The sequence below is a fragment of the Mycobacterium sp. C31M genome, from assembly GCF_053345865.1.
The window spans coordinates 1-57,671 of sequence record NZ_JBKFAX010000021.1 but is presented as its reverse complement, the minus strand read 5'-3'; the positions used below and the strand labels follow the sequence as shown (position 1 = coordinate 57,671).

Annotated in this window: 53 protein-coding genes (1 of these 53 running past the window's edge); 36 read left to right on the top strand and 17 right to left on the bottom strand. The window is 66.0% G+C overall.

What is annotated here, in order from left to right:
* The 3 genes from ACLBYA_RS26585 to ACLBYA_RS26575 all read right to left on the bottom strand — a co-directional run.
* On the bottom strand, window positions 1-919 hold the 5' portion of the coding sequence (locus tag ACLBYA_RS26585) for a zinc ribbon domain-containing protein (protein WP_447712464.1). 1,013 nt of this gene lie to the left of the window's left edge; only the first 919 of its 1,932 coding nucleotides appear in the window; its start codon is at window positions 917-919; its stop codon lies beyond the left edge, outside the window.
* Complete coding sequence (locus ACLBYA_RS26580; RefSeq protein ID WP_447712463.1) at window positions 919-2,532, bottom strand: S53 family peptidase; 1,614 nt, start codon at window positions 2,530-2,532, stop codon at window positions 919-921. The genes ACLBYA_RS26585 and ACLBYA_RS26580 overlap by 1 nt, the downstream gene beginning before the upstream one ends.
* 64 nt (window positions 2,533-2,596) lie before the next feature.
* A complete protein-coding gene (locus tag ACLBYA_RS26575; RefSeq protein ID WP_447712462.1) occupies window positions 2,597-2,842 on the bottom strand; it encodes a hypothetical protein in 246 nt (81 codons plus the stop codon).
* A gap of 317 nt (window positions 2,843-3,159) precedes the next feature.
* Between ACLBYA_RS26575 and ACLBYA_RS26570 the strand changes: the two genes are divergently transcribed.
* Entirely contained in the window at window positions 3,160-3,873 is a 714-nt protein-coding gene (locus ACLBYA_RS26570) for a hypothetical protein (protein WP_447712461.1), read from the top strand.
* 1 nt (window position 3,874) lies between these two features.
* The gene (locus ACLBYA_RS26565) at window positions 3,875-5,434 is read left to right on the top strand and encodes a DNA polymerase Y family protein (protein WP_447712460.1); all 1,560 of its coding nucleotides are present in this window, start codon (window positions 3,875-3,877) and stop codon (window positions 5,432-5,434) included.
* Here the strand turns inward: ACLBYA_RS26565 and ACLBYA_RS26560 are convergent, their stop codons facing one another.
* The 4 genes from ACLBYA_RS26560 to ACLBYA_RS26545 form a co-directional block, all read right to left on the bottom strand.
* Complete coding sequence (locus tag ACLBYA_RS26560; protein ID WP_447712459.1) at window positions 5,435-6,475, bottom strand: nucleoside hydrolase; 1,041 nt, start codon at window positions 6,473-6,475, stop codon at window positions 5,435-5,437.
* 23 nt (window positions 6,476-6,498) lie between these two features.
* Entirely contained in the window at window positions 6,499-8,487 is a 1,989-nt protein-coding gene (locus tag ACLBYA_RS26555) for an SDR family oxidoreductase (RefSeq protein WP_447712522.1), read from the bottom strand.
* 142 nt (window positions 8,488-8,629) lie between these two features.
* Entirely contained in the window at window positions 8,630-9,535 is a 906-nt protein-coding gene (locus tag ACLBYA_RS26550) for an alpha/beta hydrolase (RefSeq protein WP_447712458.1), read from the bottom strand.
* Window positions 9,536-9,687: 152 nt separating this feature from the next.
* Window positions 9,688-11,223 (bottom strand): flavin-containing monooxygenase, encoded by a 1,536-nt coding sequence (locus tag ACLBYA_RS26545; protein ID WP_447712457.1) that lies wholly within the window; start codon window positions 11,221-11,223, stop codon window positions 9,688-9,690.
* Between the two features lie 340 nt (window positions 11,224-11,563).
* Here ACLBYA_RS26545 and ACLBYA_RS26540 point away from each other — a divergent pair, with 340 nt between their 5' ends.
* Entirely contained in the window at window positions 11,564-12,355 is a 792-nt protein-coding gene (locus ACLBYA_RS26540; protein WP_447712456.1) for an SGNH/GDSL hydrolase family protein, read from the top strand.
* A 110-nt stretch (window positions 12,356-12,465) separates the two neighbouring features.
* On the opposite strand, the gene ACLBYA_RS26535 is transcribed toward ACLBYA_RS26540, so the two are convergent.
* Complete coding sequence (locus ACLBYA_RS26535; protein ID WP_447712455.1) at window positions 12,466-13,842, bottom strand: flavin monoamine oxidase family protein; 1,377 nt, start codon at window positions 13,840-13,842, stop codon at window positions 12,466-12,468.
* Between the two features lie 394 nt (window positions 13,843-14,236).
* Between ACLBYA_RS26535 and ACLBYA_RS26530 the strand changes: the two genes are divergently transcribed.
* Together ACLBYA_RS26530 and ACLBYA_RS26525 are read left to right on the top strand one after the other, a co-directional pair.
* Window positions 14,237-15,451: a PucR family transcriptional regulator gene (locus tag ACLBYA_RS26530; protein ID WP_447712454.1), complete on the top strand. Its 1,215-nt coding sequence runs from the start codon at window positions 14,237-14,239 to the stop codon at window positions 15,449-15,451.
* Between the two features lie 248 nt (window positions 15,452-15,699).
* The gene (locus ACLBYA_RS26525; protein WP_447712453.1) at window positions 15,700-17,001 is read left to right on the top strand and encodes an NAD(P)/FAD-dependent oxidoreductase; all 1,302 of its coding nucleotides are present in this window, start codon (window positions 15,700-15,702) and stop codon (window positions 16,999-17,001) included.
* Between the two features lie 110 nt (window positions 17,002-17,111).
* On the opposite strand, the gene ACLBYA_RS26520 is transcribed toward ACLBYA_RS26525, so the two are convergent.
* Window positions 17,112-17,810 (bottom strand): transporter, encoded by a 699-nt coding sequence (locus tag ACLBYA_RS26520; protein ID WP_447712452.1) that lies wholly within the window; start codon window positions 17,808-17,810, stop codon window positions 17,112-17,114.
* A gap of 140 nt (window positions 17,811-17,950) precedes the next feature.
* Window positions 17,951-18,637, bottom strand: a complete 687-nt coding sequence (locus ACLBYA_RS26515) for a TetR/AcrR family transcriptional regulator (protein ID WP_447712451.1) — start codon at window positions 18,635-18,637, stop codon at window positions 17,951-17,953.
* 210 nt (window positions 18,638-18,847) lie between these two features.
* Here ACLBYA_RS26515 and ACLBYA_RS26510 point away from each other — a divergent pair, with 210 nt between their 5' ends.
* From ACLBYA_RS26510 to ACLBYA_RS26470, 9 genes are all read left to right on the top strand, one after another.
* A complete protein-coding gene (locus tag ACLBYA_RS26510) occupies window positions 18,848-20,020 on the top strand; it encodes a saccharopine dehydrogenase family protein (RefSeq protein ID WP_447712450.1) in 1,173 nt (390 codons plus the stop codon).
* Window positions 20,021-20,029: 9 nt separating this feature from the next.
* A complete protein-coding gene (locus tag ACLBYA_RS26505) occupies window positions 20,030-21,592 on the top strand; it encodes a class I adenylate-forming enzyme family protein (protein WP_447712449.1) in 1,563 nt (520 codons plus the stop codon).
* Window positions 21,593-21,594: 2 nt separating this feature from the next.
* The gene (locus tag ACLBYA_RS26500; protein WP_447712521.1) at window positions 21,595-22,941 is read left to right on the top strand and encodes an NAD-dependent succinate-semialdehyde dehydrogenase; all 1,347 of its coding nucleotides are present in this window, start codon (window positions 21,595-21,597) and stop codon (window positions 22,939-22,941) included.
* A 50-nt stretch (window positions 22,942-22,991) separates the two neighbouring features.
* Window positions 22,992-24,107, top strand: a complete 1,116-nt coding sequence (locus ACLBYA_RS26495; RefSeq protein WP_447712448.1) for a Zn-dependent alcohol dehydrogenase — start codon at window positions 22,992-22,994, stop codon at window positions 24,105-24,107.
* Window positions 24,108-24,109: 2 nt separating this feature from the next.
* Entirely contained in the window at window positions 24,110-25,561 is a 1,452-nt protein-coding gene (locus tag ACLBYA_RS26490) for an APC family permease (protein WP_447712447.1), read from the top strand.
* 4 nt (window positions 25,562-25,565) lie between these two features.
* The gene (locus ACLBYA_RS26485) at window positions 25,566-26,600 is read left to right on the top strand and encodes a dihydrodipicolinate reductase (protein ID WP_447712446.1); all 1,035 of its coding nucleotides are present in this window, start codon (window positions 25,566-25,568) and stop codon (window positions 26,598-26,600) included.
* Window positions 26,600-28,159, top strand: coding sequence for an AMP-binding protein (locus ACLBYA_RS26480; protein ID WP_447712445.1), 1,560 nt, complete (start codon window positions 26,600-26,602; stop codon window positions 28,157-28,159). The genes ACLBYA_RS26485 and ACLBYA_RS26480 overlap by 1 nt, the downstream gene beginning before the upstream one ends.
* 142 nt (window positions 28,160-28,301) lie before the next feature.
* Complete coding sequence (locus tag ACLBYA_RS26475; protein WP_447712444.1) at window positions 28,302-29,162, top strand: phytanoyl-CoA dioxygenase family protein; 861 nt, start codon at window positions 28,302-28,304, stop codon at window positions 29,160-29,162.
* Between the two features lie 59 nt (window positions 29,163-29,221).
* Window positions 29,222-30,457, top strand: a complete 1,236-nt coding sequence (locus ACLBYA_RS26470) for a PucR family transcriptional regulator (protein WP_447712443.1) — start codon at window positions 29,222-29,224, stop codon at window positions 30,455-30,457.
* 11 nt (window positions 30,458-30,468) lie between these two features.
* On the opposite strand, the gene ACLBYA_RS26465 is transcribed toward ACLBYA_RS26470, so the two are convergent.
* Genes ACLBYA_RS26465 through ACLBYA_RS26455 form a run of 3 tightly spaced genes read right to left on the bottom strand, consistent with a single transcriptional unit; the run spans window position 30,469 to window position 33,479 of the window.
* Window positions 30,469-31,230 (bottom strand): SDR family NAD(P)-dependent oxidoreductase, encoded by a 762-nt coding sequence (locus tag ACLBYA_RS26465; RefSeq protein WP_447712442.1) that lies wholly within the window; start codon window positions 31,228-31,230, stop codon window positions 30,469-30,471.
* A gap of 39 nt (window positions 31,231-31,269) precedes the next feature.
* Window positions 31,270-32,289 (bottom strand): phosphotransferase family protein, encoded by a 1,020-nt coding sequence (locus ACLBYA_RS26460; RefSeq protein WP_447712441.1) that lies wholly within the window; start codon window positions 32,287-32,289, stop codon window positions 31,270-31,272.
* Window positions 32,286-33,479, bottom strand: a complete 1,194-nt coding sequence (locus ACLBYA_RS26455; RefSeq protein WP_447712440.1) for an acyl-CoA dehydrogenase family protein — start codon at window positions 33,477-33,479, stop codon at window positions 32,286-32,288. Before ACLBYA_RS26455 ends, ACLBYA_RS26460 begins: the two co-directional genes overlap by 4 nt.
* A 172-nt stretch (window positions 33,480-33,651) precedes the next feature.
* Between ACLBYA_RS26455 and ACLBYA_RS26450 the strand changes: the two genes are divergently transcribed.
* The 9 genes from ACLBYA_RS26450 (at window position 33,652) to ACLBYA_RS26410 (ending at window position 41,283) form a co-directional block, all read left to right on the top strand.
* Window positions 33,652-34,491, top strand: a complete 840-nt coding sequence (locus tag ACLBYA_RS26450) for a helix-turn-helix domain-containing protein (RefSeq protein WP_447712439.1) — start codon at window positions 33,652-33,654, stop codon at window positions 34,489-34,491.
* Window positions 34,492-34,887: 396 nt separating this feature from the next.
* On the top strand, window positions 34,888-35,637 hold the full coding sequence (locus ACLBYA_RS26445; protein ID WP_447712438.1) for a GntR family transcriptional regulator: 750 nt from the start codon (window positions 34,888-34,890) through the stop codon (window positions 35,635-35,637).
* Window positions 35,634-36,545 (top strand): carbohydrate kinase family protein, encoded by a 912-nt coding sequence (locus tag ACLBYA_RS26440; RefSeq protein WP_447712437.1) that lies wholly within the window; start codon window positions 35,634-35,636, stop codon window positions 36,543-36,545. Before ACLBYA_RS26445 ends, ACLBYA_RS26440 begins: the two co-directional genes overlap by 4 nt.
* A gap of 10 nt (window positions 36,546-36,555) precedes the next feature.
* Complete coding sequence (locus ACLBYA_RS26435; RefSeq protein ID WP_447712436.1) at window positions 36,556-37,410, top strand: BtpA/SgcQ family protein; 855 nt, start codon at window positions 36,556-36,558, stop codon at window positions 37,408-37,410.
* Window positions 37,407-38,129 carry a hypothetical protein gene (locus ACLBYA_RS26430; RefSeq protein ID WP_447712435.1) on the top strand — a complete coding sequence of 241 codons (723 nt, stop codon included), beginning with the start codon at window positions 37,407-37,409 and terminating at the stop codon, window positions 38,127-38,129. Before ACLBYA_RS26435 ends, ACLBYA_RS26430 begins: the two co-directional genes overlap by 4 nt.
* On the top strand, window positions 38,126-38,449 hold the full coding sequence (locus ACLBYA_RS26425) for a hypothetical protein (RefSeq protein WP_447712434.1): 324 nt from the start codon (window positions 38,126-38,128) through the stop codon (window positions 38,447-38,449). Before ACLBYA_RS26430 ends, ACLBYA_RS26425 begins: the two co-directional genes overlap by 4 nt.
* Complete coding sequence (locus tag ACLBYA_RS26420; RefSeq protein WP_447712433.1) at window positions 38,446-39,219, top strand: ATP-binding cassette domain-containing protein; 774 nt, start codon at window positions 38,446-38,448, stop codon at window positions 39,217-39,219. The genes ACLBYA_RS26425 and ACLBYA_RS26420 overlap by 4 nt, the downstream gene beginning before the upstream one ends.
* Window positions 39,216-40,271, top strand: coding sequence for an ABC transporter permease (locus ACLBYA_RS26415; protein WP_447712432.1), 1,056 nt, complete (start codon window positions 39,216-39,218; stop codon window positions 40,269-40,271). Before ACLBYA_RS26420 ends, ACLBYA_RS26415 begins: the two co-directional genes overlap by 4 nt.
* A gap of 46 nt (window positions 40,272-40,317) precedes the next feature.
* Window positions 40,318-41,283, top strand: a complete 966-nt coding sequence (locus tag ACLBYA_RS26410; RefSeq protein WP_447712431.1) for an ABC transporter substrate-binding protein — start codon at window positions 40,318-40,320, stop codon at window positions 41,281-41,283.
* Window positions 41,284-41,320: 37 nt separating this feature from the next.
* Here the strand turns inward: ACLBYA_RS26410 and ACLBYA_RS26405 are convergent, their stop codons facing one another.
* Entirely contained in the window at window positions 41,321-41,503 is a 183-nt protein-coding gene (locus ACLBYA_RS26405; RefSeq protein ID WP_447712430.1) for a hypothetical protein, read from the bottom strand.
* Between the two features lie 161 nt (window positions 41,504-41,664).
* On the opposite strand from ACLBYA_RS26405, the gene ACLBYA_RS26400 reads away from it, so the two are divergent.
* The 4 genes from ACLBYA_RS26400 to ACLBYA_RS26385 all read left to right on the top strand — a co-directional run bounded on the left by ACLBYA_RS26400 (window position 41,665) and on the right by ACLBYA_RS26385 (window position 45,884).
* Window positions 41,665-42,531 (top strand): universal stress protein, encoded by an 867-nt coding sequence (locus ACLBYA_RS26400; protein ID WP_447712429.1) that lies wholly within the window; start codon window positions 41,665-41,667, stop codon window positions 42,529-42,531.
* Window positions 42,528-44,033, top strand: coding sequence for an APC family permease (locus ACLBYA_RS26395; RefSeq protein ID WP_447712428.1), 1,506 nt, complete (start codon window positions 42,528-42,530; stop codon window positions 44,031-44,033). Before ACLBYA_RS26400 ends, ACLBYA_RS26395 begins: the two co-directional genes overlap by 4 nt.
* Before the next feature lie 61 nt (window positions 44,034-44,094).
* The gene (locus tag ACLBYA_RS26390; RefSeq protein WP_447712427.1) at window positions 44,095-44,676 is read left to right on the top strand and encodes a hypothetical protein; all 582 of its coding nucleotides are present in this window, start codon (window positions 44,095-44,097) and stop codon (window positions 44,674-44,676) included.
* A 137-nt stretch (window positions 44,677-44,813) separates the two neighbouring features.
* Window positions 44,814-45,884, top strand: coding sequence for an NAD(P)-dependent alcohol dehydrogenase (locus tag ACLBYA_RS26385; protein WP_447712426.1), 1,071 nt, complete (start codon window positions 44,814-44,816; stop codon window positions 45,882-45,884).
* 13 nt (window positions 45,885-45,897) lie between these two features.
* On the opposite strand, the gene ACLBYA_RS26380 is transcribed toward ACLBYA_RS26385, so the two are convergent.
* Window positions 45,898-47,013 (bottom strand): diguanylate cyclase domain-containing protein, encoded by a 1,116-nt coding sequence (locus ACLBYA_RS26380; protein WP_447712425.1) that lies wholly within the window; start codon window positions 47,011-47,013, stop codon window positions 45,898-45,900.
* 92 nt (window positions 47,014-47,105) lie between these two features.
* Here ACLBYA_RS26380 and ACLBYA_RS26375 point away from each other — a divergent pair, with 92 nt between their 5' ends.
* Entirely contained in the window at window positions 47,106-50,399 is a 3,294-nt protein-coding gene (locus tag ACLBYA_RS26375; protein WP_447712424.1) for an error-prone DNA polymerase, read from the top strand.
* Here ACLBYA_RS26375 and ACLBYA_RS26370 read toward each other — a convergent pair whose 3' ends face one another.
* Complete coding sequence (locus tag ACLBYA_RS26370) at window positions 50,400-50,813, bottom strand: TIGR03667 family PPOX class F420-dependent oxidoreductase (RefSeq protein ID WP_447712423.1); 414 nt, start codon at window positions 50,811-50,813, stop codon at window positions 50,400-50,402. It abuts the gene before it with no gap.
* A gap of 23 nt (window positions 50,814-50,836) precedes the next feature.
* Between ACLBYA_RS26370 and ACLBYA_RS26365 the strand changes: the two genes are divergently transcribed.
* The gene (locus ACLBYA_RS26365; RefSeq protein ID WP_447712422.1) at window positions 50,837-51,478 is read left to right on the top strand and encodes a nitroreductase family protein; all 642 of its coding nucleotides are present in this window, start codon (window positions 50,837-50,839) and stop codon (window positions 51,476-51,478) included.
* 4 nt (window positions 51,479-51,482) lie between these two features.
* Here ACLBYA_RS26365 and ACLBYA_RS26360 read toward each other — a convergent pair whose 3' ends face one another.
* Entirely contained in the window at window positions 51,483-51,947 is a 465-nt protein-coding gene (locus ACLBYA_RS26360; RefSeq protein WP_447712421.1) for a tRNA (cytidine(34)-2'-O)-methyltransferase, read from the bottom strand.
* A 30-nt stretch (window positions 51,948-51,977) separates the two neighbouring features.
* Between ACLBYA_RS26360 and ACLBYA_RS26355 the strand changes: the two genes are divergently transcribed.
* From ACLBYA_RS26355 to ACLBYA_RS26325, 7 genes are all read left to right on the top strand, one after another.
* A complete protein-coding gene (locus tag ACLBYA_RS26355) occupies window positions 51,978-52,583 on the top strand; it encodes a class I SAM-dependent methyltransferase (protein WP_447712420.1) in 606 nt (201 codons plus the stop codon).
* A 138-nt stretch (window positions 52,584-52,721) separates the two neighbouring features.
* Entirely contained in the window at window positions 52,722-55,184 is a 2,463-nt protein-coding gene (locus ACLBYA_RS26350) for an ATP-binding protein (protein WP_447712419.1), read from the top strand.
* Window positions 55,181-55,579, top strand: coding sequence for a roadblock/LC7 domain-containing protein (locus tag ACLBYA_RS26345; RefSeq protein ID WP_447712418.1), 399 nt, complete (start codon window positions 55,181-55,183; stop codon window positions 55,577-55,579). Before ACLBYA_RS26350 ends, ACLBYA_RS26345 begins: the two co-directional genes overlap by 4 nt.
* A 7-nt stretch (window positions 55,580-55,586) precedes the next feature.
* Complete coding sequence (locus ACLBYA_RS26340; RefSeq protein WP_447712417.1) at window positions 55,587-55,958, top strand: DUF742 domain-containing protein; 372 nt, start codon at window positions 55,587-55,589, stop codon at window positions 55,956-55,958.
* A complete protein-coding gene (locus ACLBYA_RS26335; protein WP_447712416.1) occupies window positions 55,939-56,529 on the top strand; it encodes a GTP-binding protein in 591 nt (196 codons plus the stop codon). Before ACLBYA_RS26340 ends, ACLBYA_RS26335 begins: the two co-directional genes overlap by 20 nt.
* Window positions 56,529-57,086 (top strand): pentapeptide repeat-containing protein, encoded by a 558-nt coding sequence (locus ACLBYA_RS26330; protein ID WP_447712415.1) that lies wholly within the window; start codon window positions 56,529-56,531, stop codon window positions 57,084-57,086. Before ACLBYA_RS26335 ends, ACLBYA_RS26330 begins: the two co-directional genes overlap by 1 nt.
* A 154-nt stretch (window positions 57,087-57,240) precedes the next feature.
* Window positions 57,241-57,671: DUF222 domain-containing protein (locus ACLBYA_RS26325; RefSeq protein ID WP_447712414.1), on the top strand; the 431-nt coding region annotated here is incomplete at its 3' end.

Below are 57,671 nucleotides of genomic sequence, written 5' to 3'. Positions count from 1 at the left end.
CCAGACCCAAAGCCAGATAGATCGCGATCATGATGGCTGCGAACAGGATCAGGATTCCCCGCACGACACCACGGTTGGTGTCGGTCTTGCTCGCCGGTCGGGTGAACCACAATGCGATACCGATCAGGCCGCCGATGGCTGCCGCGGTCAGCGGCACGGCGATACCGCGGATGCCGGCCTCGACCAGTAGGCCGTCCAGCGGGCGGGTCCGGTTGACCATGCCGGTGGTGAACTGCGGGGCCAGCCGGGTGAGCGTCGCGGCCGCGGTGAAGGTCACCGCGCCCAGGGCACCGATTGCGTAGCCGTCCAAGGATTCCCGGTCACCGCGCCAGGACAGCCGGGCCGCCACGGCCGGGACCAGCATCAGCAGCATGCTGCCCAGCGGGATGCCGATACCGTCGCGCAGAATCCGTGCACCGGCGACGCCGGCGCCCAGTGGCACCCCGTAGGCGCGGGCCACCGCGGCGCCGGTCAGCAGCACCCAGCCGACCCCGAGGACGATGCCGAGGCCGACGGTGAGTGCCAGCGCCGACCACGGGATGTCCTTGGCAACACCGGATTCCCGGACGTAGAGCCCGAACAGCAGGGGCAGGCCCAGCGAGGCCACCGTGATCAGCGCGGCCGGCATCCGCAGCAAGGTGGCCACCGTCAGGGCGACGGTCAGCAGGGCCAGACCCATCAGGAACACCTTGCGCGACCGCGGTGACAGATGGGGGAACAGCGAGCTGGTCAGGGCGGGGGTGAGCAGTTTCTGGCCGGGTGCCGCGCTGAAGGCGCTGGCGCGCAACCAGTGCGGGCCGTCACCGGCGCGGTGCTCGGCCAGCGGTACGCCGCACAGCCCGCAGTACTCACCGGCGGGGACGTCGACCTTGCAGATCGGGCATTCGACCATGCCTGGGGCGGAGGTGGCGGTGGTCATCAGGCTCCGACCTTCTGGGCGATCTGCAGGTTGCGGACCAGGTTGTCGACGTCGGGGGTGCCCAGCCCGGTGACCAGGTCGTAGCCGGGGCCGGCCACATCGACGGCGTTGGCGCCCAAGGTGATGTCGCGGAATGCCGGCCGGGGTGCGCCCTGGGCGATGCGGTAGAGCAGCGGGTTGATGTCGCCGATCAGGTCACCGTCGTTGTCGAGCAGCCACTGGTTCATCACCGCCGTGAGGGCGGCCCAGATGGGCGCCGACTGCGAGGTGCCACCGCCGGTGATGAACTGATCGTTGAGCACGATCTTGACGCCGGTGAACGGGTCGGCCACCGCGGCGACGTCCGGGGTCATCCGCTTGCCGGCAGCCCGCTCGGGTGGGATGGATGCGGCCGCGGCGCGCTGCCAGGGCGGCATGTCGAACAGATGCGAGACGCCACCGCCGGTGCCTTGCGACAGCGGGACATCGAACCAGGTCTGTTCGGAGATCCAGCCGCCCTGATCGTCGGTGGACAGGGTGGTGCCGCCGACACTGGTCATCTCGGGCAGCGAGGCGATCGAGTCGAGGCCGACGTCTTGGGCGCTCGGCGGTGACGACCAGTCCTGCCCGCCACGGCATTCCATGCCGGCGAGGTCGCCGCTGGCGTTGTAGGCCGTGGTGCCGTTCGCGTGGGCCGCGCGCAGTGCCGAACGCACCGGCGCGAGGTCGGCGGCGGTGATGAGTTTGTCGCAGCCCCAACCGATCGAGAAGCTCCAGACCGCGCCGGGGTAGCGGCGGTCGGTGTCCTCGAGCATCTCGCCGATCTTGCGGTAGCCGCCGCCGCCTTCGACGGTCGGATGGGCATTCACGACCACCTTGCGGGCGTCGGGGGCAATGGCATGCGCGACTTGCAAATCCATCGACAGTTCACCGCGGGTCTCACCGGGCATTCCGCCGACGATTTCCGGAGTGAATTGTGGCAAATCGAAAGTGGAGCTGAATTTGTCCAGATCGGATTGATTGAAACCGTCGAACGCGAAGATCACGATGGTGGTTCCCTTACCGGTGAATCCATCCCTGGCGAGATCGTCGGCGTTGTAGGTGTTGAGCAATGCGTCGGGGGCCAGTCCCTGGGGCGGGACGTCGAGCGGGATGTGATCCGGGCGCGACATGTGATGTGGTGTGTAGCTGAGGATCCGGCCGATCTCGGCCACCTCGTGGCGCAGGTGATCGGGCACCCGCGGCTGCTGGGGTGAGGCATAGAAGAACTGGCCGCGTTTACCGCGGTAGTCGCGCACGGAAACGTCGAAGGCGCGCTCGACGGCATCCGGTGAACCCTCGACGATGGCCCAGTCGTCACCAGGGCGCCATTGGACATCCAGCGACTGGGTGTCGGCCCAGTCGATGAGACTGTCCGGCTCGGCCTCATCGGTCAGGCTGGCGGTGAACTCGATGCGCTGTTCACGGGCGGGGCCCAGGTCGGTGGACGCCTCCAGCAGGGAGGCGTACGGGCCGTCGATGGTGGCGGCGGTCTGATCGTCGGCCTGGTACCTGTCGACGACGAGTCCGGCGACGAGCACCGCGACGCCGATGACGGCGGCGGCCGACAGTGTGCGGGTGGTCGATGCACTCATGATTTGAACGATAAGTAAGGGCGGGCCCGAACCGTGTCCGGACCCGCCCTTCTCATCTGCTGTGTCAGTCGTTCTGAGACGGGTCGAACGTCGGCTGCGGGGCGGTCACCGGAGGAGTGAACACGCCGCCACCGGGGTTGATCGACTTCTCGGTGGGGGACAGCGAGGGCTCGGTGGTCGTCGTGGTCGACGTCTCGGGAGCGGGCTCTTCGCTATCGCTGCTGCACGCCGCGGTGAAGCCGATCATCGCGAGGATGGCGGCACCGCCAATCGCAGCCGAAACCTTACGACGCAGAAGCGTTGATGCCATTTCTTTTTCCGGTCCTTTTCTTTTTTCTCTGGGGGTCGATCTCGGTTTCCGTGTGGTCCGCGAAAACCGTGTGCAGCAGTCCCATTCCGTCGGGATCTGGTGTCAGAAACTGTAACGCAGCGCCTGTATCGGTGCATTCCCTTACCGGGTACTGCGCGATCCGCATTTTGAGGATTCACTCAGCATTCCGAGGCGGCTCAGGGGCGGCTCTGTGCCGGCGGCCGCGCACTTGACGCCGACTCCGGCGGAGTGTTTACTCGAGCCATCGAACAGATGTTCGAAAAACGAGTGATTCGGATGATGCTGGAGGTGCTGCTGTGGTGGCGGCGATGGACCTGGGGCAACACCGGAAAGACCGTGCTGAACAGGTGGAACACCTGCGTCGCAGGATAGCCGAGATGTCCGGCAAGGCGGGAGCCGGAGCGCTACGGGCAATGCCGGTCGATACCCGGGAAAAGCCTCAGAATTCTTTGCTGGAATCCGCCGATCCGCCGCTCGTGACCGTCGAGGATGTGTTGCCCGCGCCGGTGCTGCCGCGAGGGACGGTGGCGGTGCTGTCCGGGGCCCGGTCGCTGGCGCTGCAGATGGTGGCCGAGGCGACCGCCGCCGGGGCACATGCGGCGATCGTCGGGCAACCCGATATCGGTCTGCTGGCGGCCGTCGAGATGGGGGCGGACCTGAGTCGGATGGCGGTCATCCCCGATCCCGGGCCGGACCCGGTCGAGGTGGCCGCGGTCCTGCTGGACGGCCTCGATCTGGTGGTGCTGGCGCTGGGTGGCCGTCCGGTGTCGATGGGCCGGAGCCGGGCGGTGACCGCGCGGGCCCGGCAGAAGGGGTGCACGCTGCTGATCACCGACGGCGACTGGCCCGGTGCGGCGGCCAGGTTGGACGCCAGGGTCTGCGGTTACGAGATGGTCGGTGCCGGGGCGGGGGCGCCGATACCCGGGCGGGGGCACATCGGCCGGGTCCGGTTGGCCACCCGGTCCCGTAGCCGGATCCCCGGACAACCCCGTATCGCCGTCGGCGGCTGACATGTCCAGGGTGCTGGCGCTCTGGTGTATGGACTGGCCCGCGGTGGCCGCGGCCACCGCGGCCGGGCTGAGTGCCACCGATCCGGTGGCGGTCACCCTGGCCAACCGTGTCATCGCGTGTTCGGCGGCGGCCCGGGCGGTCGGGGTGCGACGCGGGTTGCGCCGCCGGGAGGCACAGTCGCGTTGTCCGCAACTGTATGTCGCCACCGCCGACCCTGCCGGTGACGCCCGTCATTTCGAGGCCGTGATCGCCGCAGTCGACGAGGTGGTGCCCCGGGTCGAGGTGCTACGTCCGGGGCTGCTGGTGGTGTCGGTGCGCGGCGCGGCCCGCTATTTCGGATCCGAGCAGGCTGTCGCCGAGCGGCTGGTCGACGCGGTGGCCGCAGCCGGTGCCGAATGCCAGACCGGGGTCGCCGACCAGTTGGCCACTGCGGTCTTCGCAGCCAAGGCGGGTTGCATCGTCGAACCGGGAGCCGATGCGTCGTTCCTGTGCGCGCTGTCCGTCCGGCAGTTGGCCGCCGAGCCGAGCCTGGCCGGCGCGGGCAGGCAGGACCTGGCGGACCTGTTGTGGCGGATGGGGATACGCACCATCGGACAGTTCGCCGAGTTGTCGCGTACCGATGTGTCCTCCCGGTTCGGTGCGGATGCTCTTCTGGCGCACCGGTTCGCCCGCGGTGAGGACGACCGCGGTCCGTCGGGACGGGAGCTGCCGGCGGATCTGGACGCGGTGTACCACTGTGACCCGCCGATCGACCGGGTAGATGCCGCTGCCTTCGCCGGGCGCGCACTGGCCGGGGAATTGCATCGCAGCTTGCAGGGCGCCGGCGTCGGCTGCACCCGATTGTCCATCCAGGCAGTCACCGCCAATGGTGAAGAGCTGAACCGGGTTTGGCGATGTGCCGAACCTTTGACCGAGGATGCCACCGCAGACCGGGTGCGCTGGCAGCTGGACGGTTGGTTGACCCGGCGAGCGGGTCAACCCGGCCCGACGGGGCCGATCACGCTGTTGCGGCTGCATCCGGTGGAGGTGGTGTCGGCCGGTGCGCTGCAGCTGCCACTGTGGGGATCGACCGGTGACGACGACCGGCTGCGGGCTCGCCGGGCGTTGGTGCGGGTCCAGGGTCTGCTGGGGCCGGAGGCGGTGCAGGTGCCGGTGCTCAGCGGTGGGCGTGGACCGGTCGAACGCATCACCTTCACCCCGCTGGGTGATGAGCCGGTGCCACGGTTCGACCCGAACCAGCCGTGGCCGGGACAGCTACCCGAGCCCGCGCCCGCGGTGTTGCTCGACGAGCCGGTGGAAGTACTTGACGCACAGGGCAAACCGGTACGGGTGACCCGCCGCGGGATGTTCACTTCGGACCCGGTGCGGGTGGAATCTCCCGGCCACGGTGGGGACCTCACCTGGTGGGCGGGACCCTGGCCGGTGGACGAACGTTGGTGGGACCCGGGTGGTCAGGGGGCCGGTCGGACCGCCCGGGCCCAGGTGCTGGTCGACACCGGCCGGGCCATGCTGCTGTGCTACCGGCAGCGCCAATGGCATGTGGAGGGGGTCTACGAATAGTCAGCCCAAGGCCCGGGCGAACGGGCCGACCCGCTCGATGAACCGATCGAAGAAGACGGCCGGATCCACCTCGACACCGATGTGTGCGTTGGGTTCCCGGCCCCAGTGCCCGCGCCAGTCCACCACGGTCATGGCCCGCGTCAGCGTGCCGGTGAGCTCGACGTCGACCGTGGCCTGCCGGCAGCGCACCAGATCGGGATCCAGCGCGACGGCCGCGGCCAGCGGGTCGTGCACATGCGCCAGATAGCCCTCGCCCTGGTCGAAATGGAACTCGAAGTAGAACCGCATGGCGTCTTCGAGGACCCGGATCACCGGATTGGCGGCGGTGGATCGGGTGCCGCGCGGGTCGAGCACGCTGAGCTGAGCCGACGGGGAGCCGGCCGCGACGGCCAGCCGGGCCAGGATCGACGGTGTCATGGCGGCGTTCTCGGTGACGTTGAGCCCCAGCATGATCGGTAGGTGAGTGGGCGTGCTCAAACCCCACGCGGCACCCCACACCGCGAGCACCTCGGCGGCGGATTCTGGGTCGACGTGGGTATTCCATTCCGCGACCGGGGTGGTGTTGCCGCGGTAGTCGAAGGCGCCGCCCATGATCACCAGCCGACGTAGCAACCGGGGCAGCGCGGGCTCCAACCGCATGGCCAGCGCCAGATTGGTCAGCGGACCGGTGACCAGACCGATGAGCTCACCGGGGTGTGCACGGGCCGCCCTCACCCACGCCTGCGCGGCGTCGTAGGGGGTGGTCGTGCGGTCGCCGGCGGGCAGCTGGGCGTAGCCCAGACCCTGCGGGCCGTGGGTGTCCTCGCAGGTGCGCAGCGGGATGCTCAGCGGGGTCGCCGCACCGGTGGACACCGGGATGTCACCGGCGCCGAAGAGATCCAGCAGCCCCAGATTGTTGATACTGACCTGCTCGACCGGCACGTTGCCCGCCGTCGAGGCGATGCCCACCACCTGCGCGTCGGGGCTGGCGAACAGATAGGCCAACGCCATCGCGTCGTCCACGCCGGTGTCGACGTCGGCAAAGACCGGAAGCGCTGTCACGCCACCACGATAGGCGTGGGCCGCTACCAGTGCACACCTGGTATCGCCCGCACCGCGCGCTTGACCGGCCGCGGCATCCGTACGGTCCGCACCGCGCGGGACGGCTTGCGGGGACGGCGTTCCGGTGCCGGTTCCTCGATGGCCTGCCCGCGGGCGGCCGGTGAGTCCGGGTAGCCGAGATACAGCTGATGCAGCACGCGTCGCGACAACCGCGGGGTGAAATAGGTGCCCAGATCGGCCAGCGTGCCGAGCGGGGTGTCGATCCGCGCCGGCTTCTCGATCAGTCCGCGCACCACCATGGCCGCCGCGTGCTCGGCGGTGATCGGCGGCACCGGATTGAGTCGGCGTGACGGGGTGATCATCGGGGTGCTCACCAACGGCATGTGGATATTGGTGAAGGTGATGTGATCGGACAGCGTCTCGGTGCCGACCACTTCGGAGAACGCGTCCAGCGCGGCCTTGGTCGGCAGATAGGCGCTGTACTTCGGGCTGTTGGCCTGTACCCCGGCGCTGGACACATTCACCACATGTCCGAATCGGCGTTCCTGCCAATGGGGGAGCAGTGCCAGCACCATGCGCACCGCGCCGAAGTAGTTGACCGCCATCACCCGTTCGTAATCGTGCAGCCGGTCGGTGGAGGCGGTGACCGACCGCCGGATCGACCGCCCGGCATTGTTGACCAGATAGTCGACGTGCCCGAAACGGCCCAGGATGTCCTTGACGGTGTGGTCCACCGAGCCGGAATCGGTGACGTCACAGGTGAATGCGTGCGCGTCGCCACCCTCGGCGCGGATCTCGGCGATCAGGTCGTCGAGTGCTGCGGCATTGCGTGCCAGGGCGAAAACCGTTGCGCCGCGGCGTGCGACGGCGATCGCGGAGGCACGGCCGATACCGCTGGACGCGCCGGTGATGACGACGTGCCTACCGACCAGTGGTCCGTCCGGGTCGCCGCGCCGGGCCCGGTCCGGGTCGAGGTGCTGGGCCCAGTACCGCCACAGCTTTCCTGCGTAGGAGGCGAATTCGGGTACCTCGATACCGGTGCCGGCAAGTGCGGCGGTGGTGGCATCGGAGGTGAAGGTGGGCGCCAGGTCGACGACGTCGAGGATCTCGGCCGGCACGCCCAATTGGGTGGCGGCCATGTTGCGCAGGATCTTGGCCCGGCCGGTCGCCTTGAGCACCGGGGCCACCGCGGCGCCCGGAAGCGAACCGATCAAGGGTGGCAGTCCGGCCGCCTTGGCCACACCACGGTAGATACCGCGCAGACCAATGGTTTTCGGTGCGGTCAGGTGGAAGGTCCGGCCGTCGGCATCGGGGGTGTGCATCAGGTGTGTGATGGCGTCGGCGACAAAATCGACCGGGACGATATTGGTGCGGCCGGTATCGGGCAGCATCATCGGGGTCAGGCTGGGCAGCGCCGCGAGCTTGGACAGGACTCCGAAGAAGTAGTAGGGGCCGTCGATCTTGTCCATCTCGCCGGTCCGCGAGTCGCCGACCACGACGGCCGGCCGGTAGATCCGGCGGCGCAACCCGGGCTCGGAACGGACCAGCTGCTCGGCCTCGAACTTGGTCCGGTGATACGGGGTGGGTAGGTCCTGGCCGACGTCGAAATCGTCCTCGGTGTACTCGCCGTGGAAGTCGCCGGCCACCGCGATCGAGGACACGTGGTGCAGCGTCGCGTCCCAGGCCAGCGCGGCGTCGATGACCGCGCTGGTGCCCTCGACATTGGCCTTGTACTGCAGTGGTTCGGCGACGGTCATGTCGTAGATCGCGGCGCAGTGCACCACGTGGTCGACATCGTCGAGTTCGGTGGTATCCACGCCGAGTCCCGACTCGGTGAGGTCGCCTACCAGCGGTTTTACTCGGGGTCCCCAGGTGGCCGCCAGCTGTTCGAAGCGGTGCAGCGAGCCGCGCCGTACGAGGACGGAGATCTGGGCGTCGGGGTCGCGGGACAGCAGTCGGGCGATGACCCGACTGCCGATAAACCCGGTACCGCCGGTAACGACATAGTGCATGTCGACATGGTGGTCCTCGGTGGCGAAAAGGTCAATGCTGCTCATGCAACAGGGTGCCCGTGCGGGGGACGCGCTATTCGCGATAGCGGGTTAGCTGCTCGCGCCCTCAACAACAACAAACACCACCGACACTCGGGCGCCATCAGCGCAGCGCTTGGCTTATCGCAGAGACAACACGATTGACTGCGTTGCGTGCCGTTGGGCTGATCTGCGTCAGCGAAAGGTATCCGTGTACGAGACCGCCCTCCCGAAGCAGGCGCGTGGGAACTCCGAAGTCCTTGAGCCGCTTGGCGTACGCGATCGCCTCGTCCCGCAGGGGATCGAAACCGGCGACGGTGATCAATGTCGCCGGAACCCGAGAGAGGTCTTCGGCGAGCATCGGAGATGCGCGCGGATCGGATCGGTCGCCGGCGTCGGGCAGGTACAGCTCGGACAACCATTTGATCTGTTTGGTGGTGAGCGCGGGGCTGTCCGCGAACTCCTCGCGCGAACGATAGCTGCCGATGCCATCGACGACCGGGTACATCAGCACCTGCATCCTGGGGCGAAGCGCCTCGCTCTGGAGGTCGTTCGACAACACGGCACAGAGATTCGCGCCGGCACTATCGCCGAGCAATACGATCCGTGCCGGATCGATTCCCCACCCGTCACAGTGGTCGACGGCGAAATGCCATGCCTCCCGAGCATCATCGAGCGCAGCGGGATAGGGGGACTCCGGGGCCAGCCGGTATTCGATCGACAGGACGTTGACGCCGGCGCGGGCTGCGATCAGTTGCGCCGGGCAGTCGTATGCTTTCCGACTACCGAGGACGAAACCGCCACCGTGGAGGAACAGCACGAGACCGTTGGACCGCACCTTCGGGCGATAGAGGCTGGCCCGAATACCGCTGGACAGGACGATGCCGGAGTCCACGTCCACGGTCTCGGACTTGTCCGCGAACACTCTGCAGTCGGTTTCCATGATGGCCCGGGCTTCGGCGACGTTGCCGTCGCTGAAATCAGGCGCCCCGGCGGCGACACGCATGAGCACCGCGATCTCGGGTGCCATCACGTCACCGTCGGAGTTGACGGTCGATCGGACGAGTCGGCGTAGAATCGCTTTCGGAACCCGGCCCAGAGCCGTGAACACAGCGCGCTGGACCCGCTCGGAACCGGTCAGTCGGGTGACGTCCGGGGCGGCAGATGTCACGGTGGCCGCTGTCATGAGACCGCTCTCGCGGAAGCCGTCCGTCCGACCTCGAGTTCGCGTTCCAGTCGCGAACTGAAGCGGAGATTGTCGTCGATTACCGATCCCCGGTACATCTTGCGGTCCTCCAGGAACACGTTTCGCATCTGCCAGGGCATCGCGTCACCTTGACGCGGCAGGGCACGTCGCGCGCGTTGCATGTATCCCGCGTCCAGGTCGAGGATCGATCGTGTGCCGACGTCCTCGGCCGCGTGCGGAGCGACCGTGTCGTACCCATGGGCGTCCATGTACCGGAGCAACTCGATGAGACTCTTACCGAGAAGTGAAATCTTCAGAGTCCACGACGATTTGGTGTAGCCGATCGCCATCATCCAGTTCGGCACCCCCGACAGCAGGAACCCGCGGTACACGACGCTGCTGGAGAGATCGACCGGTCGCCCGTCGACTGTGAGGTCGATGCCGCCGAACAGTCGCAGGTTCAGCCCGGTCGCCGTCACGATGACGTCCGCCGGTAGTTCCTCGCCCGACTCGAGCTCGATTCCGGTCTTGGTGAACCGGCGGATCCGATCAGTGACCACCGAGGCCCGGCCTTCGCGGATCGAGGCGAAGAAGTCGCCGTCGGGCGCCAGACAGAGGCGTTGATCCCAGGGGTCGTACGGTGGGTTGAAGTGGCGGTCCACGTCGAATCCGGTGGGCAGTTCCTTCTTGTTGAGGTGGCGGATGACGCGCCGAGCGGTTTTCGGGAACCTGGTCATCAACTCGACGACGATCCAATCGATCAACACGTTCTTCCAACGGGTCGCGAGGTAACCGCGTCGCTCTCCGAGGAGTCGAGTGAGCTTGAGGCTCAGGGCGTCGACGCGAGGCAACGACATGATGTACGTCGGCGTGCGCTGCAGCATGGTGACGCGGTCGGCGGCGCCAGGACCCTTCAGTATCGACGGGATCAATGTGATCGCTGTTGCACCGCTTCCGATTACGACGACGTTCTTGCCGGCGTGGTCGTAGTCCTCGGGCCAGAACTGCGGGTGGATGATATCCCCCTCGAAGTCGTTCCTGCCCTCGAACTCCGGGGTGTATGCCTCGTCGTACCGGTAGTAGCCGGTGCCGGCGTAGACCCACCCCGCCTTGACCACCTCGGTGCGCACCGCGCCGTCGGAATCGGTGACCTCGACGGTCAGCACCCATTCCGCGTCGTCGCTCGACCAGGCGGCGGCCACGACGTTGTGGCGGTACTTGATGATGTCGCCCAGGCCGTACTCCTCGACGGTCTCCTCGAGGTAGTCCAGGATCAGCGGCGCGTCCGCGATCGCCTTCTCGTGGCGCCAGCTCTTGAACTCATATGCGAAGGTGTGGAGGTCCGAGTCGGACCGAATACCGGGGTACCGGAACAGATCCCACGTGCCGCCGAGAGCGTCTCGCCCCTCCAACAGTGCCACCTTCTTCGCCGGGAACTCCTTCGTGAGATACACCGCGGCGCCGATCCCGGAGATGCCCCCGCCGATGATCACCACGTCATAGAAGGCCGGGTGCGATGCTGGGATGCTCATCTGTCGATTCCTTCCTGCGCCGGACCCGGCACATTGTGATGTGCCTCAGAGTGCCGGGACAGACGTGGTGCGCACTACACCGAAATGCAACAGCCTGCACCTGGCTGCGGTGTGTATTGCACCCCTGCTGCCGCTCTGAGCGCCTCATCTCCGGCGGCCGCATGACGGTACTCTTGGACTAGCCATCACCGGCTGCTGTTCCGGCTGCCACCAATGGTCCCGGGCGCCGAACACGGCGGGATGACTCCATCGGACCTCACGGCGTGCAGCGCTTTGGTAAGCGCTCAGTCGGGGGAAACCCCTTGTCAACAAAGCACACTGGATTGGTAGAGGTACCTCGATGACCACCTATCGTAGGATCGCCGCGCTGGGCAGCTCCTATGCCGCCGGCCCCGGCATCAAGCCCGTCGTCAACCGTGCCGCGATGCGTTCAGGCAACAACTACGCCCACGTGCTGGCGCGTGCCCTCGGCGCCGAACTCACCGATCTGACGGTCTCGGGAGCCACGACGTCAACCGTCCTGGATGCCCCGCAGCGCGTCGGCCTGGTGCAGTTCGCGCCACAGATTTGCTCGCTGCCCGCCGATGCCGACCTGGTGCTCATCACGGCCGCCGGCAACGATCTGGAATACCTGGGCTCTGCCGTCAAACTAGGTGTTCACTTCACCCTCGAACAGTACACGCACGGGCTCCTGCAGCGCTGGAAACCCGCGAACATTCCGACGGTGACCCCGCAACAGCGAGACAAGGCCGCCATGGGACTCGCGCGTATCGTGACCGAGACACGTTCCCGCGCAGCACAAGCGCGAGTAATTCTCGTCGACTACCTACCCATGGTCGGTGACACGACCGTGCCTTCCAAGGATGTCCCGTTCGACAGGACTGTCGTCGACGCTCTCGCGGCCATTCACGATCAGCTGTCGGGTGTGTTCACCGATGTCGCTGACCAAACCGGAGCCGATCTCGCACAAGCATCCCGACTCGGCCGAGGGCACGAACTCGGGAGCCCGTTCCCGTGGATCCAGCCGTTGCAACCTGTCCATCGAATTGCGAGCTCGTTTCACCCGACCGCGGACGGGATGAAAGCCGTTGCCACGGAACTACTGAAAATCGTTGGCGAGCCTTACTCGTGATTCGTTTTCGGGGTTTCCTTCGCCGATTTGCATCGGCGCCCCTCGGAGTGAGAAGCGGCCAAGGCGGTTACATACCGGCCAGTCTGCTCGTACCGAGGGGCGCGCGAAGCTCACGCCGAGTCTCCTCCCGCGACACCAAGTCGCTGCGCGATCTGCTCGGCAGTGCGCAAGCCCGTCAGGACGGCGCCGTTCATGGTTCCGACCCACTCGCCTGCGGTTTCGGTGCCGGCCCAGTGGATGCGCCCGTGCGGCTCGGTGAGGGCTTCGCCGTAGCTCACCGTTGCGTAGGGCGGCGCGGCCGGATGTGGGCCACCAGGGGCGAACGGGTCGGTACCCCAGCAATGGTCGACGTAGTCGATCGGGGAGTTCGCCTGCTCGCCGTACAGGTCGACCAATTGTTTGAGCACCATTTTCCGTCGAACCTCCGGGCCGAAACCGTCGTACACCCGAGCGGTGCAGAAGACCATCAGGATGCCCGGTCCACTGTCACTGGGCGAGACGTCGAAGGTGATGAACACCGGCACGGTATCGGTCAGCGCCTCACCGGAAAGCCCCTCCGCCCGCCAGAACGGCTTGTCGTACGCGACGAACGCCTTGCTCAGCGCGCCCATCGGGAAGCTGGTCGTGAGCCCCTCGATCTTGTCCGGCAGGGCCGGCCGGTACTCGATGTAGGCGCGATGCTCGGGGGCTGCGGTGACGATGGCGTACTTGGCATTGATTGTCGCCGAGTCGGTGTAGACCGTGACGCCGTTGTCGTCTTGGGAGATCCGGCGAACCTGGGTATCCAGCACAATCCGGTCGCCGAGGTGTTCAGCGAGCCGCCTGGCGATCTCTTGAGTGGTTTCGATGACGCGATATCCCTGCTGTCCGCCTTCGACGGAGAGCATGTGATCGAGCCCGCCCACGGCCTGGATATAGCGCAACACGTGCAGCAGCGACACGTCGAGCGGGCTGCAGCCCCACTGCACCCTGGTGACGATGTACATCAGCGCACGTGTACTGGTCGTCGCCTGCTGTTGGTCGAGCCATTCGCCGAACGACATCGCGTCGAGCTTTCCGGCGTCAGGAGATGTCCACGCCGCATCGACGTCGATGGTCTCGAGCAATGTGTTCAGCGCCAATTGGATGCGGCCCAGATCCTCCACGTCCACGGGACCGACTGTCGGCAGCGTGCCCGTGTAGGTCTGGCGTTGCCGGGCCATCCACAGCACGTTGAGGCCTTCATCGAACTGCGGGGTGAGCGAACATCCCAAGCGCGCCATGAGATCGCGGATCGCGGTGTGACGCTCCGCAACCCACGTTGCACCCAAGTCGACCTTGACCCCTGCCACCTTGCCTGAGAACGATCGGCCCCCGACCCTGTCGCGACCTTCGATGACGAGGACTGACACCCCCATGTTCACGAGCCGGTCCGCGGCGCTCAGGCCGGCGAAGCCCGCACCGACGATCACGACATCGACCTCGGAGCCGCCCTCGGGTGACGTCAACACGTTTTGCTCTTTCACTGTTTTCCTCCATCGCTCGCGCGGTTGGGACGATGCGAGATGCGGCGGGCGGCAGCATCGGTCAGAGCCCGCGTAGTGATGAACTGCCCCATGCAACAGATTGCTCTGGCAATCCGCATATCTCGCAACTGACGGGTCCAGTCTGGCCAGCCGTGGCTCGGGGCCACCACCACGGTGCACACCTACTTTTGGTGCAAAGAGGTGCAGGGTGCACCCCGTGATCAATGGTCGGTGGGTGGTGTGATGGCTCTGTTGGGATCGGTCGGCATCTGCGGAGAGGCGAAACGAGGGGCAAAGGAGGGGCCCGGAAGGCAGTACGCCAGTCTGCGGTGAACAGGCCGATGACCGTTCGACTCCCACTAGTTAGCATGGTCGTGTGGCAGATGACGGTGTTGGAAGCACGTCGGTAGATGCCAGAATTCTGCTAGCCGATATCGTCGCAGACGGGCATGTTCAGCGCGTCACAGAAGTTGCCGAACGCGCGGGAGATTCGATTGTCGGATTCTCTGAGAAGCGCGAAGGAATGCCGTTTTCGGAGGTTCTGGACGGGATCCTGCGCCTCAACGCCGAGATGATTGCGTCCTTGCGGGAAGGCCGCCCGCCGGACCTGACGCTGGCCCGCAGCCTCGGAGTGCGCTGCTGCGAGGCGCAGATTGCCCTTACAGACGCGCAGACATTGCGACGGATGATCTTCGACTCGGATTGGCGACACCTGTTGGTCAGTTTGCGGAGGCGAGCGGTATCCATGGAAGTTGCCGTCGATGTGACCGCGAAGCACTGGGAGTTGATGAGCCAGATCGATGAGGCACTGGTGGGGGCGTATCGGGAGGTAGAGGCTAACCGAAAGATGCTGCGTTCCCAACGCAATGCCGTGCTAGTCGATGCGCTTCTGGCCGGTGCTATGCCGGATCCGGACACAACTTTTGCCAGGCTGAACGAATTGATGATCGCGCCGGCTCCGTTTTATTGCGTGGCTGTCGTGCTTGTTTCACAACTCGGCGACGCGCCTCTGCCGAATATCGAGAACTTGCTGCGCCGTGAGTCTTTTGATTCGGCGTGGCGGTTAGACGCGGTAGCGCAGGTCGGAATCATCGCTGTTCAGGGTCAAAGCGGCGCCATACAGCTGAAAGATGCGTTTGTCCGACTAGGAGCTGTGAGTACAGGCATCAGCGTTCCGGTTTCTGCGCTGGAGATTCCGAAGGGTTGGCGACTGGCCCAACTTGCTGCCGAGACGACGAACGAGCGTGAGCGCGTGGTCGTCTTCGGCGATAACGTGACCAACACAACGGCCGTTGCGGCATCTCCAGAGGTACTGCGGTTGCTCAGCGAGCAGAGTCTGCATGAAGTCTTGCAGCTACCGGAGGTGACTCGAGAGCACCTCCTGGCAACATTCGAGAAATGGCTCGATTGCAAGGGGTCTGTGCGGCTGACCGCTCTCGCACTTGATCGACATCCCAACACGGTGCGCCAGAGGCTCAACAAGATTGAGGAGCTCACTGGCAAATCGCTGGGGAATCCACGTGACTTGGCCGACCTCGTAGTCCTCATCGGCTTTGAACGCTCCAAGGCCACTTCGAAACGACTGTTGTAACTCGATCGCTGGAGGAGGCTTCGGTCAACAGAGTTCTGACACCCCGTGGGGGATTCTGGTGCGTCAAGCCGGAGTCGCTGCGGGCCGCAGTGTCGTGCCGCTGCTGCCATCGCTTGCAGCGGAAATCAGACTCGACAGATGTGACGTAGACACTGTTTTCACATGCGAAAGATGGTCGCGGCAACGATGACGTCGTTGATTGACCGTCCCTAGTGTGGGGGCCAGAGGCTTCGATGAAAGGGACTGGTATGGAATACCTGTTTGATACGGGATGGGTGGATCGGCCGGAGGTGACGGCTCAACCTCTGCAGGGCGAAATCCGTTGTGATGTGGCGATTATCGGCGCTGGCGTGGGCGGTATGGCCGCCGGCGTTCGGCTGGCTGAGCGTGACGTCGATGTGGTGGTGCTCGAGGCCGGAATTTGTGGCTGGGGGGCAAGCTCGCGCAATGGTGGATACCTCACTGATGCGCTCAGCGGTGATCCACGCATGCTGTCCGCAGTGCACCGGCGCCGGTTGCCCGGAGTTATGCGCTTCGGCAAATCGGCGCTGAGTTTCGCGGAGAATCTGATCGAAAGCCACCAGATCGACTGCGACTACAACCGCGTCGGCTGGGTCAGCATGGCCAGCACGACACGCCACCGGGCGAAGAATGCTGAGCGTGCCGCCGAGACTCTTCGGTCCCTCGGCGCTGACGCCGAATATGTGGACGGGCGCGAGTTTGGGTTGCCGCACGCGTACGTCGGCGGAGTGTACGAACCGCACGGCGGCCTGTGCAATGCCGGCAAGTATGCGCTTGGCTTGCGGGATGTGCTCCTAGCTTCCGGGGCAAGGGTTTACGAGCAGACTCCGGTGCAGGATCTGGAATCCAGCGGGTCCTCGGTCGTCATCACCGTGCCGGGTGGAAAGCTGAGCGCCGACCGGGTGCTGCTCGCCACCAACGGCTATTCGGCCGATCTGCCGTTCGCGCCGCCCCGCCTGGCCGCCCCCGTGTGGGTGTCTTTGCTGGAGACGGAGCCGATTGACCCGGAGCGTTTGGATAGCACCGGGTGGACGAACCCAGCAGGTTTCGTCTCGAACAACCTCATCGTCTCGAATTTTCGGAAGACGCCGCATAACACCATCGTTTTCGGCACCCGCAACGTCCAAGCGCCGCAAGGCCCGTTGGGCGCCAGGACCACAGACCCGGCAGTCGCAAAGGACCTGCTGCGCGGTTTCCGCGAGGCGTTCCCCTCATTGCGCGATGTCGCTCCGACTAAGACCTGGGGCGGTTGGATCGGGATGTCGCCGACGCTGCTCCCGGTCGCCGGCGAATCCAACTCTCGGGTTCTCTACACCAACGGGTGCAATGGATACGGCATGACTCAGGCGCCCTACCTCGGCTCGCTGTTGGCCGATCGGTTGGCGGGCGATGAGATGCACGAGGACTTGCGAGCTGTCTGGTACGACCGAAGCCACTTCCCGCCCAACCCGCAATTCGGCCCACTCGGTGCACGTGCGCTGTGGACGATCGACCGGATTGCGGACGAGGTCGACAAATTGCGGTCGTGAGGCGGCCCGCAGGGACCTTCGCGACGAGAACCGGCGCGCCCATGCTGACGAGCCGTCCGCGGCGCTCGACACCGGCGCTGACCGGCGCGGCAAGGTTCGGGACGGGATTCTCAACGGGCCCGAGCGCCGTCCTGTGGGCTCTGGCGGGTCTCCGCGGCCGCGGCCACGTTGTGAGAATGCAGTGCGCGGTAGGCGAGAAAGTAGACGAGCCCTTGTGTGCCCCACGTCGCCAGCGCCGCGGTGTAGAAGAACGTGCGGTTCTGGTCGTCGAAGGGGAGGGGCAGGAAGTCGTAGGTGATCGCAATGGTCGTTGCCGCGACGGTGACCAAACCGGTTGCTATGGAAAGCCTTTGGGCACCGATACCCCAGAGCTTCTTGGCGAAATACGCCAAGAACACCGTCGTGAGCAGGTTGACCACGAGATAGAACGTCGCGGGGACGATGTGGAGCGTCTCGTCGTGGAACTTCCGCAGCAACACGCCGGCGACGATGGCGAGTCCGAAAACGCCGATCTCGACGGCGATGGTCGGTTTGTAGTGGTGGGTGACGGCCATCAGGCCCAGGACGAGGATGAGCGTGAAACCGACTGAGCGGGAGAACGCGTCGAGGAAAAACGAGATGTCATAAGCGATTCCGCCCTCGGCTGCGCCGAGCAGAGATCCGACGAGGAAGTTGCTGGCTGACACCCCGACGATCAGCCATTCGAGGCCGAGCAGGTAGTTGCGGTAGTTCTGGATGAATTTCCATCCGAAGTAGTAACCGACCACAGCCAACCAGATGGCGGCCGCCAGGAAGACGAGTTCCTTCACGGCGTTGAATCCTCTCGACGTCCGACTCGCGGAGGGGTATCCGCACAGTGATGGACCACTATCGCCACCCGGTGACCCGAGTCACAACGGCAGTGCGCACCAGCTTCCGTCGGGGAGGGGTGCAGGATGCACCCCTCCGGCTAGGAGTGCTCCGGCTTGAATCCGACGAGCATGGCGCGTACCAGCTGCCAGTGCAGATCGGCCAGTTCTTCGGGGCTCAGTGCGCCGTCTGCCGGGAACCAGCTCGCGACACGATCGCACATCGAGATGACGGCCATCGAGGCAACGGTGGCCCGAGTTGGAGATACCTCGGGCGCGAAGGCGGTCACGCGATCGCGCACCAGGTCGAGGTGCGCGCGTTGCAGGGAGAGCAGCCTGTCGTAGTCGTCGGTCGATAGGAACTGGCCGGCGGTGGCGGTGTAGAGAACGAGATCCGCTACCCGGGCGATATCCATGTTGTGCATTTGATACAGCACGTGCTGGCGTACCGTCTCGCGCAGATCATCCTCGGGATCGAGGCCGGTGACTTGTGTTGAGGTGTCCAGGAAGTCGCCGAGCACCCGGGACACCGCCTCGGTGAGGATCGCTTCCTTCGAGGGAAAGTGACTGTACAGTCCGGGCGCTTTGATGCCGGCGATAGTCGCGACTTCCCGGACCGTGAACGCGCCGAATCCGTGATCGGCGACGCTGGTGATGGCCGCCGCCAGGATCCTCTCGCGCGTGACACGCAAATCGAAGACCCGGCCGAGGTTCGCGATGGCGGCTGAGCGGTCAAGCTCCGAAGGGCTCGCGGCGTTTCGAGCCGAGGTTCCCCGTGCGGTCGTCATCTGTCCTCCAGGTAGCGGGTCGGGTCCAAGGTTACGGCGCTCGAGCGCGGGCCGAACTCAGCGGTATGAGCAGTGTCGTCGGTGGTGCAAACGTTCGGCGAGAGGATTTTTTGGCTTCCCCTATTGACGGACGCTGTACCCCCCACTAGCTTAACGAATGTTCGTTCGTCCAGTTCCGGTGGGTGAGAAGCAATCGAGAAGGGGTTCGACATGGTGGCAGTAGGTGTAGCCGGCCTGGGGCAAATGGGGACCGCAGCTCTGCGGATTCTGCTCGAGCAGTTGCCTGACGCCGACTTCCTGGCGATGGACCGGGCACCCGAAGCCCTGCACCGCGCCGAGGCGCTCGATCCCGCGCGTGTCCGCGGCCGCATCGTCGACGTCACCAAGGAGGCGGTGGATCTCGATGGTGTCGACGTGGTGCTCAACCTCTCCGGGCCGTTCTTCGCCGGCTCCGACGGACTGGCCCAAGCTGCTCTTCGCGCGGGCGCGACCTACATCGACATCGGTGACGATCTCGAGGCCACCGAGACCGTCTTGGCGCTGGACGCCGATGCCCGGCACGCGGGCGTCGCGCTCATCAGCGGTGCCGGTTGGTCGCCCGGGGTATCGAACTGGTGCGCCGCTCGCCTGCTCGACGAGTTTCCCGACAGCGACGGCATCCAGGTGGTGTGGGCGACCCACGAACGCGACCCCGGCGGCCTGGCGCCATTGCGCCACATGCTCCACATGGCGGTCACGCCGTGCCCCGTGTGGCGGGACGGGCAGTGGGTGCAGTCGCCGGGATTCGTGCCCGAAACCGCAGGCACGTTCACCTTCCCCGACCCGCTCGGTGTCATCGAGGCCTATGACACCGCGCACCCCGAACCGCGGACACTCGCCAGATTCTTTCCCCAGCTGCGAAACGCAAGTTGCAAGGGATCGCTGCGCCCCGACTGGGCCAACGCGGCGTTCTCGACATTGGGCCGCATCGGATTCGGCCACAGCGACGTCCTGGTCGATATCGCCGACCACGATGTCGAGCCGGCCGAGTTCCTGTGGAAACTGATGTGGGCCCGGCACCAGGCCGCCGCCACGCCGAAAGTGGGTAAGGCGTTGACAGCGCTGTTGATTCAAGCGCTCGACGGCTCCCGTGTTCAGGGGGCGCTGGCGCTGGTCGACGATGCGCCGATGTCGCGGGGTACGGGTCTCGGTGCTGCGGTCGCCGCACTGTCGGCGCTCAAGCAAACTCCGCCGCCGGGGGCGTGGGGCCCGGAGGTCCTGCCGTGGCAGTTCGCGCTCGCCGAATTCGAGCGTATCGGGCGCTCGCTCGGAGGTTTCGGTCCAGGCATCCAAATCCTCGCAGCAGACGACGCCGCGCAGCATGTCTCACCGGCCGGTGTCTGAGGTTCCGCGATGAACTGCTTCGTGGAAACCGAACCCGTGAGCCTTTCCGGCGCTGTGACCCACTGGGCCGCAACGCAACCGCGTTCCATCGCATTGCGTTGCGGCGGGACGACTCTGACCTGGTCTGAGCTCGACGCTGCTCTGACGCGCTTCGGCGCCGTGCTTCACGATCGCGGTGTTCACGTGGGCGATCGCGTGGTGTTGCTGGGTGAGAACAGCTTGGAATGGGTCGTCGCGTTTCTCGGCTGCCACCGCGCCCAGGTGATCGTTGTTCCGATGAACACCCGCCTCGCGCAGAGCCAGGTCGCCGCGCAGGTCGCCAAAGTCGATGCCACGTTGGTGCTTCACGATCCCGGCTTTGGCGGGACCGATTTGGTCGAGCTGACCGGCACACCGTGGCTGGAGCTGACGGTGCTTCTAGCGGAGATCGACAACAGCAGACTCGAATCGGTTGTTGTAAAACATCATTCGGAGGATGCGGATGTCCCTGCCCTCATCAGCTTCACCTCTGGTACCACTGGAACTCCCAAAGGCGCGGTCATCAGCAGCGCCGCGATGACCGAGCTGGCGCACGCGTTCTCGAACTACTTCGAAACGGGGCCGGACGACAGCACTCTGATCATGGTACCGATATTTCACAACACAGGTTTTGCAGATCAGCTGGCGCACATGGTCGCCTCCGGCGGGACGACAAGCCTACTGCGGCGCTATCGGACCGCGGACGCGGCGGCGGAGCTGATAGCGCATCCGGCGACGTTCCTCGCGGCGGTGCCCAGCATGCTGAGAATGCTGATGCTCCACCACGACGCTGACGTGATCTTCGCCGGCGTGCGCGTAATCATGTACGGCGGCAGCGCAATGCCCGAGGCCTGGGTGCAGGAGCTGCAGCGGCGATGGCCGCACCTGAGGCTCGTGCACGCGTACGGCCTGAGTGAGTTCACGTCGGTGTGCACGTTCCTGCCCAGTGACCTGGCCGCCACGAAAGCCGAATCCGTGGGATTGCCGCTACCCGGTGTCGCGTTGCGCATCGTCGACGATTCGGGTGATGACGTGGCACCCGGCGGGTTGGGCGAAGTGTGGCTGAGCGGTCCGACGCGCATGCTCGGCTACTGGGACGAGCCAGGTCTGAGTTCCGAGAAAATGACCGGGCAATGGCTGCGCACCGGCGATGTCGGTCGAATCGACGACGACGGCCTATTGTGGCTGCACGGCCGGGCGGATGACGTTATCAACCGCGGCGGCGAGAAGATCATGCCGACGTTCGTCGAGTCACACATTGCTCGTCACGAAACCATCGCGGCCGCATGTGCTTTCGGGTATGCCGACGACATCCTCCAGCAGCGCATCGCCGCCGCCATCGAGACTCGCGCCGGCGCGGCCTTCGACGAACAGGAACTCGTCGGTTTTCTCCGGACGTGCCTGCCCGACTACGCGATCCCCGACCGATGGATCGTGTACGACGCACTGCCGGTAAACGCCTCCGGCAAGTTCGACCGCAGGGCGCTGCGCGAGCACCTCGATGCGGTACTGCATCGGAATTCCATCGACCACGAACAGGAGCCTGCGACGTGAACATGCCCATGTACGCCGTGACCGACCCCTCGACCGGCGAGGCCATCGAGAGCTACCCGTTCGCAACGGACGCCGAGATGGAGGCCGCACTCGCGAGCGCGACCGCCGCGTACGCCCGCGCACGTCAGGGTACGGTGGCCGAGCGCGCCGCGCTGATCCGCAGGGTCGCGCAGCTGCACCTCGAGCGCAAGGACGAGCTCGGCCGGATCATCCACCGCGAGATGGGCAAACCTCTCGACCAGTCGGTGGGTGAGGTCGAGTTCTGCGCCGCGATCTACGAGTACTACGCCGACAACGCGGAGAAGTTCCTCGTCGACGAGCCGATCGAGTTGCTCGACGGCGCGGGCAGCGCCGTGATCCGGCGCGAGGCGATCGGCGTCCTGCTCGGTGTGATGCCCTGGAACTACCCGTACTACCAGGTCGCGCGCTTCGCCGGTCCGAACGTCGTGCTGGGTAACACCATCGTGCTCAAGCACGCACCGCAGTGCCCGGAATCGGCCGCGGCCCTGCAGGCGATCTTCACCGACGCCGGCTGGCCCGAAGGCAGCTACGTCAACGTCTTCGCCACCCACGAGCAGATCGCCGCCGCGATCGCCGACCACCGGGTGCACGGCGTCTCCTTCACCGGTTCTGAGCGGGGCGGAGCGGCGATCGCCGAGGTCGCCGGCCGCAACCTCAAGAAGGTGGTGCTCGAGCTCGGCGGTTCGGACCCGTTCATCGTGCTCTCGACCGACGACCTGGACGCCACCGTCGACGCCGCGATCGAGGCGCGCTTCGAGAACACGGGCCAGGCGTGCAACGGCGCCAAGCGCATGATCATCATCGACGAGTTGTACGACGCCTTCGTCGAGAAGTTCACCGAGCGCACGCTCGCCCAGGCGCAGGGGCTCGCCCCGCTGTCGTCGGTCGCGGCGGCCGAGCGCCTCGATGAGCAGGTCCAGCGCGCCGTCGCAGCCGGTGCGACACTGACCGCGGCCGGCGAGCGTAACGGTGCGCACTTCCCGCCCGCCGTCCTGACCGGCATCGATCCGGCCTCGCCTGCCGCGGCCGAGGAGCTGTTCGGCCCCGTCGCCACCCTCTACAAGGTCGGGTCCGAGGACGAGGCCGTCGATCTCGCCAACGCGACCCTGTTCGGGCTCGGCTCCTACGTGTTCACTACCGATTCCGAGCAGGCCGATCGCATCGCGCGGGCGCTCGAAGCGGGAATGGTGTTCGTCAACGGGGTCGGCCTCGAGGGCGTCGAACTCCCCTTCGGCGGCGTCAAGCGATCCGGTTTCGGCCGCGAGCTCGGCAGGGCGGGTATCGACGAGTTCGCCAACAAGAAGCTCATCCGCACCGTCCGCACCTGACCGCAATTGCCACCTCTGAATCCTTGCTTCCCAGTGAAAGGGCATCCGTCATGACCATCGAATTCAACGCCGCGGTCTTCAGGACGCCGAACGCGCCGCTGACCATCGAAACCGTGTCACTCCCGTCGACCCCGCCACCCGGAGACGTACTCGTCCGGCTCAAGGCAACTGGTCTGTGCCACAGTGATTTCCACGTACTTTTCGGTGAATGGGATGTGCCTGCTCCCATGATTCTCGGCCACGAAGGCGCCGGAATCGTCGAGAGCGTGGGGGAAGGAGTGACGACCCTGGAGAAGGGCGATCACGTTGTGCTGTCCTGGACACCTTCGTGTCGCCGCTGCCGGTACTGCATCAGCGGCCGGCCCGTCCTGTGCGACATGGTCCACCAACATTCGGCCAACCACCTCTCGTTCGACGGCCGGTCAAGGATCACCACATCCGAGGGCGGGGACGTCTACAGCTTCGCCGGCCTCGGCACCTTCGGCCAGTACGTCATGGTGCCCGAATCGGGTGCGATCGCCATCCGCGATGACGCCCCCTTCGAACAGTCGGCGCTGATCGGCTGCGCCGTCACCACCGGCGTCGGAGCAGCGGTCAACACCGCCAAAGTGCGCCCGAGTGACACCGTGCTGGTCATCGGGTGCGGCGGCGTCGGACTGAACGCGATTCAAGGTGCGCGCCTTGTCGGTGCACGGCAGATCATCGCCGCCGACATCTCCGACGAAAAGCTCAAGCAAGCAAAGGTTTTCGGAGCCACCGAAGTCGTCAACAGCGCTCTCGATAATCTGGCGGAGCGGGTCGCACAACTCACCGACGGCCGAGGCGTCGAGGTCGCCATCGAGGCCATCGGCCTGCCACAGACCATCGAGGCCGCCTACGCGGTCTTGGCGCGTGGCGGTACCGCCGTCGTGGCGGGGCAGGTGGCAGACGGCATGAAGATCACGATCGATCCGTTCGTCATGTCCGATCAAGAGCTCTCCCTCATCGGCTCGAACTACGGCTCGAGCAAGCCCGCCACCGATTTCCCCTTGCTGGTCGAGCACTACATGCACAACCGCATCGATCTCGACTCACTGGTGACCCGCGTCATCGACCTGGCGGACATCAATGATGCGTTCGACGAGATGAGGCGCGGCGTCGGTATCCGCTCGGTGATCAGGTTCTGACGATGGATACCACGGCCAACAAGAGCACCGCTCCGGTGACCAACGAAGACACCACTGCACCAAGCGTTACGTCCCGCCTGACCGGCAAGCTCGGTGTCGCCTCGATCTCCCTGATGATCATCGCCGGCGCCGCCCCGCTGTGCGTGGTCGGAGGGCCGATGGTGCTGGGCTTCGCCGTCGGAAACGGCGCGGGTCTACCCATCGCTTACGTGGCGACCCTCGCCGTCCTCCTTCTCTTCGTCATCGGTTTCACCACCATGACACCGTTCGTCCGCTCCGCGGGAGCGTTCTACTCCTACGTGCATGCGGGCTTGGGCAGAGCCGCCGGGATCGGCACCGGGTACCTGGCCATTCTGTCGTATACGTGCATCTTCGTCGGGCTGTTCATTCTGTTCGGGATCGGCACCGACGCGCTCGTAACGTCCTACGGCGGCCCCGGACTGCCGTGGTGGCTGTGGGCCGGTGTGGGACTGGCGATGACCGCGTTACTCGGCTACCGCGATGTCGAGTTGTCCGGCAAAGTCCTGGGCGTCCTCCTGGTCGCGGAGGTGAGCATCGTGCTCGCGCTGAACTTGTCGATCGTTGCGCGCGGCGGTGGACCCGAGGGCCTGTCCCACGGTGTGGTCTCGCTGAAGGAGATACTCAGTGGCGCACCCGGGGTGGGACTCATCTTCGCCGTGCTCAGCTTCATCGGCATCGAGGCGGCGGCGGTGTTCCGAGACGAAGCGCGTGACCCCGACCGGACGGTGCGCCGCGCCACCATCATCTCGGTGATCGTCGTGGGACTCTTCTACACGTTCGCCTCGTGGGCGGTGATCAGTGGAGTCGGCGACAGCCGAGTCGTCGAGGCCGCGACAGCCGATCCCGAAGGCCTGCTTTCGGCCGTAGCGCTGCAGTTCCTCGGCCGGGTAGGTGCCGAGCTGACCGTGGCACTGTTCGTCACCAGCACCTTCGCGGCGGCTTTGACCTGGCACAACATCCTCGCCCGCTACACCTTCTCGCTGGCGTCCCGCGGCCTGCTGCCGACCGCACTCGCGGCGAGTCACCCGAAGCACGGTTCGCCGCACCGCGGTGCGGTGGCCGTCGCGGTCGTCACCGGCGCCGTGCTCGCCGGCGGCACCGCGATCGGGCTGGACCCGATGAGCGAGACCTACACGTGGACATCGGGGCTGGGTTCGATCGGCTACGTCGTGCTGCTCATCCTCACCTGCGCGGCCGTCCTGGCCTACTTCCGCCGTGAAACCCATGGGGTAACGGTCGTGCGCACGCTGATCGCGCCGCTGCTCGGCCTGGCGGGGCTGCTCGCGATCCTGGCGATCATGCTGCTCAACCTCGACCTGCTTGCCGGAAACAGCACAACCGTGGCTGCAGTCATCATCGGATCCCTGATAGCTGCCTTCGCGCTCGGACCCGCCGTCGGGAAACTACGGCCCGCCGCAGGACAGCAGGAATAGCGACGTGGCACAACGAATCGTGTTGGTGGGCCTCGGGGCCACGGGTCTCGCCATTGCTCGTTCCCTGCTGCAACGCACCGATGTGCACATCGTCGGTGCCGCGGATCGCAATCCCGCGGTGATCGGCACAGATCTCGGCGGCCTCGCCGGAAGCGGCGAGATCGGAGTGACCGTCGTCGATGATCCCGCATGCCTGCCGCCGGCCGACTTGGCGATTGTCGCGACGACCTCGGACTTGAACCACGTCGCCGACACCATCGCGCCGCTCCTCGAGCGGTCGTACAACGTCATGAGTATCTGCGAGGAGCTGGCGTATCCGTGGTCGAGTCACCCCGAGCTTGCGCGGCATCTGGATGACACGGCCAAGGCGCACGGCGTCACCGTCCTGGGCACCGGGGCGAACCCCGGCATCCTCATGGACACATTGCCGCTGCTGCTGACCGCGCTCACCCAGCGCGTCGATCGCGTGATCATCCGTCGCCGAACGAACATGTCGCGGTACGGGGCGATCCTGTCGAAGTTCGGTATCGGCCTCACGGCCGAACAGTTCAGTGCCGCACAGACATCCGGCACCGTGGTCGGCCACTACGGATTCGAACAATCGATCAGCGCGCTCGCGAGCGGCCTCGGCTGGACCTTGGACACGATCGAGGTCGGCCGGGTGGCACCCGCGGTGGTCAGCGAGACCACTCGTACCGGCCGGCACATCACCGTCGAACCCGGCCAGATCGCGGCTGTCACCCACACCGCTCGCGGACTCCGCGGCGGCCGTGCGGTGATCGATCTGGAGATCATGTTCGGCTTCTTCGACCCCGGCGATTCCGTCACCGCAGGTGACGACTACCGCATCGAAGGCGCGGACCAGGTGATCGAGCTGACGTCGCCGAGTGGTTTCGAATCGTTCGTGAGCACCATCGCCGCGGCGGTCAACGTCGCGACGGCGGTCATCGACGCGCCCAGCGGATTGGTGTCCATGGGCGACCTGCCCGCCCGTGCCGTGGCGTCGAGGGGCACGCGGTTGCGTGCGGAGGGAGCGTAGTGACGCACGCGGTATCGGCCCTGACGCCAGTTCGCTTCCTTGATCGAGCCGCGGCCGTCCACGGCGACAGGATCGCCGTCATCGACGGTTTGCGCGAGCTTACGTACCGCGATCTATATGACCGCTGCCGGCGGTTCGCCGGCGCACTGGTGGCCGACGGGCTGCGGCCGGGCGATCGAGTCGCGGTGCTGTCGCACAACACCCTGGAAATGCTCGAAGCGCACTACGCAGTGCCGTACGCCGGGGGCGTGCTGGTGCCGCTGAACGCTCGCCTGAGTGCGGCGGACATCGCGTACATCCTGGAGCACAGCGGAGCCGAGGCGTTGATCGCCACGGACACGCTGATCGGGGTGGGGAGGGAGGCGTCGGAGCTGGCCGGCGGCCGAAGAATTGAACCCGTGAAGGTGATCGCCGGCAGCCAACGATATGAGGAGTACGTGGCGTCGGCCGCGCCGGTCGACGCCTCGACGAACGACGAGTTCGCACCGCTGGCCATCAACTACACCTCCGGCACCACGGGCAAGCCGAAAGGTGTGGTGTACACCCACCGCGGCGCCTATCTGCAGGCGCTGGCCATGGCCTTCCACTCGGGTATGGACTTGAACTCGTCGTACCTATGGACGCTGCCCATGTTCCACTGCAACGGATGGTGCTTCACCTGGGCGGTCACCGCGGTCGGCGCCACCCACGTGTGCCTACCCAAGGTCGAGGCGAATGCAATCTGGAACGCCGTCGACGCGCACGCGATCACCCACATGTGCGCGGCACCGACAGTCCTGTCGACGGTCACCTCGGAGCCGCCTACGACGCGACCGGAACGTGCCGTATGGGTGGCCACCGGCGGTGCCCCGCCAGCACCTGCGTTGCTCGCGCGGGCCCGCGCCTGCGGCCTCGCGGTCACCCATCTCTACGGGATGACCGAGACCTACGGCCCGGCCGTGATCAATGAGTGGAAGCAGGAATGGGACTGCGCGCCGGACGATGAGCGTGATCGTCTCAATGCGCGCCAGGGCGTCGGCAACATCGTCGCCGACCCCGTGCGGGTGGTGGACGAACAGGGCCGGGACGTGCCCGCCGACGGCGTGAGTATCGGCGACATCGCGTTGCGGGGAAACAACGTCACGCCTGAGTACTACCGAGATCCGGCCGCCACTGCGGCAGCTGTGCCGGACGGCTGGTTCCGCAGTGGCGATCTCGCGGTCCGTCACCCCGACGGCTACCTCGAGATCCGCGACCGCGCAAAGGATGTCATCATCTCCGGCGGCGAGAACATCAGCTCGGTCGAAATCGAGAGTGCCATCCTCGAACACCCAGCGGTCCTGGAGGCCGCGGTGGTCGGCATGCCTCACGAACATTGGGGTGAGCGGCCGGCAGCGTTCATTGCGCTACGCCCCGGTGCCGCCGTCACACGGGAGGAACTGCGAGCCCACCTGCTCGACCGCGTCGCGAAGTTCAAAGTCCCGGACCGGATCGAGTTCACCACACTCCCCAAGACAGCCACCGGCAAGATCCAGAAATTCGAGCTCAAACGACAGTTGGCCGACCCCGCGCACAGATAGGTGCAATATGCACCGTCCGGCCACGTGATTGGTTGAGAGGTGCCGTGGCACACCCCCCAACGCAGCGGCGATAGTGAGACGTACGTCATATCACCCACCTGGCGTTCCGCTCAAACCGCAACTCGCAGAAAGAGATAAGGCGATGACAACCGCAGTATCGAACCTCAGGAAGCTTCCGCACACCGCGGATCTCGCGGACATCCGCGCCGTCGTCGCCGAGGACGGCGGGGTGATCATCGAGGGTCTGCTCACCTCCGAGCAGGTCACCCGGTTCAACGCCGAGATCGAGACCCCCCTTACCGCGCTGGCTGCCGGCGGAAAGCACGAACTGGAGATCGTCAACGAGTTCCACGGCGCCAACACCAAGCGCCTCACCAACCTGGTCAGCCACAGCACGGTTTTCCGACACGAAATCATCGACCATGACCTGGTCCACGCCCTGTGCGAAGCGGCCTTCCTCGAGGAATCCGGCACCTACTGGATGACGACCGCCCAGGTCATCGAGATCGGCCCCGGTAACCGGGCGCAGATGCTGCACCGCGACCTGGAGAACTGGTTCCCCTTCGTGGGTATGGGCCCGGCTGGTCCCGAGGTCACCCTGAACTTCCTCATCGCCCTCACCGACTTCACCGAGGAGAACGGCGCCACCCGCGTCATCCCGGGCAGTAACCATTGGCCCGACTTCCAGGATCGTGGCACGCCCGAGCAGACGGTCCCCGCGACCATGAAGGCCGGCGACGCTCTCTTCTTCAGCGGCAAGACCGCTCACGGTGGCGGGGCGAACGTCACCACCGATGAATACCGTCGCGCGGTGTCCTTCGCGTTCAACCCCGGCTACCTCGTCGGCGAAGAGGCCTATCCGTTCCTCGTCGATCGTGACGTGGTGACGACCCTGCCGGAGCGCGTCCAGCGCATCCTCGGCTTCCGCTCCCAGTACCCGGTCGGTTCGCCAGGCCTGTGGATGGTGGACTACCAGGAGCTTGCTGACCACCTCGGCCTGTAGCGGACTCGGTCTTCGGTGGTTACGTGACGGCGAGACACGATGACGAGCAGACTCGGAGCATGGCGTCCGATCAACTATGGCCCGATGCATCCGAGCCCGTCCGGCAGCTGATCCGGGGACTCGCCGAGATGATGCTGGCGGGGTCCGCGGAAGTGGCCGGCGAACTGACGGCGGCGTCCCTGCGCGACTCGCGATACCGCGCGATCGCCGAGGACCCGGTGCTCGCGGAGGCGGACGCACGGCTGACGGTCGCCAATCTCAAGCATTGGCTGACGTCCAACATCGCCGAACCCGGGCGCCGGGTCGTTCCATCGGCGGGGAGCGAGATGCGTACGTATGCGCGCGACGTCGTCCTGCGGGGGCTCACCACCGACGATGTCCTGTCGTGGCGGTCGGCGCAACGTGTCGGCTGGAAGTGGTGGCTGGCCGCGTGTTTCGACGCTACCGACGATGCAGGGCACCTTCGTGAACTGATCGAAATATCCGGGAATTCTCTCACGACGTTCGTCGACGACTCCATCGAGGAGCTGGCGGAACACGTGGGCCGCGTCCGCGAAGAGTTTGCCGGCGGCTCACAGCTGCAGCGCTACGCCACGGTCGAACTGCTGCTCCAGGGCGCCGACATCGCACCATCGCGTGCCGAGGCCCAGCTCGGCTATGCGCTGACCGGATCGCACCTCGGCGTCGTCGTCTGGGTCGACTCCGACAAGGACGCCGGCGCGCTCGAACGCGCCGCTGAACAGGTGATGCGAGCATGCGGAGCGGAACGGCGGCTGACGGTGGTCGCAGGCACCGCCGCGTTGTGGCTGTGGATACCGGCGAAAACCGCACCGACGGTCGATGACGTCGCGGATCGTCTGGGACGACGGCACGGCGGTGCGCGCGTGGCACTCGGCCGCGCAGCCACAGGCGTGAGCGGCTTCCGTCGAACTCACATGGATGCCGCTGCAGCGCAACGGCTTCTGGCTCGCTTGGGCTCAGGGCTCTCGATCGTGCGCTACGAGGATGTCCACCTGGTGGATCTGCTATCGACAGATCTGTCGTCTGCCGACCAGTTCGCTGCCGACGTTCTCGGTGAACTCAAGGACGCCAGCCCGGTGTTGCACCAGACCTTACTGGCATATGTGGACGAAGGACTCAACCGCACGAGTACCGCCGAGCGGTTGTACACCCACCGTAACACCATTGATCGCCGCCTCGCCCGCATCGACGAGCTGTTGCCGAAACCATTCGCGCGCAACCCGATCGAAGTGGCAGCGGCGCTCACGCTGCTCCGCGTGCGCGCGGGCAATTGAAGGCAGCGGCGCTACGTGATAGTGACGCCACCGTCGACAACGATGGTTTGTCCGGTGACGTAGCCGGCGGCATCGGAGGCCAGCCACACGGCGGTCGCGGCAAGTTCTTCCGGATCTCCCGTACGGCCCAGCAACATTCGCGGGGTCAGGCTCTCCAGATACCCGGGCTTGTACTGATCGGTCATCTCGGAGGTGAAGAAACCTGGCGCAATAGCGTTGACCCGAATTCCTTTGCGCGACCCCCACTGCTGTGCGAGATCACGGGTCAGGCCCATGGTCGCAGCCTTGCTGGCGCTGTATGCAGCTTGAGGTAAGCCGGCCGTGGTGATTCCCAGGATGCTGCCGATGTTGATGATTGCTGAGCCGGGCCGCATGACCTTGGCGCAGGCCTGCGCAGCCCAGTATGAGCCGTTGAGGTTGAGGTCGATCACCTCCCGGAACTGTTCGGGCGTCTCGCTGGTCGCGGGGTATGCGGTGCCGATGCCCGCGTTGTTGATCAGCACATCGACGCGCCCGAACTCAGCCATCGCCGCATCGACCATGGCCCGAACCTGATCGGGGTCGACAACATCGGTCTGGACACACAGAGCGCGCCGCCCAGCGTCGGTGACCAAAGCAGCTGTCGCATTGAGTTTGTCTGTGCGGCGCGCAGCAAGAACGAGTTCCGCACCCGCCTCCGCGAACCCCCGCGCGAATGCAACACCGAGCCCCGACGACGCGCCTGTGACGATAACCACGCGGTCCTGCATACGGAAACGGTCGAGTACGCTCATAATCTGTCTTCCTTCGATCGAATCGCTTTGATGAAGTGCCTATCTCGCATGTAGCACCTCTCGGGCGGCGGCGAAGAACTCGGCCGACGCCGCGAGCGCGGTACACTCGCCCTCCGCCCGGCCGGGTGTGGCAAGGCTGTCGCGGAATGCGATACCGGCTGCGATGACCCCGATCTTGAAATTGGCCAACCCGAGGTAGAAATCCCAGTCGATCAGAGCGCGTCCGGATACATCCGAATATCGGTGGGCCAGTTCATCAGCGGTGGGCCAGCGTGAGCTGGTCCATGCGGTCGGGTGCCCCTGAATCAAGTCGAAAGCGGGGTGGCGGTACGCGCACATCAACGCCACGTCCGACAACGGATCTCCGATTGTGGACAGTTCCCAGTCCACCACCGCCAGAATTGAGTGATTGCCGCCGCCACTGATGATCGTGTTGTCGATCCGGAAGTCGCCGTGCACCAACGCGGTATCCGGGGCGGTGGGCACACGCTGTTGAAGCGTGTGTACCAAGTCGGTGACATCCGTCCGGTCGTCTGGTTTGACGTGCTCCCATTGGCTTGCCCACCGCTTCACCTGACGGGCGAGGTAGCTGTCCGGGCGCCCAAAGTCACCGAGTCCGACCGCGTGGTGGTCGACATCGTGCAGAGCCGCCAGCGTGTGGATCAGCGATTCAGCCAGCGTCCGGACGTCCCGATCATCAAGCGCGTCCAAGTCTTCGCGACGCCGGAACACCTCGCCGTCAACGAAGTCGACAATGCTCAGCGGGACACCGAGCACTTCGCCTGCTGCGTCGAGCGCGACGGCTGAGGCGACGGGTACGGCGCTGTCCTCGAGGGCCGTGGTGACCGTGAATTCACGGGCCATATCGTGCGCTGAGGGCGTGGCGCCGGTCAGCGGCGGATGCCGTAGGACCCAGACGGTGTCGCCGTCGCTGATCTTGCAGGTGACGTTCGACCGTCCGCCGGCGAGTGGCTCGGCAGTCAGTTCTCCGGCGACCGCGACGCCGTGTTGCTTCATGAAGCGGCGCAGCGTTGCCAGGTCCAGGCTTCCGGTGGTCATGTCGCCACAGCTGCGCGGATGGCGCGCTTGGCGATGGCCCAGCGGTGAACCTCTGAGGGGCCGTCGTAGATCCGGAACGGCCGGATCTCGCGGGCGATGCGCGCTGTTGGCAGTTCGGTCGAGACTCCGAGTCCGCCGCACAGTTGAACACTGCGGTCTGCAACGCGGAACAGTGCCTCGGCGGCGAATGTCTTGGCGATTGACGTTGACTGGGCGGCGGTTTCGCCGCGATCGAGCTCCGAACAGGCCCGGATCAGCAGGGCTCGGGTGGCGGCCAGATCGATCTCGTTGTCGGCGATCATCTGCTGAGCCATCCCCAGGTCGCCGAGGCGGTTGCCGAAGGCACGGCGCTCCGCGACGTACCGGGTGGCGGCGTCGTGGGCGTGGCGGGCAGTGCCGAGCCAGCGCATCACGTGCGTCATCCGCGCCGGACCCAATCGCACCTGGGCGTAATCGAATCCGCGGTCCACCTCGCCGAGGACGGCTGCCTGCGGTACGACGAGATCGGTGAAGGTCACTTCGCAGTGCCCACCGATCATCGACCGGTCCATCGTGTGGATGTGGCGCTTGACCTCCAAGCCGGGAGTATCGCCGGGGGCCAGGAACATGGTGGCGCCGCCACGCTGCCCGGGTTGGCCGCTCGTACGGGCCATGATGATGAAGAATCCGGCACCGTCGGCACCGGTGATGAAGCACTTGCTCCCGTTGATGATCCAATCACTGCCGCGGCGCCGGGCCTGTGTGAGAAGTGCCGCCGGGTCTGAGCCCGCACCGGGTGAGGGCTCGGTCATGGCGAATGCCGACCGCACGTCGCCTGCGGCCAGGGGCGCCAGGAACTGATGCCGTTGATCAGCGGTCGCGACTTGCGCGAGCAGGTGGGCGTTACCCTCGTCCGGCGCGGCGATGTTGAGGGCGAGCGGACCGAACAACGAGTATCCGGCCTCTTCGAAGACCGGCGCCCGATCGGACATGTTCATACCGTGCCCGCCGAGCTCGGGGGACACGTGCGGCGCGAACACGCCGGCGTTGCGTGCTTCGGCCTGGAGTTGACAGCGCAGTTCGTCGCCGCCCGCGGCATGGATGTCACCGTCGTGCTCATCCTCGATGGGCAGCACGCGGTCGCGGATGAACGCACGGGTTCGCGCAACGAGAGCAGATACGTCTGCCGAGTAGGTCAAATTGATAGCCATGCCGCGATCCTCAATCGAACAATAGTTCAGACAAACCGAACAATCGCTCGGTTCCCGGTGAAGGGTGGCATGTGCAGCGTCGGTATTGCAAGTTTTTTCAGCATAATTGAGAACTAGGTCTCAGCGTGAACTGAAGGACATTCAGAAATACTGATGGGTAGAGTGAGTGGCGATGACGTATGACTGTGGACCACGTATCCGTAGTACTCGGCGCGAGGTGGGGCTGTCCGCCCGCGAGGTGGCCGAACGGATGCGGCTCAGTCCGGCGACGATCAGTGCCATCGAGAACGGTAAGACGGCAGTCTCGGTGGCGCGGCTGGTGCGTTTCGCCGAAGTCTTCGATGTGCCCGTCGAGCAACTGTTGCCATCAGCGGCAACGCGAAACGATTGCGTTGCGTCGGCCGACCACCGTCCGGTGGGGGATTGGCGCAGCTTTCCGCCGCTGGACCTCGACCCTCCACTGGCCGCGGCGATCGATGCCTTCGTCGACACCGGCTACCACGGCAGTTCCATGCGCGATATCGCCAAGCGTGCGGGCCTGAGTGTTCCAGGCGTCTATCACTACTACGCCGATAAGCAGCGCCTGCTCGTTCGGGCCCTGGAAATCACCATGGACGAACTCCATCGACGGGTCGAAGCGGCCCGCGCTGAGGCGGCCGACGGCGCGAGCGAGGTCCAGCTCGTCGTCGAAGCACTCGCCCTATACCACACCCACCGACGGAAACTGGCCTTCATCGGGGCCAGCGAGATGCGCAGCCTGACTCCGGCCAACCGTTCCCGCATTGCCGAGTCGCGCAATGCTCTGCAGCGCACTGTCGACGAAGCGATCGACCGCGCGATCGCCGAGAATCAATGGGAAACGGTCGAACCCAGGGCTGCCGGTCGCGCGATCGCTACGATGTGCACGTCCTTGCCGCAATGGTTTCGCGAGACAGGCCCGGAAACCCCCGAACACATCGCGGCCACGTATTCCGGGCTTGCGATCGCGATGCTCCGCGGGTACGACGTTTAATCATTGAGCGCACCGGTAAGTCAGGTCGAAACTGTCCCCTGGTCGTGTAGCGGACCTGCATGCGCACCGGGTGCGGCACTCTTGGTCACGGTAACGGCCCTGCTGACACGTGCGGTGGCGCTGCGTTGGGTGATCGGCGTCCCGGCGAGCTGAGAGTTGACGCCGTCGGATCCGACAGGAATGTGAGACAAAGCCCGTGACATCACGTGAGACGAATCGAAGTCGTCGCAGGTCACCCACTCAGTCGTATGACAGTGGATTTGAGAATCTAGATCAAGCATGGCGAAACGCCTGATCGTCGGATGTGGTCACGTGTGGCCGCCGTCGGAGGTAAACGCCGAGTAAATCTGCCGCGAAACCCTTGTAGAAACGTCATGACGTTTGTACGTTATGTCCATGTCGTGGGATACCGATGATCTGGTGCCGGGCCCGGTACCGCTGTGGTTTCAGATCAGCGAGCGGTTACAGGCGTCCATGGACGCGGGCGAGTTCGGCGTCGGCGATGCGCTGCCCTCGGAGGCCGAGCTCGGGCGACGTTTCACGGTCAGCCGGACGACGGCCCGAACCGCGCTCGGCAATCTCGCCAAGCTCGGGCTGATCGAACAGAAGTCCGGGCGGGGGTCGATTGTGCTGCCCCGCAGGGTGGAACAACCGCTGAACCTGCTGTCGAGTTTCAACGAGGATATGCAGGCGCGTGGCCTCAAGCCCGGCTACCGGGACGTACAGGTCGACACAGTGAACGCCTCCGACGAAGTGGCCGCCGAACTGGGCCTCGACGATGCACAACCGGTGGTCCGTATCCGGCGTGTGCTGCTTGCCGACGATGCACCCATCGCGGTGAGCGAATCGTGGTTGTCCCCGAAAGTGCTGCACCCTGATGCCGAACTACCCGAGGCGCGTCACATCGCATCGTTGTACGTCTGGCTGGAGCGCGAGCGCGGCATGCGGGTGACCACGGGCAGGGAGGTCATCGAGGCCGGCGTGGCCGACGACGCGCTGGCCGACACGCTGGAAACCACTGGCGGGAGCGCGGTTCTGGTGGCGCGCCGAACAGCGTGTGATCACGAGGGGATCCCGCTGGAGTACGTGGTTCGGCATTACCGCGCCGACCGCTACCGCTACCGGATCGAGTTGAGCCGACCATGAGCGCGCCCTACGTGCTGTTCGTCGGCGACGCGGGATTGGACACCACGGTCCAGTTCTTTCGCCTGCCGGGACCCGACGAGAAGGTCGTCGCAGACGCACTGGCCGAAGGTCCCGGCGGCGTGGTCGCCAACGCGGCTGTTGCCGCAGCCCGCGCGAAGGCCCGGGTGCGGTTCTACACCAGCGTCGGCTACGACGCGGCCGGTCGCTCGTTACCTGAACAGCTGGCCGCCGAGGGAATAGAGATCCACGTCGACATCTCGTCGCAGCAGACGTGTCGAGCCATCATCCTGATCGACGGCGGGGGCGAGAAACGACTGTTCCTGTCCCCGGACGCGGCGATGTATCCGTCGGCGGAATCGGTCTCCGCGATAGACCTCGACGAGTCCGCGTGGGTGCACACCGCCGCCTACGACCATCAGGGCACCACACTGTTGTTGTCGCGGTGTAGGTCTCGCGGGGTGCCGGTCTCCATCGACCTGGAGCCGGCCACCATGCCGACGGGCTTCGCCGATGTCGAGGGGTGGCTCGGGGACTGCCACACGGTGTTCGTGAACGAGCGGGCTCGAGCGTTGATCGGGCCCGACGCCGTGGCCCGCATCTTGGCAACGGGTGCCGACGAGGTCGTCGAAACCCTTGGTGAACAGGGCATCCGCTTTCACACCCGAACTTCCACCATCGAGGTTGCGCCACCCGACCTGGATCGCCCGGTGGTCGATACCACCGGAGCCGGCGATGCGCTGGCCGGTTGGCACGCGGCACGGCGGGCAAGCGGCGACGGCGCAGTGGAGGCACTGAATGTTGCAGTTGCCGCGGCCAGTCTGTCGGTACGCAGGGCCGGTGGCATCACCAGCTATTCCACCAGTGAGGAAGTGCTCGGCGTGGCCGAGCAGATGATGAAGAACAAGTAAGGAAGATCAAGTGATTGCTCCACCCCAGGTTCACCCGCCCCGGCCCAGCGCCCTGGGAGAACTGTTCCCGAAGGCCAAGCCGATCATCGGTGTCGTACATCTGGGCGCGCTCCCCGGCGCCCCGCGCTATCAGGGTGAATCGGTTCGCGAGGTGTACCGTCGTGCGGTCGCCGACGCACGCTGCCTGGCCGAGGGCGGTATCGACGGGATCATGGTCGAGAACGCTTCCGACATGCCGTTCCTGCGCCCTGATGACATCGGACCCGAGACCGTGTCCGCGCTGACCGCAGCGTGTATGGAAATCACTGCCGCCGTGGATGTTCCGATCGGTATCACGTGTGTGGCCAACGGCGTGATTCCTGGCCTTGCGGTCGCCAAGGCCACCGGCGCCCGCTGGGTCCGCGCCAACCAGTGGGTCAACGCCTATGTGGCCAACGAGGGATTCCTCAACGGCCCTGCGCCGCAAGCGCTGCGGTACCGCAAGGCGATCGACGCCGAGGATGTCCGCATCCTGGCTGACGTGCATGTGAAGTTCGGCGCGCACGCGATCACCGCCGACCGGGATATCGCCGAGCAGGCCACCGACGCCGAGTGGTTCGACGCCGATGTGCTGATCGCCACCGGAACCCGCACGGGCTCGCCGACCCAGCCCGACGAGGTCAACCAGGTGCGCGCCGGGACCAATCTGCCGGTCATCGTCGGCTCCGGAATGGACCCCGATCAACTCGACACCCTGTTCGGCGTCGCTGACGGTGCGATCGTCGGCCAGTGGCTCAAAGTCGACGGACGCTGGTGGAATCCCGTGGACCCGGAGCGGGTGGAGCGCCTCGTCACGGCGGCCGAGAAGTTCAGGGCGACACTGTGAGTGCCGCGGATGAGGTGACCACCGAGGTCACCGTCGCCACCGATCTGTTCGCCCTCGGCGAGGGTGAACGGGCGGTCGTGTTCTTCACCGCCGCACGTCAGTCGACCGCAGCCACGCCGGATTCACTCGCGCAAGAACTCCGGGCGCTGCGCGCCGAAGGATGGCTGCTCTCGATCGATGCGATGTTCACCGGCAGCGACGAGATGTCGCTGTATGAATCCGGTTTCGCTCACGACGTCGATGTCGTCGGTGCCTTCGAGGCGCCCGACCTGGAGCAGGCGCACGCCGGAATCGTACGGCTCCAGCGTGCGGGCTGGGCGCGGTTGTTCCGTACTTCGTGGTTGGTAGGAAAGCGCGAGTTCGCTCCCGTGCCTTCCACACTTGGCCGCAATCCGGCTTCTCCGTGGGCATTCTTCGCGCTGTGGCAATGGAACGACGCCTGGCAGCAGGCCACCGGAGTCGAGCGCCTGGAATACGACAAGGAGTGCGATGTCGCCTTCGCCTCCGATGTCGGATCCGGTATCTCGATCGCCGGCAGGCATCGACTGGATCCTGCCAGTCGCTGGCATCACCTCGGCATGTGGGAAGTTCCCGATCTCGCGCTGCTGGACCACGCGATGGCCACTCATGAACGGGTCGCGGACTTCAAATTCACCACCTCACTGCACTACATCGGTCGCCGTCGCCCGATGGCCGACGTTTTGGGAGTCACACTGTGAACAACACCATCTGGATCCACTACGCACGTCCGCGCAGCAGTTGGTACGAACTACCCGAAGCGCAGCGTGAAGAGCTCGGACAAAAATGGGCCGGTGTCGATGCGGCCGCTGTTGAGTCGGGCGCCCAGTCGATGGGCAGCTATTTCATCCGCGGCCAGAGCGACTACTCCACCGTCGACGTGTGGTCGTTCCCCGGCTACGAAGCGGCGTATGCCCATTGGGCGGCGAAGGTCGCTGCCGGATACGCGGAATGGTTCGAGTTCTCCAACAACGTGGGCAACTCCGTTGCCACGGTAGCCGCCGAGAGCCCGGTGTCATGACCGCGCCGTTGTTGACCGCAGAGCACATCACCAAGTCGTACGGGTCGGTGACGGCTCTGGAGGACGCGAATCTGACGGTGCATGCCGGTGAAGTGTGCGCACTTGTGGGAGACAACGGCGCAGGAAAATCCACCTTGGTCAAGATTCTCTCCGGCGCCGAACGGCCAGACAGTGGCGAGATTCGACTCAACGGCGAGCGAGTGGAGATCAACTCGCCCGCCGACGCGCAACATTTGGGCATCGCCACGGTGTTCCAGGACCTGGCGCTGGCACCCGAACTCGCCGCCGCCGACAACCTGTTCCTGGGTCGGGAGATCCTGAAGCCGGGACTGCTCGGCGGACTCGGTCTGCTGGACCGCAAGACCATGCGAACCGAGGCCGTCGAGCAATTCGCCAAACTCGGTGTCACACTGCGGTCACCGACTGTTCCGGTGGCATCGCTGTCCGGAGGTCAACGCCAGTCGGTGGCCATTGCGCGGGCCGCGATGTGGGCCGACAACGTGATCTTCCTCGACGAGCCCACAGCCGCACTGGGTGTGGTGCAGACAGATCGGGTTCTACGTCTGGTCCGCCAGGTCGCCGATCAAGGGCTGGGAGTCGTACTGATCACCCACAACATGACCCATGTCGTCGATGTCGCCGACCGTGTCGAGGTTCTCCGGCTCGGGTCTTCGGTGGCCACCTTCGTTCGCGGCGAGGCCACCGTCGCCCGCCTGGTCACCGCGATGACGACCGGCACAGCAGATTCCGATCCCATGGAGCCCCAATGAGTTCAACAGATTCGGCACCCACCGCGGTGGTACCGACTTCGACAGATCAGTCCTTCGGCGAACGTCTGACGCAATGGCTCGGCGGTGGTTGGGTACTGCTGTTCCTGCTGGCCCTGGTTGCCTTCTTCACCATCAGCCAACCAGGTCGCTTCGCCACCGGGTACAACGTGTCCACCCTTGCCATCGACGCTGCGATCCTGCTCGTCCTGGCAGTCGGTCAGACCTACGTCATCATCACGGCCGGCATCGACCTGTCGGTGGGATCGGTTCTGGTTTTCGCCTCGGTTATCGGTACCAAGGTGATGCTGGCGCTATCGGATGCTGACGGTGCAACCTACGGCACCACCAATGCCGGGTGGGGTGTCATCGCCCTCGGCACGGTCGCGGCCGTACTCGCCGGATTGCTGTTCGGGGTGATCAACGGATTGCTGGTTTCGTACGCCCGCATCCCCGCACTGATCGTCACGCTGGGCACCATGGGAATCGCCCTGGGCGCGGCGCAGATCATCACCAACGGTCAGGATGTCCGCGCGGTACCGCAGCTGTTGGTCGATCAGGTCGGCAATGGGACCATCGCTGGTATCCCGGTACTGGTGGTGATCGCCGGGGTGGTCGCACTGATCGCCGGAATCATCCTGCACCGCACCAGGTTCGGCAGGTGGACCTTCGCGGTGGGATCGAGTTCGGAGGCGTCACGGCGCTCCGGAGTGCCGCTGCGCGCGCAGATCATCAAGGTGTACGCGATCTCCGGCGGCCTGGCCGGATTGGCGGCGGTCATGTCCGTCGCCCGGTTCTCCACCACCACCATCGGCGGACACACCGCGGACAACCTGGCCACCATCTCAGCGGTGGTCCTGGGCGGCACCAGCTTGTTCGGCGGCATCGGCTCGATTCTGGGCACCGTCATCGGGGTGTTCATCCCGATCGTCCTGCTCAACGGTTTCGTGATCACCGGCATCCCACCGTTCTGGCAGACGGTGGCCATGGGCACGGTATTGATCGTCGCCGTCTATGTCGATCAGCTCAAGCGTCGTAATCGAATCCTCTCCTAGCAAACCACTCCCAGCCAGTCAGTAAGGAAACCTCATGCAGAAGTCCGTGCTCACAACCATTTTCGTCTCGGGAACGATCGCCTGCTCGGTGGTCGGCTGTACCAGCGGCTCGTCACAGGGCGGCGGCGCACCTACTCCGGAAGGCAACAGCGTCGCCCTCGTGCTCGGCAGCAGTGGCAGCCCCTTTTATGAGGCGCTGTCCTGCGGGGCCGAAGCCAAAGCCGCCGAACTCGGACTCGATCTCGATGTCACCGCGGCGAGCACCTTCGCCGCTGATGCGCAGATTCCGGTCGTCAACGCGGTCGCCGCCAGCCGACCCGCTGCCGCCGCGGTGGTCCCCACCGACGCGCAGGCTCTGATTCCGCCACTGCAGCAGCTCACCCAGAGCGGCACCAAGCTGATCACCGTCGACCAGACCCTGGCCGACCCCTCCATCGCGGAAACACAAGTGATCACCGACAACATCGCCGGCGGCGCTCTGGCCGCCGACGAAGTAGGCCGGCTCACCAACGGCACCGGCAAGGTCCTCGTCATCACCCAGCCCCCGGGCTCCACCGCGCAGGACCAGCGCACCGAGGGCTTCGTCGACGCCCTGCCGAAGTTCCCGGGGCTGCAATTCCTCGGAGCGCAGTACCAGTCCAACGACCCGGCCAAGGCCGCCCAGATTGTCACGGCAACGCTGGCCGCACACCCCGATCTCGCCGCCATCTTCGTCACCAACGACCAGGGCGCCATCGGCGCCGTGACCGGCCTGCAGCAGGCCAACGCCATCGGACGCGTCAAGGTTGTTGCTTATGACGCCGCCACCGCCGAGGTCAACGCGTTGAAGAACGGCTCGATCCAAGCGCTCATCGCGCAGAACCCGACCAAACAAGGCGAGGTCGCCATGCAGACCCTGAAGTCGATCATCGACGGCGAACAGGTCGAGCCGACGGTGACGACAGAACTGGTCACTATCCGCGAGGGCGAGAACGACAAGGCCGACCAGTACGAGTACAAGGCGACCTGCTGACGGCACGCCGCGGAGCTCCGGGACTGGTGCAGCGGGGTTACGGCAGAGCCGGTGCTGTCACCGGAAGTGATCCGCCGACGTCGGTCGGGGAGTCTCGGTGGGCCGCTATCAGGCCCGTTGCAACCAGCGCCACCGCGGCGCCCAGCGACAGCACGGCGACTCCCGAGCCGCCCGCGGCGTAACTCACCCCCGCCAACATTGCCGCGACGATGCCGGTCAACAGCAAGGCTATGCACTTCATCACGGCGCGGAGTTACCCACGTGTCCTGCGTGCCAAACCACAGGTGCCGGGATCTTCGATCGTCGGACTCCAGGACACGACGACTGATTCCGTAGGGGCAATTGCCTGTGCGGATGGACGTGCATTGACAGGATGTCCCCATGAGACTGGCAGTCGGATACCTCGCCATCCCCGGCGGTGCAGATGCGGTGGCGCTCGGCGTTCGGTTGGCCCGCAGCCTGGACGCCGAACTGGACCTGTGCATCGTTCTACCGCAGGACCGCGGCATCCCCGCCGCGGTGCCGCAGGACACTCTGGCCGAGCAGGCACAGGCGTGGCTCGCCGACGGGTTGGCCCAGATCCCCGATGACGTGGTGGCGCACGGCCACGTCAGCTTCAGCGATTCGGTGGCCGACGGACTGATCAAGGAAGTGCACCGACTCGGTGCCGACGCCGTCGTGGTCGGCGGGTCGGGCGGTGGTCTGGTCGGCGGTTACTCGCTGGGCTCGGTGGTCAACGAACTTCTGTACTCCGCGCCGGTCCCGGTGGCCGTGGCACCCAAGGGAACCCGGCTCTCGGCTGTGCCACGGGTGCGTGAGGTCACCTGCGCCATCGGGCAGCGGGCCGGGGCCGACACATTGCTGGACGCGGCTCTGCAGGCCGCAGAGCGCGCCGACGTGCCGCTGCGGCTGGTGTCGCTGGTCGCGCTCGACCCGATGTACGGCTCGCTGCGCAGCGATGCCGACGCGGTCCGGGAACGCGCGCTAACCCATGCGCATCAGGTGCTCGACGAGGCGAAAGCCTATCTACCCGAAGGGTTTGCCGTGACCGCCACGGTGGTGGACGGGCCGACGGTGGAGGAGGCTGTCAGCAGATTGCCCTGGCACGACGGCGACCTGATCATGGTGGGGTCCAGCAGGCTGGCCGCGCCACGGCGGCTGTTCCTGGGCTCGACCGCGGCCAAGATGCTGCGGGTGCTGGATGTGCCGATGGTCGTGGTTCCGCGCAGCGAGGAGGAGGCACAATGACCGAGTCTGGAGTGGTTTCCAAGGGGTTGGCCGAAGGTAAGGTCGGCACGCTGTCCGGTGCCATGCTCGGCATCTCCTGTGTGGCACCCGGATACACACTGACCGCGAGCATCGGCGTCATCGTCGCCGCCGTCGGTCTGAAGATGCCGGCCATCTTCATCGCCGGGTTCATCCCGATGTTCCTCACCGCCTACGCCTACCGCGAACTGAACTCGCGCACCCCGGACTGCGGTGCGTCGTTCACCTGGTCCACCAAGGCCTTCGGGCCCTACGTCGGTTGGATGTGCGGCTGGGGCATGGTGGTGGCCTCGATCATTGTGCTGTCCAACCTGGCCGCCATCGCCGTCGAATTCTTCTACCTGCTGATCGCCCGCGTCTTCAATCAACCGGGCATCGCCGATCTGGCCGCCAATACACCGGTCAACATCGTCACGACCCTGGTGTTCATCGCGTCGGCCACCCTGATCGCCAGCCGCGGTATCACCACCAGCGAACGGGTGCAGTACATCCTGGTCGGATTCCAGCTGCTGGTGCTGGTGGCCTTCGCGGTCACCGCCTTCGTGCATGTGAGCCGTGGTGCCGCGCCGGCGGGGTTGAGCTTCGACCTGGACTGGTTCAACCCGTTCACCGGCCTGACCCTGGCGGTCTTCGCCGTCGGCCTCACCGGCTCGATCTTCGCCTTCTGGGGCTGGGACACCTGCCTGACCCTCGGCGAGGAGTCCAAGGATCCCACCAAGGTGCCGGGCCGCGCGGGATTGCTGTGTGTCACTTCGATTCTGGTCACCTATCTGCTGATCGCCGTGGCGGTGATGATGTACGCCGGGGTCGGCGAGGAAGGCCTGGGCCTCGGCAACCCGGAGAACTCGGAGAACGTGTTCGGTGCATTGGCCGACCCGGTGTTGGGGCCCTGGTTCGGTCCCTTCCTCTACCTGGCGGTCTTCGCCTCCTCGGTCGCGAGCCTGCAGACCACCTTCTTGCCCGCGGCCCGTGCCATGCTGGCGATGGGCGCGTACAAGGCATTCCCGGCGCGCTTCGCCGAGGTGCACCCGCGGTTCCTGACACCGGTCTACTCCACGGTGGTCGCCGGGGTGGTCACCGGAGGCTTCTACACCGTGGTGAAGCTGTTGTCCGACAACGCGCTCTGGGACACCATCGCCGCGCTGGGCATCATGATCTGCTGGTACTACGGCATCACCGCGTTCGCCTGCGTCTGGTTCTTCCGCCGCGAATTGTTCACCAGCGCTCACAACATCGTGTTCAAGTTCCTGTTCCCGCTACTGGGCGGGCTGATGCTCGCGACGGTGTTCGTCATCGCCATCGGCGAGAGCATGAACCCGGAGAACGGCAGCGGTGCGGCGATCGGCGGGATCGGGCTGGTGTTCTTCATCGGGTTCGGCATCCTGGCGTTCGGCGCGGTGCTGATGCTGGTGATGCGGGCGCGGCAACCCGACTTCTTCCGCGGTGAGACGCTGTTCCGGGATACGCCTGCGCTCAAGGAGTAGGGCCGTCATCGGTGACCAAATGCCCTGTCGGCGTTCCTGCCTGGACGCCCAGAATCGAGTCGTGACCGACGTCGAACCGACACTGGACGCGTTCGTGGCGCCCGGTGCAGTAGAGATCACCGAACGTATCTGGGTGGCGGCCGATGCGCACACGACCTATCTGGCCGTGGCGAACCTCGATCTGTTGACCGTCCGCACCCCGGTGCTGGTCGCGGCGATGTGGCTTCGCGGAGTACCGGCACGAGTCACCGGACGCCCGGTCGCGGTACCGCCGGCGTTGGTGATCGGTGCGGGTGTCGGACTGCCGGGTTGGACGATCCTGAGACATGCGCCACAGCGCGAGATCGTGATCGGGGCAGTGGGCAAGTTCTGGAAACCCGTCATCGAATGGAATCCGGTACCGGCCAGCGGGTTCCGTGAGTTCGACGAACCTGGCTGGGCGAAACTCGCGATCAGCTTCACCATCGCACCCACCGAGAGCGGCACGATGGTCGGCTACCGCTGCCGCACAGTGGGCACCGATCCCAGTGCAGAGCGTCGATTCCGCCGGTACTGGTGGCTGATCAAGCCGTTCGTGGGGCATATCATGCGGGCCACGCTGCGCACCGTCAAACACCACGCCGAGGGCTCACTCCGCGGTTGAGCACACGCCGACGCGCGATCCCTGTCGCGTCGGCTCAATCGTGCCGGAATGGGCGCTCTTCGGGTGCGATTACGACATCGGAATCTGACGGGATGCTGTTGGCTGGGAACCACCCTGAAACCTGCCTTGGAGGTCCCATGAAGATGCGTGCCGCGAGGATGTACGGATTGAACGAACCACTGCGTCTGGAGGAGGTCGATGTTCCCGACCCCGGCCCGGGCGACGTGCTCGTCAAGGTTGGGGCAACGGGAATGTGCCGCAGCGATGTCCAGCTCATCGAGGGTTACTTCACCGGGGGGGTGGCGCTGGCAGAGCCCATCATTCCCGGCCATGAGGTTGCCGGGTGGATCGCCGGTGTCGGCCCGGGAGTGCCCGCCACCTCGGGTTTGTCCGACGGGGATCTGGTCGTCGTCAACCCGAATTGGGGTGACGGGACGTGCAGGCAGTGTCGGGAGGGTAACGAGCAGATCTGCGCGAACGGGAAGATGGCCGGATTCGGCCCGCCCGGGGGCTTCGCGGAATACATGCCGGTGCCGTACCGCCATGTCATCAAAGTGCCGGCCGGGATCGACCCGAAACCCGAGACGCTCGCCCCGCTGACCGATGCGGGTCTCACCCCGTACCGCGGTATGAAGAAGCTCGTGCAGGCCGGCAAGACCGGGGCCGGCCGGACCATCGTCGTCAACGGGATCGGCGGTCTGGGCAGTTACGGCGTTCAGTATGCGCGCCTGCTGTCCGGTGGAGCGACCGTGGTCGCGTTCGCACGTAGCGACGAAAAGCTCACTCTGGCCATAGCGAACGGCGCACACCACGGGGTCAACACCCGAGGTAAGTCGGCCGCGCTGGTGCAGGACGAGTTGGAGGAGTTGACCGGCCGGCGCGATGTCGACGGGTGGCTGGATTGCATCGCAGCCGAGGAGTCGTTGGCGCTCGGCGCGACGATCCTGGCGAAAGAGGGCGTGATGTCCTCCGTCGGCCTGATGGGAAACCAGATCGTGCTTCCACTTCTGTCGTTCACCAATGGTGAGAAGACATTCCACGGGTCGTTCTGGGGGAACTACGACGATCTCGCCGAGGTCCTCGATCTTGCGACACAGGGGTTCATCAAGCACACAGTCACGACGGTCGCCCTCGACGACGTCAACGACATGCTGGAGGCGTTGGGGCGCGGCGACATCGTGGGCCGCGCGGTCATCACCTTTCCGTAATCGCCGCTGCGGATCAGGCTCCCGGCGTCCCGTCCGAGTTCTCCAGGTCCGGCAGGAACACCACCCGGCGCTGATTGCCGCCGTGGGCGCGCGCGTCGGCCACCGCCTTGTCGGCCGCGGCGAGCAGCGTCTCGGACAGTTCGTCGGGCGGCATCGCGGCCAGCGGGGTCAACGGGGTGACGACGGCGGCGATGCTGACCTTCAATTCGGGCGCGGTGGACGACATCCCGGAACTGATCCGTTCGCACAGTGGGTCCGGGTCCGGGGTGTTGAAGATGTCGACGAGCAGGAAATCGGATTCGGGCAGGTGGGCGATCGCGACATCGCGGCGCGCCTGATCGCGCAGCATCTGAGCCACCAGTACGCGTAGTTCGCGGGCCCGGCCGGTGCCGACGACATCGGCGACGTTGCCGAAGCTGTCCAGGCTCACCTGGGTGACCACCAGATAGCGGTCATCGCCGCGGCCGCGGGCGGCGACACTGACCGCCAGCGCGTCCAGGAAACCGTCGCGGCTGAGCAGGCCGGTGGTGGGCTCGATATCGCCGGTGAACAGGTCGGCGTCGACCAGGCCGATCAAGGCGCGCACCACGAACGTCACGAAGATGATGATCAGGCTGTTGGTCATGCTGAGGCCCAGTGCCACCGCCGGAGTGCTCGCGCCCAGTCGGATGCCGGTGACCACGATGACGGCGAGTGCGGCCACCAGCACCAGTCCGATGAGTCGCCAACCGTGGAAGATTGCGGTGTAGGCCGCCACCGCGGTGAAGACCGCGGCGCCCATCAGGCCCAGCAACGGTTCGGGCAGGATCAGGCAGGTGCCCACCGCCAATCCCGTCCCCAGCACGACACAGATCTCCGATTGACGTTTTGTCGGCCACATGCCACGGGCCCAGAACAGCGCCCCCAGAACGATGCTGCACAGGCTGATGATTGCTGCGGCGATGCGAAGGTGCCAGTGTTCGGGGCCGGTGCTGCCGAACATGACCAGTGCCGGTGCGAGACCGCCGACCATCATCCAGATCGAGATGAACCGGGTTACCGTTTTGCGGGCGCCGCGGGCGTCCAATCTGGAGGTCATCCAGTAGTAGTGGTCGGGGTGGCGTGGGTCCTGCCAGCTTGATGTGGTCATCGAAGACCGGTGCGGTGGCGCGGCATGTCAGTAAGCGTAAGCGGTGTTCAATACGTCAAGTCCATCGAACTGATGTTCGATATACTGGTTCCATGGGTTGGCATAACGGACCGCCGAGCTGGTCGGAGATGGAGCGGGTCCTGAACGGCCGACCGCGGGGTAAGCCCCGGCGCTCGGGTCTGCCGTTGGAACCGCCCGGCGACGGGGGCGACAGCCCGGCCTGGTCGCGCAAGCGGGGTGCTTACCGGGCCGTCGCCGAACGCGGTCGATCGTCGGTGCGGTACGCCGAACTACACACGCACTCGGCCTACAGCTTCCTCGACGGTGCCAGCACCCCGGAGGAGATGGTGGAGGAGGCCGCCCGGCTGGACCTGCGGGCCATCGCGCTGACCGATCATGACGGTCTCTACGGGGTGGTGCGGTTCGCCGAGGCGGCCCGCGAGCTCGATATGTCGACTGTGTTCGGTGCCGAACTGTCCCTGGGTAACGTGCCCCGCACCGAACTGCCCGACCCGCCGGGGCCGCATCTGCTGGTGCTGGCCCGCGGGCCCGAGGGCTACCGGCGGCTTTCCCGCGAACTGGGCACCGCCCATCTGGCCGGTGGTGAGAAGGGGAAACCCCGCTACGATTTCGACGCCCTGACCGAGGCGGCCGGCGGGCACTGGCACATCCTCACCGGCTGCCGCAAAGGCCATGTTCGACAGGCGCTTGCGAATGGCGGCCCAGACGCCGCCGAACACGCGCTGGCCGATCTGGTCGACCGCTTCGGCACCGACCGGGTCAGCGTCGAGCTGACCCATCATGGTCACCCCCGCGACGATGAGTACAACGCTGTGCTGGCCGGGCTGGCACCGCGGTTCGGAGTGAGCGTGATCGCCACCACCGGTGCGCATTTCGCCGCGCCCGAGCGCGGCCGGCTGGCCATGGCGATGGCCGCCATCCGGGCCCGCAACTCGATGGATGATGCCGCCGGGTGGCTGGCCCCGCTGGGTGGGGCGCACCTGCGGTCGGGGGAGGAGATGGCCCGCCTCTTCGGTGACCGGATCGTCACCGCGGCAGCTGATCTCGGTGAGCAGTGTGCATTCGGGCTGGCGTTGATCGCACCCAAATTACCGCCGTTCGACGTCCCGCCCGGACACACCGAATCGAGCTGGCTGCGGCAGTTGGTGGCCGAGGGGGCCCGGGATCGGTACGGACCGCCGGCGCGGGCACCCAAGGCTTATCAGCAGATCGAACACGAACTGGCCATCATCGAAAAGCTGGATTTCCCTGGCTATTTCCTGGTGGTCCACGACATCACACGGTTCTGCCGGGAGCACGACATCCTGTGCCAGGGCCGGGGATCGGCGGCCAACTCGGCGGTCTGTTATGCGCTCAAGGTCACCAATGTCGACCCGATCGCCAACGAGTTGTTGTTCGAGCGGTTCCTGTCCCCGGCGCGCGACGGCCCACCCGATATCGACATCGACATCGAATCGGACCTGCGCGCGAACGTCATCCAGTACGTCTACGAGAAATACGGCCGCGACTATGCCGCCCAGGTCGCCAATGTCATCACCTACCGGGGGCGCAGTTCGATCCGGGACATGGCGCGTGCGCTGGGCTTCTCGCAGGGCCAGCAGGACGCCTGGAGCAAGCAGATCAGCCGGTGGAACGGGCTGGCCGACTCACCCGATGTGGAGGACATTCCCGAGCAGGTGGTCGACCTGGCCACCCAGATATCGAATCTGCCCCGGCACATGGGCATCCACTCCGGCGGCATGGTGATCTGCGACCGTCCGATCGCCGATGTCTGCCCGGTGGAATGGGCCCGCATGGAGAACCGCAGTGTCCTGCAATGGGACAAGGATGACTGTGCGGCAATCGGTCTGGTGAAGTTCGACCTACTCGGGCTGGGCATGCTCTCGGCGCTGCACTACGCCATCGACCTGGCCCGTGAGCACAAGGGCCTCGAAGTGGATCTGGCCCGGCTGGACCTGTCCGAGGCGGCCGTCTACGAGATGCTGCAGCGGGCCGATTCGGTCGGAGTGTTCCAGGTCGAGTCCCGGGCGCAGATGGCCACCCTGCCCCGGCTGAAACCGCGGATGTTCTACGACCTGGTGGTCGAGGTCGCCCTGATCCGGCCGGGTCCCATCCAGGGCGGTTCGGTGCACCCCTACATCAAGCGGCGCAACGGTGAGGAGGAGGTCGTCTACGACCATCCGTCGATGAAGCCGGCGCTGGAGAAGACCCTGGGGGTGCCGCTGTTCCAGGAACAGCTGATGCAACTGGCGGTGGACTGTGCCGGGTTCAGCGGGGCCGAGGCCGATCAACTGCGCCGGGCAATGGGCTCGAAACGGTCCACCGAGAAGATGCGCCGGCTACGCGGCCGCTTCTTCGACGGGATGCGCGAACGGCACGGCATCACCGGCCCGGTGGCCGAGAAGATCTACGAGAAGCTGGAGGCCTTCGCCAATTTCGGTTTCCCGGAAAGCCATTCGCTGAGCTTCGCCTCGCTGGTGTTCTACTCGTCCTGGTTCAAACTGCACCACCCCGCGGTGTTCTGCGCGGCGCTGCTGCGCGCCCAGCCGATGGGTTTCTACTCGCCGCAGTCGCTGGTGGCCGATGCCCGCAGGCACGGGGTTGCCGTGCACGGCCCCGACGTCAATGTCAGCCTGGCCCATGCCAACTGTGAGAACGACGGTCTGGACGTCCGGATGGGGCTGGGCAGCATCCGGCACATCGGTGACGACCTCGCCCAGCGGATCGTCGACGACCGGGTGGCCGGTGGTTCTTTCGCCGACCTGCTCGATCTGACTGCCCGAGTGCAGCTTTCGGTTCCGCAGACCGAGGCGCTGGCGACTGCGGGGGCGCTGGGCTGTTTCGGGATCACCCGCCGTGAGGCGCTGTGGGCGGCGGGGGCGGCCGCCGCCGAACGGCCGGACCGGCTACCGGGGGTGGGCTCGTCATCGCATGTCCCGGCACTGCCGGGGATGACGGATCTGGAGTTGGCCGCCGCCGACGTGTGGGCCACCGGCGTCTCCCCGGACAGCTACCCGACGCAGTTCCTGCGCGCGGATCTCGACGCCATGGGGGTGGTGCCGGCGGATCAACTTCTTGCGGTGCCCGACGGCACCCGGGTCCTGGTGGCCGGCGCGGTGACCCACCGGCAACGCCCCGCCACGGCGCAGGGGGTGACGTTCATGAACCTGGAAGACGAGACGGGCATGGTGAACGTGATGTGCTCACGTGGGGTGTGGGCGCGACACCGCAAGCTGGCGCAGACGGCGTCGGCGATGGTCATCCGGGGCATCGTGCAGAACGCGACCGGCGCGGTGACGGTGGCCGCGGACAGGATGAGCCCCATCGACCTCCGGGTGCGGTCGCGCTCTCGCGACTTCCAGTGACTAACCCTCGGTCGGCGTCGTCCACACCTTATCGATGCTGATCTTCAGTCGCAGGTTGTAGTTGCCCATGGCATCGGTCAGCCCGAACTGGTCCGAGGCCGCCTGGTACTTCGCCCAGTACGGGGCGTCCTCGCGAGGGTCGGCGCCCTCGGTGTCCACCCGCGCCGGGCCGCCGACCACGATGATGCCGCCGCCGTGCCCGTCGGAGTCCAGATTCAGACTCACCTGCGGATGGTTGCGGATGTGACGCACCTTGGCCGCACCCGGCTCGGTGTAGATCACGATGTCGGTGCCGTCGAAGAAGAACCACACCAGCTTCGGCACAGGTTGCCCCGATTTGGCGACGGTGGTCAACCAGGCGTACTCGCCGGAATTCAGACGGTCGATGACTTCCGATGTCAGCTCTGCGCTCATGGCTGCGAATGTAGTCTCGCGGTATGACACTGAACCTGACCGCGGATGAAGTTCTGACCACCACGCGCTCGGTGCGCAAGCGGCTCGACTTCGACAAGCCGGTACCGCGGGAGGTGCTGCTGGAGTGTCTTGATATCGCGCTGCAGGCGCCGACGGGCTCCAATGCCCAAGGCTGGCAATGGGTTTTCGTCGAAGACCCGGCCAAGAAGAAGGCGCTGGCCGATATTTACCGCACCAACGCCAACCCCTACCTGGATCTGCCCAAGCCCGAGCGCGGCGATATCCGCGACGAGCAGATCGTCCGGGTGACCGACTCGGCGAAGTACCTCAACGAGAACTTCGAGAAGGCCCCGGTGCTGCTGATCCCGTGCTTGGAGGGCCGCCCCGACGGCGCACCGGCCGGGATGAGCGCGTCGTACTGGGGCTCACTGTTGCCCGCGGTGTGGAGCTTCATGCTGGCCCTGCGGGCGCGGGGACTGGGTTCGGCGTGGACGACGCTGCACCTGCTCGGCGACGGGGAGAAGCAGGCCGCCGAGGTGCTGGGCATCCCGTTCGACCAGTACTCCCAGGCCGGGTTGTTCCCGATCGCGTACACCAAGGGCACCGATTTCAAGAAGGCCGGCCGGTTGCCCGCCGAGCAGTTCGCCCACTGGGACACCTGGTAACCGGTCACACGGCGCCGGTGAAACCCTGCTGGCGCCACGCCTCGTAGGCCGCGACCGCTGCGGCATTGGAAAGATTCAGCGATCGTCGGCCGGCCAGCATGGGGATGCGCACCTGCGCGGTGACATGCGGGTCGGCCAAGGTTGCCGGATCCAGCCCGGTGGGCTCGGGCCCGAACATCAGCACGTCACCGGGCTGATAGGCGACCTCGGCGAACGAACTCTGCGCGTGTGCGGTGAACGCGAACACCCGTGCCGGGCCGATCGCCGCCCACGCCGCATCCAGATCGGTGTGCACCGTCACCGACGCCAAGTCGTGGTAGTCCAGGCCGGCCCGGCGCAGCTTGGGCTCGGACAGGTCGAAGCCGAGCGGTTCGACGAGGTGCAGTTCGCAGCCGGTCGCGGCGACCATACGGATCGCATTGCCGGTGTTGGGGGCGATACGAGGAGAGTGGAACAGGACATGAAACACCCCGACATCTTGCCCCGGGATAATGGCGGCATGGTCGAACAGAGCCTGTGGATGCAGAAGGTGGACGCCGATCCCGGGCATTCGCAGTGGTACATCGACCGGTTCCGGGCGATGGCGCAGGCCGGCAAGGACCTCGACGGCGAGGCCCGGTTCATCGATGCCATGGCGCGCCGCGCGTCCCGCATCCTCGATGCCGGCTGCGGACCGGGCCGCGTCGGCGGATACCTGGCCACCCGCGGGCACGACGTCGTCGGCGTCGACGTCGACCCCGCGCTGATCGCGGCGGCACAACAGGATCACCCCGGGCCGCGCTGGCTGGTCGGCGATCTCGCCGAACTCGATCTGCCCGCCCGCGGTATCGCCGATCCGTTCGACCTGATCGTCTCCGCGGGCAACGTCATGACCTTCCTCGCCCCGAGCACCCGAGCCAGGGTGCTGGCCCGGCTGCGCGACCACCTGCACACCGACGGCCGTGCCGTGATCGGGTTCGGAGCGGGCCGCGATTACCCGTTTGCCAGTTTCCTCGAGGATGTGACCACCGCCGGGTTGGTCCCGGACCTGCTGCTGTCGACCTGGGATGTCCGCCCGTTCGCCGAGGATGCCGAGTTCCTGGTGGCGATCCTGCGCGCCAGCTGATTTCGAACCGCCGGCTCGTGACAAGAAAAGTTTGCGCAACGTAACGGTCACGAACAGATCCGCGCCGTGGAAACCGCTGTATTGACTGTCATACTCGACAGATTGCCAAGCAGCAGGAAGCCTATGAACGCGCCATCAATGAGCGTCCATGATCAAATATCAAGCACCCCAGTGCAAACCGCGAAGCGTCCGGCACGCTTCGCGCTGAGCAACTGGCCCGTCGGCGCGAAAGTGTTCGCCATCGCGCTGGTTCCGTTGCTGCTTGCTGCCACCTTCGGTGGACTGCGCATCTACTCCGGTTTCACCGAGGCCGCCGACCTGCGCCGTGCCGCCGACCGCGCCGACCTGGTGCCCGCCATCGTGAACTACATGGCCGCACTGGAGAACACGATGCTGGCCGGCGCGGATGCGCTGACCGACTTCGACACCAGCCGGCAGAACCTGCAACAACGACTCGATGCCACCGACGTGGTGCCGGACGTCAACGCCGGTGTCACCGCGCTGCTCGACGCCGGGCAGGGCCTGGTCGATCTGGTGGCGGCGAACTCGATCAGCCTGCGCGACCGGGTCACCTCCTACGCGCCGATCCTGCTGACCGCCGAGGACGCCATCAACGGGTCGGTGCGCGTCGACGATGCCCAGATCCGCGCGGAAACCCTGGGCCTGTCCCGGGCCATCGGCGCGCGCGGACAGATGATGATGCAACAGCTGCTGGTGAACCTGGGTGCAGAGGTGCCCGAGCCCGAGCTACGCACCTCGATGAGCACCGTCGCCGGCACCGAGCCGTCCACGCTGTTCGGGATGAGCCAGATCCTCGGCGTCGGCTCGACCGAGGCACAGGAACTGCAGGACCAGTTCGTCCGCCGGATGGCGATCATGTCCGACCCGGCCGCCGTGCTGGTCAACAATCCGCAACTGTCCGAATCCATCGCGGCCACCGACGAGATCGCCGACCGGGTCATCGAGCAGACCACGGCCTCGGTCACCGCGGCGGTGGACGAGCAGGCGTCTGCGCAGCGCAGCACCGCCATCCGCGACGCCGTCGTCGTGGTGGTCGCGCTGCTGCTGGCGCTGCTGGCGATCGCGCTGGTGGCCCGCAGCCTGGTCCGTCCGCTGCGCCGACTGCGCGACAGCGCGCTCAAGGTGGCGCACACCGACCTGGCTCACGAGCTCGACCAGGTGCGCGGCGGCGGCGATCCAGGCCCGGTGACCCCGATCCCGGTGCACACCACCGAGGAGATCGGTCAGGTCGCCCACGCCGTCGATGAACTGCACGAGCAGGCCGTCCTGCTCGCCGGTGAACAGGCTCGATTGCAGCTGCAGGTCAGCGACATGTTCGAGACGCTGTCGCGGCGCAGCAGGTCGCTGGTGGACCAGCAGCTCACCCTGATCGACCAACTTGAGCGTGACGAGCAGGATCCGCAGCGCCTCGACAGCCTGTTCCGGCTCGACCATCTGGCGGCCCGGATGCGTCGCAACGGCGCCAATCTGCTGGTGCTGGCCGGCACCAACACCACCCGCGAGCATGCCGATCCGGTGCCCGTCGCGGCCGTCGTCAACGCTGCGGCCTCCGAGGTTGAGGACTACACCCGGATCGTCACGGCGACATTGCCGGACTGCGAGGTCGCCGGCTCGGTGGCCGCCGACCTGGTGCACGTGTTGGCTGAGTTGATGGACAACGCGCTGCGCTACTCGCCGCCGTCGACCGGCGTGCGGATCTCCGGGGTGCGCACCGAGGACGGCGCGCTGGTGCTGGAGGTCGGGGACAACGGTCTCGGCATGGCCGAGCCCGATCTGCGTGTGGCCAACACCCGGCTGTCCTCGGGCGGCGAGGTCAATCCGTACACCGCCCGGCACATGGGTCTGTTCGTCGTCGGCCGGTTGGCCGCCCAGCATGGCCTGGTCGTGCGGCTGCGCGCGACCGTGCCCGGCGAACCCAATTCGGGCACCACCGCCGGGGTCTACGTCCCGGCCGATCTGGTGGTCGGCGCCGTCGTCGGCCCGCGTTTCACTGACCTGGCCCCGGCCGTCGAACCGCAAGTGCTCCAGCCGCCGGTGCCGGCCCCTCCGTTGTTTCAGGCGTCGGATTCAGCTCTGCCGCAACGTGATCCCGGTTCCAGTGGTTTCGAGCCGGCATCGCGCACCGAGCCGCTGCCGGTGGTGGCGCCCGCACGGGTCGACGCCTCGGCGTTCTTCGCACCCCGTCCGCAGACACCGGCGATCCCCGACGAATCCGATGACGACGCGATCTACCAGAAGATGCTCTCGGAATGGCTGGTCGACCCGACCGACCTGGGCGCCAGTGCCGATCTGGACTGGAAGTCGGTGTGGGACAACGGGTGGTCGGCCGCGGCGTCGGCCGAGAGCACCCCGGTCACCGAGCACACGCCCGAGGGGCTGCCGGTCCGCCAACCCGGTGCGCGGCTGGTGCCGGGGGCAGGCGATGCACCGGAGGGGGAGACCTCGGTAGCATCGGAGCCCTCCGACCCGCCCACCGGACCACTGCCGAATCCGGCCGCCGTCCGCGCCAGCCTCAGCAGTCACTTCGGTGGGGTACATGCCGGTCGGTCGCATGCCCGCGACACCGAAGGAGAGCAGTGACGACCCGGGAGTCCCTCGACTGGCTGGTGGCCAAGTTCGCCCGCGAGGTCGACGGGGTGTCGCATGCCGTGCTGGTCTCGGCCGACGGTCTGCTGATGGCGGCCAGTGAGCACATGCCGAAAGAGCGGGCCGATCAGCTGGCCGCGGTCACCTCGGGCCTGGCCAGTTTGTCCACCGGAGCGGCACAGTTGTTCCAGGGTGGGCACGTCATGCAGTCCGTCGTGGAGATGGAGCACGGATTCCTGCTGCTGATGCGGGTCGGTGACGGATCCAACATCGCCGCGCTGGCGACCCGGTCCAGCGATATCGGCCAGATCGGCTACGAGATGGCCATTCTGGTCGAGCGGGTCGGCAACGTCGTGCAGTCGGCGCGGCGCACCCGCCAGCCGTCGTGAGCTAGGCATGGATCCGCCCGACGCCTGGGAGGTCGAGCCCGTCGACGTGCCCAGTCTGGTGCGGCCCTACATGTTGACCGCCGGCCGCACGGCGACCTCGGTGGACCTGCCACTGGAGGCGCAGATTCAGACACTGGCGCCCGGTCCGTGGCCGGGTAGCGATGTCCGGTCCCGGATACTGGTGCTCGGTGGTGACGGTCCCTCGGTCGCCGAGATCGCGGCACTGTTATCGCTACCACTCGGTGTGGCGCGTGTGCTGATCGGCGATCTTGTCGCCGCGGGGTACCTTCGGGTGCACGCCACCTTGGGCGACACCGCCTCGACCGACGAACGACGCGACCTGATCGGAAGGACACTGCGTGGCCTACGGGCACTTTGACCGGCCTCCGGCCTCGGGGGGCTACTCCGAGCGGACCAGCTCCACCAAGATCGTCATCTCCGGCGGCTTCGGCTCCGGTAAGACGACCTTCGTCGGCGCCGTGTCGGAGATCATGCCGCTGCGCACCGAGGCACTGGTCACCACTGCGTCGGCCGGCGTGGATGGGCTCGAGGCCACCCCGGACAAGAACACGACGACGGTGGCGATGGATTTCGGCCGGATCACCCTTGCCGATGATCTGGTGCTCTATCTGTTCGGTACGCCCGGACAGCGCCGGTTCTGGTTCATGTGGGACGACCTGATCCGCGGTGCCATCGGGGCGGTGATCCTGGTCGACATCCGGCGGTTGCAGGACAGCTTTGCCGCTGTGGACTTCTTTGAGGCGCGTGGTCTGCCGTTCATCATCGCCATCAATGAGTTCGCCGGTGCACCAAGGCATCCCGTTGATGCGGTACGGCAGGCGCTGGCGCTGGCGCCGCATATCCCGATCGTCACCGTTGATGCCCGGGACCGGCAGTCGGTGAAGTCGGCGCTGATCGCGGTCGCCGAGTATGCGCTGGCGTCCGTCTGATGGACGACCCTGTCTGGGTGGACCGAGAGTTCACCGGCCACGACTTCCGTGACGAGGACCTCAGCCGGCTGCGAACTGAACGAGTGGTGTTCGACGCGTGCGACTTCAGCGGTGTCGACCTCACCGAATCCGAGCATCTGGGATCGGCATTCCGTAACTGCACCTTCCGGCGGGCCTCATTGCTGCACAGCACATTCCGCCAGTGCAGCCTGCTGGGATCGATGTTCACCGAGACGCGGCTGCGTCCGGTGCGGTTCATCGAGGTGGACCTGTCGCTGAGTGTGCTCGGTGGGTGCGACCTGCGCACCCTGGACCTGTCGGACTGTCGACTGCGCGAGGCCAACCTGGTCGGTGCGGACCTGCGCAAGACGGTGCTGCAGCGGGCCGACCTCAGTGGCGCGCGGGTGCAGAACGCCAAGTTCGACGAGGCCGACCTGCGTGGCGCGCGCGTCGACCCGACCTTCTGGACGACGGCGAAACTGCGTGGGGCGAAGGTGAACATCGAGCAGGGGCTGGCGTATGCCGCCTCGCACGGATTGGATGTCCACGGGGAGTAGCCGGCACTAGATCTCGGTGTCCGGGCCTTTAAGCCGAAGTCCGAATTTTTCACCTGGGCAGCGACTTTCGAGCGACTCGAGTTTCTTTGGCCCCGTTGGTCTCTGGTGTCACATGTCGACCTGTTTTGTCGGTGGCCGCACGTACGTTGAGGTCATGAAGTCGGATGCGGTGGCGAGTCGGGAAGCGGTGCAGCATGCGCTGGCCGATCGCGCTGCATCCGTGAAAGCGTTGTTGGATGCCGATTTCACGTGTTTCGATACCGCGGAGTTGTTGGCGATCCAGTCCGATCGCGAGGAACGTGCCCGCGCCGATGCCGCGGTTGATCACCGGATCCTGGCGACGTTGATGGATCGGGCCACCGCCCATGAGATCGGCGGCAAAACCTGGGCCGATGTGCTCTCGACGCGGATGCGGCTGTCCGAGGCTGAGGCGGGGCGGCGGGTCAAGGCCGCCAAGGAGTTGGGGCCGCGCCACGCCCTGGGCGGTCAGGTGTTGGCGCCGTTGTTGCCGGGGTGTGCGGCGGCGTTGGCCGATGCCACGATCACCGACGGGCACATCACGGTGATCCGTGACGCGCTGCGCCA

Bases quoted from the DNA above. Each gene is read 5' to 3' on its own strand.
- ACLBYA_RS26420 (WP_447712433.1), top strand. From the start codon at position 38,446: ATGACCGCGCCGTTGTTGACCGCAGAGCACATCACCAAGTCGTACGGG.
- ACLBYA_RS26465 (WP_447712442.1), bottom strand. From the start codon at position 31,230: ATGAGCGTACTCGACCGTTTCCGTATGCAGGACCGCGTGGTTATCGTC.
- ACLBYA_RS26440 (WP_447712437.1), top strand. From the start codon at position 35,634: ATGAGCGCGCCCTACGTGCTGTTCGTCGGCGACGCGGGATTGGACACC.
- ACLBYA_RS26545 (WP_447712457.1), bottom strand. From the start codon at position 11,223: ATGAGCATCCCAGCATCGCACCCGGCCTTCTATGACGTGGTGATCATC.
- ACLBYA_RS26580 (WP_447712463.1), bottom strand. From the start codon at position 2,532: ATGAGTGCATCGACCACCCGCACACTGTCGGCCGCCGCCGTCATCGGC.
- ACLBYA_RS26565 (WP_447712460.1), top strand. From the start codon at position 3,875: ATGTCCAGGGTGCTGGCGCTCTGGTGTATGGACTGGCCCGCGGTGGCC.
- ACLBYA_RS26490 (WP_447712447.1), top strand. From the start codon at position 24,110: ATGGATACCACGGCCAACAAGAGCACCGCTCCGGTGACCAACGAAGAC.
- ACLBYA_RS26455 (WP_447712440.1), bottom strand. From the start codon at position 33,479: ATGGCTATCAATTTGACCTACTCGGCAGACGTATCTGCTCTCGTTGCG.
- ACLBYA_RS26445 (WP_447712438.1), top strand. From the start codon at position 34,888: ATGTCGTGGGATACCGATGATCTGGTGCCGGGCCCGGTACCGCTGTGG.
- ACLBYA_RS26525 (WP_447712453.1), top strand. From the start codon at position 15,700: ATGGAATACCTGTTTGATACGGGATGGGTGGATCGGCCGGAGGTGACG.
- ACLBYA_RS26470 (WP_447712443.1), top strand. From the start codon at position 29,222: ATGGCGTCCGATCAACTATGGCCCGATGCATCCGAGCCCGTCCGGCAG.
- ACLBYA_RS26500 (WP_447712521.1), top strand. From the start codon at position 21,595: ATGCCCATGTACGCCGTGACCGACCCCTCGACCGGCGAGGCCATCGAG.
- ACLBYA_RS26575 (WP_447712462.1), bottom strand. From the start codon at position 2,842: ATGGCATCAACGCTTCTGCGTCGTAAGGTTTCGGCTGCGATTGGCGGT.
- ACLBYA_RS26365 (WP_447712422.1), top strand. From the start codon at position 50,837: ATGACACTGAACCTGACCGCGGATGAAGTTCTGACCACCACGCGCTCG.
- ACLBYA_RS26355 (WP_447712420.1), top strand. From the start codon at position 51,978: ATGGTCGAACAGAGCCTGTGGATGCAGAAGGTGGACGCCGATCCCGGG.
- ACLBYA_RS26450 (WP_447712439.1), top strand. From the start codon at position 33,652: ATGACGTATGACTGTGGACCACGTATCCGTAGTACTCGGCGCGAGGTG.
- ACLBYA_RS26460 (WP_447712441.1), bottom strand. From the start codon at position 32,289: ATGACCACCGGAAGCCTGGACCTGGCAACGCTGCGCCGCTTCATGAAG.
- ACLBYA_RS26515 (WP_447712451.1), bottom strand. From the start codon at position 18,637: ATGACGACCGCACGGGGAACCTCGGCTCGAAACGCCGCGAGCCCTTCG.
- ACLBYA_RS26510 (WP_447712450.1), top strand. From the start codon at position 18,848: ATGGTGGCAGTAGGTGTAGCCGGCCTGGGGCAAATGGGGACCGCAGCT.
- ACLBYA_RS26415 (WP_447712432.1), top strand. From the start codon at position 39,216: ATGAGTTCAACAGATTCGGCACCCACCGCGGTGGTACCGACTTCGACA.
- ACLBYA_RS26495 (WP_447712448.1), top strand. From the start codon at position 22,992: ATGACCATCGAATTCAACGCCGCGGTCTTCAGGACGCCGAACGCGCCG.
- ACLBYA_RS26330 (WP_447712415.1), top strand. From the start codon at position 56,529: ATGGACGACCCTGTCTGGGTGGACCGAGAGTTCACCGGCCACGACTTC.
- ACLBYA_RS26505 (WP_447712449.1), top strand. From the start codon at position 20,030: ATGAACTGCTTCGTGGAAACCGAACCCGTGAGCCTTTCCGGCGCTGTG.
- ACLBYA_RS26550 (WP_447712458.1), bottom strand. From the start codon at position 9,535: ATGGCACCCGAGATCGCGGTGCTCATGCGTGTCGCCGCCGGGGCGCCT.
- ACLBYA_RS26400 (WP_447712429.1), top strand. From the start codon at position 41,665: ATGAGACTGGCAGTCGGATACCTCGCCATCCCCGGCGGTGCAGATGCG.
- ACLBYA_RS26555 (WP_447712522.1), bottom strand. From the start codon at position 8,487: ATGCACTATGTCGTTACCGGCGGTACCGGGTTTATCGGCAGTCGGGTC.
- ACLBYA_RS26475 (WP_447712444.1), top strand. From the start codon at position 28,302: ATGACAACCGCAGTATCGAACCTCAGGAAGCTTCCGCACACCGCGGAT.
- ACLBYA_RS26380 (WP_447712425.1), bottom strand. From the start codon at position 47,013: ATGACCACATCAAGCTGGCAGGACCCACGCCACCCCGACCACTACTAC.
- ACLBYA_RS26340 (WP_447712417.1), top strand. From the start codon at position 55,587: ATGGATCCGCCCGACGCCTGGGAGGTCGAGCCCGTCGACGTGCCCAGT.
- ACLBYA_RS26385 (WP_447712426.1), top strand. From the start codon at position 44,814: ATGAAGATGCGTGCCGCGAGGATGTACGGATTGAACGAACCACTGCGT.
- ACLBYA_RS26350 (WP_447712419.1), top strand. From the start codon at position 52,722: ATGAGCGTCCATGATCAAATATCAAGCACCCCAGTGCAAACCGCGAAG.
- ACLBYA_RS26375 (WP_447712424.1), top strand. From the start codon at position 47,106: ATGGGTTGGCATAACGGACCGCCGAGCTGGTCGGAGATGGAGCGGGTC.
- ACLBYA_RS26540 (WP_447712456.1), top strand. From the start codon at position 11,564: ATGACCACCTATCGTAGGATCGCCGCGCTGGGCAGCTCCTATGCCGCC.
- ACLBYA_RS26395 (WP_447712428.1), top strand. From the start codon at position 42,528: ATGACCGAGTCTGGAGTGGTTTCCAAGGGGTTGGCCGAAGGTAAGGTC.
- ACLBYA_RS26370 (WP_447712423.1), bottom strand. From the start codon at position 50,813: ATGAGCGCAGAGCTGACATCGGAAGTCATCGACCGTCTGAATTCCGGC.